Origin of the sequence: Acinetobacter sp. CWB-B33 (assembly GCF_039655955.1) — a bacterium.
GTDB classification, from domain to species: domain Bacteria; phylum Pseudomonadota; class Gammaproteobacteria; order Pseudomonadales; family Moraxellaceae; genus Acinetobacter; species Acinetobacter bouvetii.
Window position 1 is genome coordinate 657,982 of record NZ_JAGFEU010000001.1, and the last position, 57,671, is coordinate 715,652.

Annotated in this window: 55 protein-coding genes and 1 pseudogene (2 of these 56 only partly in view); 43 read left to right on the plus strand and 13 right to left on the minus strand. The window is 44.8% G+C overall.

What is annotated here, in order from left to right:
- From JZ784_RS03085 to JZ784_RS03125, 9 genes are all read left to right on the plus strand, one after another.
- A protein-coding gene (locus JZ784_RS03085) for a type I secretion system permease/ATPase (protein WP_346313757.1) crosses the window boundary here: on the plus strand, positions 1-107 show its final stretch. 2,041 nt of this gene lie to the left of the window's left edge; 107 of the gene's 2,148 nt are visible here — the last part of the coding sequence; the start codon falls outside the window, past its left edge; it ends in the stop codon at positions 105-107.
- Positions 82-1,260 (plus strand): HlyD family type I secretion periplasmic adaptor subunit, encoded by a 1,179-nt coding sequence (locus JZ784_RS03090; RefSeq protein WP_346313758.1) that lies wholly within the window; start codon positions 82-84, stop codon positions 1,258-1,260. The genes JZ784_RS03085 and JZ784_RS03090 overlap by 26 nt, the downstream gene beginning before the upstream one ends.
- Positions 1,261-1,386: 126 nt before the next feature.
- Positions 1,387-1,872 (plus strand): VOC family protein, encoded by a 486-nt coding sequence (locus JZ784_RS03095; protein ID WP_346313759.1) that lies wholly within the window; start codon positions 1,387-1,389, stop codon positions 1,870-1,872.
- A gap of 24 nt (positions 1,873-1,896) precedes the next feature.
- A complete protein-coding gene (locus JZ784_RS03100) occupies positions 1,897-2,115 on the plus strand; it encodes a hypothetical protein (protein ID WP_346313760.1) in 219 nt (72 codons plus the stop codon).
- A 273-nt stretch (positions 2,116-2,388) separates the two neighbouring features.
- Entirely contained in the window at positions 2,389-3,078 is a 690-nt protein-coding gene (locus JZ784_RS03105) for a GntR family transcriptional regulator (RefSeq protein WP_346313761.1), read from the plus strand.
- Positions 3,079-3,354: 276 nt separating this feature from the next.
- The gene (locus tag JZ784_RS03110) at positions 3,355-4,512 is read left to right on the plus strand and encodes a phosphotransferase (protein WP_346313762.1); all 1,158 of its coding nucleotides are present in this window, start codon (positions 3,355-3,357) and stop codon (positions 4,510-4,512) included.
- 170 nt (positions 4,513-4,682) lie between these two features.
- Entirely contained in the window at positions 4,683-6,854 is a 2,172-nt protein-coding gene (locus JZ784_RS03115) for a TonB-dependent siderophore receptor (protein ID WP_346313763.1), read from the plus strand.
- Positions 6,855-6,867: 13 nt separating this feature from the next.
- A complete protein-coding gene (gene pnuC / locus JZ784_RS03120) occupies positions 6,868-7,446 on the plus strand; it encodes a nicotinamide riboside transporter PnuC (protein ID WP_346313764.1) in 579 nt (192 codons plus the stop codon).
- 90 nt (positions 7,447-7,536) lie between these two features.
- A complete protein-coding gene (locus tag JZ784_RS03125) occupies positions 7,537-8,274 on the plus strand; it encodes a 5'-nucleotidase, lipoprotein e(P4) family (RefSeq protein ID WP_346313765.1) in 738 nt (245 codons plus the stop codon).
- A gap of 69 nt (positions 8,275-8,343) precedes the next feature.
- On the opposite strand, the gene JZ784_RS03130 is transcribed toward JZ784_RS03125, so the two are convergent.
- Both JZ784_RS03130 and hpaA read right to left on the minus strand, forming a co-directional pair.
- Complete coding sequence (locus tag JZ784_RS03130) at positions 8,344-9,528, minus strand: multidrug effflux MFS transporter (protein ID WP_346313766.1); 1,185 nt, start codon at positions 9,526-9,528, stop codon at positions 8,344-8,346.
- Positions 9,528-10,424 carry a 4-hydroxyphenylacetate catabolism regulatory protein HpaA gene (gene hpaA / locus JZ784_RS03135; protein WP_346313767.1) on the minus strand — a complete coding sequence of 299 codons (897 nt, stop codon included), beginning with the start codon at positions 10,422-10,424 and terminating at the stop codon, positions 9,528-9,530. The genes JZ784_RS03130 and hpaA overlap by 1 nt, the downstream gene beginning before the upstream one ends.
- A gap of 150 nt (positions 10,425-10,574) precedes the next feature.
- Here hpaA and JZ784_RS03140 point away from each other — a divergent pair, with 150 nt between their 5' ends.
- The 11 genes and pseudogenes from JZ784_RS03140 (at position 10,575) to JZ784_RS03190 (ending at position 20,561) form a co-directional block, all read left to right on the plus strand.
- On the plus strand, positions 10,575-11,234 hold the full coding sequence (locus JZ784_RS03140) for a fumarylacetoacetate hydrolase family protein (protein WP_346313768.1): 660 nt from the start codon (positions 10,575-10,577) through the stop codon (positions 11,232-11,234).
- Positions 11,235-11,237: 3 nt separating this feature from the next.
- On the plus strand, positions 11,238-11,999 hold the full coding sequence (locus JZ784_RS03145) for a fumarylacetoacetate hydrolase family protein (RefSeq protein ID WP_346313769.1): 762 nt from the start codon (positions 11,238-11,240) through the stop codon (positions 11,997-11,999).
- Between the two features lie 18 nt (positions 12,000-12,017).
- Positions 12,018-13,478: a 5-carboxymethyl-2-hydroxymuconate semialdehyde dehydrogenase gene (hpaE, locus tag JZ784_RS03150; protein WP_346313770.1), complete on the plus strand. Its 1,461-nt coding sequence runs from the start codon at positions 12,018-12,020 to the stop codon at positions 13,476-13,478.
- A 53-nt stretch (positions 13,479-13,531) separates the two neighbouring features.
- Positions 13,532-14,380, plus strand: coding sequence for a 3,4-dihydroxyphenylacetate 2,3-dioxygenase (hpaD, locus tag JZ784_RS03155; protein ID WP_346313771.1), 849 nt, complete (start codon positions 13,532-13,534; stop codon positions 14,378-14,380).
- 15 nt (positions 14,381-14,395) lie between these two features.
- The gene (locus JZ784_RS03160; RefSeq protein ID WP_346313772.1) at positions 14,396-14,785 is read left to right on the plus strand and encodes a 5-carboxymethyl-2-hydroxymuconate Delta-isomerase; all 390 of its coding nucleotides are present in this window, start codon (positions 14,396-14,398) and stop codon (positions 14,783-14,785) included.
- Between the two features lie 14 nt (positions 14,786-14,799).
- Positions 14,800-15,603, plus strand: a complete 804-nt coding sequence (gene hpaH / locus JZ784_RS03165) for a 2-oxo-hept-4-ene-1,7-dioate hydratase (protein WP_346313773.1) — start codon at positions 14,800-14,802, stop codon at positions 15,601-15,603.
- Positions 15,604-15,615: 12 nt separating this feature from the next.
- Positions 15,616-16,419, plus strand: coding sequence for a 4-hydroxy-2-oxoheptanedioate aldolase (gene hpaI, locus JZ784_RS03170; RefSeq protein ID WP_346313774.1), 804 nt, complete (start codon positions 15,616-15,618; stop codon positions 16,417-16,419).
- A gap of 11 nt (positions 16,420-16,430) precedes the next feature.
- Positions 16,431-17,879, plus strand: coding sequence for an NAD-dependent succinate-semialdehyde dehydrogenase (locus JZ784_RS03175; RefSeq protein ID WP_346313775.1), 1,449 nt, complete (start codon positions 16,431-16,433; stop codon positions 17,877-17,879).
- 163 nt (positions 17,880-18,042) lie between these two features.
- Positions 18,043-18,642, plus strand: a pseudogene (locus tag JZ784_RS03180) (EthD domain-containing protein); the annotation flags it as partial.
- Positions 18,643-18,849: 207 nt separating this feature from the next.
- Positions 18,850-19,026 (plus strand): hypothetical protein, encoded by a 177-nt coding sequence (locus JZ784_RS03185; RefSeq protein ID WP_346313776.1) that lies wholly within the window; start codon positions 18,850-18,852, stop codon positions 19,024-19,026.
- A 140-nt stretch (positions 19,027-19,166) separates the two neighbouring features.
- Positions 19,167-20,561: an MFS transporter gene (locus tag JZ784_RS03190; protein ID WP_346313777.1), complete on the plus strand. Its 1,395-nt coding sequence runs from the start codon at positions 19,167-19,169 to the stop codon at positions 20,559-20,561.
- Positions 20,562-20,648: 87 nt separating this feature from the next.
- On the opposite strand, the gene JZ784_RS03195 is transcribed toward JZ784_RS03190, so the two are convergent.
- Complete coding sequence (locus JZ784_RS03195; RefSeq protein WP_346313778.1) at positions 20,649-21,839, minus strand: MFS transporter; 1,191 nt, start codon at positions 21,837-21,839, stop codon at positions 20,649-20,651.
- Positions 21,840-21,929: 90 nt separating this feature from the next.
- Here JZ784_RS03195 and JZ784_RS03200 point away from each other — a divergent pair, with 90 nt between their 5' ends.
- The 10 genes from JZ784_RS03200 to hpaR all read left to right on the plus strand — a co-directional run bounded on the left by JZ784_RS03200 (position 21,930) and on the right by hpaR (position 33,264).
- Positions 21,930-22,553, plus strand: coding sequence for a TetR/AcrR family transcriptional regulator (locus JZ784_RS03200; protein WP_346313779.1), 624 nt, complete (start codon positions 21,930-21,932; stop codon positions 22,551-22,553).
- Between the two features lie 298 nt (positions 22,554-22,851).
- Positions 22,852-24,129: a p-hydroxyphenylacetate 3-hydroxylase oxygenase component gene (locus JZ784_RS03205; protein WP_346313780.1), complete on the plus strand. Its 1,278-nt coding sequence runs from the start codon at positions 22,852-22,854 to the stop codon at positions 24,127-24,129.
- A gap of 16 nt (positions 24,130-24,145) precedes the next feature.
- Positions 24,146-25,087 carry a p-hydroxyphenylacetate 3-hydroxylase reductase component gene (locus JZ784_RS03210; RefSeq protein WP_346313781.1) on the plus strand — a complete coding sequence of 314 codons (942 nt, stop codon included), beginning with the start codon at positions 24,146-24,148 and terminating at the stop codon, positions 25,085-25,087.
- Positions 25,088-25,238: 151 nt separating this feature from the next.
- Positions 25,239-26,981, plus strand: coding sequence for an FAD-dependent oxidoreductase (locus tag JZ784_RS03215; protein WP_346313782.1), 1,743 nt, complete (start codon positions 25,239-25,241; stop codon positions 26,979-26,981).
- A 364-nt stretch (positions 26,982-27,345) separates the two neighbouring features.
- Positions 27,346-28,098, plus strand: a complete 753-nt coding sequence (locus tag JZ784_RS03220; RefSeq protein ID WP_005010795.1) for a glucose 1-dehydrogenase — start codon at positions 27,346-27,348, stop codon at positions 28,096-28,098.
- Positions 28,099-28,173: 75 nt separating this feature from the next.
- Entirely contained in the window at positions 28,174-28,932 is a 759-nt protein-coding gene (locus JZ784_RS03225; protein ID WP_346313783.1) for an IclR family transcriptional regulator C-terminal domain-containing protein, read from the plus strand.
- Positions 28,925-29,695, plus strand: coding sequence for a helix-turn-helix domain-containing protein (locus JZ784_RS03230; RefSeq protein ID WP_346313784.1), 771 nt, complete (start codon positions 28,925-28,927; stop codon positions 29,693-29,695). Before JZ784_RS03225 ends, JZ784_RS03230 begins: the two co-directional genes overlap by 8 nt.
- A gap of 366 nt (positions 29,696-30,061) precedes the next feature.
- Positions 30,062-31,408 (plus strand): MFS transporter, encoded by a 1,347-nt coding sequence (locus JZ784_RS03235; RefSeq protein WP_346313785.1) that lies wholly within the window; start codon positions 30,062-30,064, stop codon positions 31,406-31,408.
- Positions 31,409-31,441: 33 nt separating this feature from the next.
- Positions 31,442-32,782, plus strand: a complete 1,341-nt coding sequence (locus tag JZ784_RS03240) for an OprD family outer membrane porin (protein ID WP_346313786.1) — start codon at positions 31,442-31,444, stop codon at positions 32,780-32,782.
- A gap of 56 nt (positions 32,783-32,838) precedes the next feature.
- A complete protein-coding gene (hpaR, locus tag JZ784_RS03245; protein WP_346313787.1) occupies positions 32,839-33,264 on the plus strand; it encodes a homoprotocatechuate degradation operon regulator HpaR in 426 nt (141 codons plus the stop codon).
- Between the two features lie 27 nt (positions 33,265-33,291).
- On the opposite strand, the gene JZ784_RS03250 is transcribed toward hpaR, so the two are convergent.
- Positions 33,292-34,494 (minus strand): MFS transporter, encoded by a 1,203-nt coding sequence (locus JZ784_RS03250; RefSeq protein WP_346313788.1) that lies wholly within the window; start codon positions 34,492-34,494, stop codon positions 33,292-33,294.
- A gap of 268 nt (positions 34,495-34,762) precedes the next feature.
- Positions 34,763-35,047: a hypothetical protein gene (locus JZ784_RS03255; protein WP_346313789.1), complete on the minus strand. Its 285-nt coding sequence runs from the start codon at positions 35,045-35,047 to the stop codon at positions 34,763-34,765.
- Positions 35,048-35,604: 557 nt separating this feature from the next.
- Here JZ784_RS03255 and JZ784_RS03260 point away from each other — a divergent pair.
- Positions 35,605-35,832 (plus strand): hypothetical protein, encoded by a 228-nt coding sequence (locus JZ784_RS03260; RefSeq protein ID WP_346313790.1) that lies wholly within the window; start codon positions 35,605-35,607, stop codon positions 35,830-35,832.
- A 74-nt stretch (positions 35,833-35,906) separates the two neighbouring features.
- Here JZ784_RS03260 and bioB read toward each other — a convergent pair whose 3' ends face one another.
- Both bioB and queG read right to left on the minus strand, forming a co-directional pair.
- Positions 35,907-36,896, minus strand: a complete 990-nt coding sequence (gene bioB / locus JZ784_RS03265; protein ID WP_346313791.1) for a biotin synthase BioB — start codon at positions 36,894-36,896, stop codon at positions 35,907-35,909.
- 293 nt (positions 36,897-37,189) lie between these two features.
- The gene (gene queG / locus JZ784_RS03270) at positions 37,190-38,278 is read right to left on the minus strand and encodes a tRNA epoxyqueuosine(34) reductase QueG (RefSeq protein ID WP_346313792.1); all 1,089 of its coding nucleotides are present in this window, start codon (positions 38,276-38,278) and stop codon (positions 37,190-37,192) included.
- 22 nt (positions 38,279-38,300) lie between these two features.
- Between queG and JZ784_RS03275 the strand changes: the two genes are divergently transcribed.
- From JZ784_RS03275 to JZ784_RS03285, 3 genes are all read left to right on the plus strand, one after another.
- The gene (locus tag JZ784_RS03275; protein ID WP_346313793.1) at positions 38,301-39,758 is read left to right on the plus strand and encodes an NAD(P)H-hydrate dehydratase; all 1,458 of its coding nucleotides are present in this window, start codon (positions 38,301-38,303) and stop codon (positions 39,756-39,758) included.
- A 23-nt stretch (positions 39,759-39,781) separates the two neighbouring features.
- Positions 39,782-40,060, plus strand: a complete 279-nt coding sequence (locus JZ784_RS03280) for an acylphosphatase (RefSeq protein WP_346313794.1) — start codon at positions 39,782-39,784, stop codon at positions 40,058-40,060.
- Between the two features lie 235 nt (positions 40,061-40,295).
- Positions 40,296-41,006, plus strand: coding sequence for a hypothetical protein (locus JZ784_RS03285; protein WP_346313795.1), 711 nt, complete (start codon positions 40,296-40,298; stop codon positions 41,004-41,006).
- Positions 41,007-41,097: 91 nt separating this feature from the next.
- Here the strand turns inward: JZ784_RS03285 and ruvC are convergent, their stop codons facing one another.
- Positions 41,098-41,643: a crossover junction endodeoxyribonuclease RuvC gene (gene ruvC / locus JZ784_RS03290; protein ID WP_005010753.1), complete on the minus strand. Its 546-nt coding sequence runs from the start codon at positions 41,641-41,643 to the stop codon at positions 41,098-41,100.
- Positions 41,644-41,765: 122 nt separating this feature from the next.
- On the opposite strand from ruvC, the gene JZ784_RS03295 reads away from it, so the two are divergent.
- Entirely contained in the window at positions 41,766-42,341 is a 576-nt protein-coding gene (locus JZ784_RS03295) for an FxsA family protein (protein WP_346313796.1), read from the plus strand.
- A gap of 141 nt (positions 42,342-42,482) precedes the next feature.
- A complete protein-coding gene (locus JZ784_RS03300; RefSeq protein WP_346313797.1) occupies positions 42,483-43,121 on the plus strand; it encodes a LysE family transporter in 639 nt (212 codons plus the stop codon).
- On the opposite strand, the gene JZ784_RS03305 is transcribed toward JZ784_RS03300, so the two are convergent.
- The 3 genes from JZ784_RS03305 to ahpF all read right to left on the minus strand — a co-directional run bounded on the left by JZ784_RS03305 (position 43,112) and on the right by ahpF (position 45,820).
- Positions 43,112-43,306: a hypothetical protein gene (locus JZ784_RS03305; protein ID WP_346313798.1), complete on the minus strand. Its 195-nt coding sequence runs from the start codon at positions 43,304-43,306 to the stop codon at positions 43,112-43,114. The genes JZ784_RS03300 and JZ784_RS03305 overlap by 10 nt on opposite strands.
- A gap of 200 nt (positions 43,307-43,506) precedes the next feature.
- On the minus strand, positions 43,507-43,755 hold the full coding sequence (locus tag JZ784_RS03310; protein ID WP_005010743.1) for a hypothetical protein: 249 nt from the start codon (positions 43,753-43,755) through the stop codon (positions 43,507-43,509).
- Positions 43,756-44,254: 499 nt separating this feature from the next.
- Complete coding sequence (gene ahpF / locus JZ784_RS03315) at positions 44,255-45,820, minus strand: alkyl hydroperoxide reductase subunit F (RefSeq protein ID WP_346313799.1); 1,566 nt, start codon at positions 45,818-45,820, stop codon at positions 44,255-44,257.
- A gap of 222 nt (positions 45,821-46,042) precedes the next feature.
- Here ahpF and JZ784_RS03320 point away from each other — a divergent pair, with 222 nt between their 5' ends.
- Positions 46,043-46,258 (plus strand): DUF1653 domain-containing protein, encoded by a 216-nt coding sequence (locus JZ784_RS03320; RefSeq protein WP_346313800.1) that lies wholly within the window; start codon positions 46,043-46,045, stop codon positions 46,256-46,258.
- A gap of 49 nt (positions 46,259-46,307) precedes the next feature.
- Positions 46,308-46,898: a class I SAM-dependent methyltransferase gene (locus JZ784_RS03325; protein WP_346313801.1), complete on the plus strand. Its 591-nt coding sequence runs from the start codon at positions 46,308-46,310 to the stop codon at positions 46,896-46,898.
- Between the two features lie 106 nt (positions 46,899-47,004).
- Here the strand turns inward: JZ784_RS03325 and JZ784_RS03330 are convergent, their stop codons facing one another.
- Positions 47,005-47,211 (minus strand): hypothetical protein, encoded by a 207-nt coding sequence (locus JZ784_RS03330; protein ID WP_005010728.1) that lies wholly within the window; start codon positions 47,209-47,211, stop codon positions 47,005-47,007.
- A gap of 497 nt (positions 47,212-47,708) precedes the next feature.
- On the opposite strand from JZ784_RS03330, the gene JZ784_RS03335 reads away from it, so the two are divergent.
- The gene (locus JZ784_RS03335) at positions 47,709-48,755 is read left to right on the plus strand and encodes a linear amide C-N hydrolase (protein ID WP_346313802.1); all 1,047 of its coding nucleotides are present in this window, start codon (positions 47,709-47,711) and stop codon (positions 48,753-48,755) included.
- A gap of 106 nt (positions 48,756-48,861) precedes the next feature.
- Here the strand turns inward: JZ784_RS03335 and ahpC are convergent, their stop codons facing one another.
- Positions 48,862-49,425 carry an alkyl hydroperoxide reductase subunit C gene (ahpC, locus tag JZ784_RS03340; protein WP_005010724.1) on the minus strand — a complete coding sequence of 188 codons (564 nt, stop codon included), beginning with the start codon at positions 49,423-49,425 and terminating at the stop codon, positions 48,862-48,864.
- A 411-nt stretch (positions 49,426-49,836) separates the two neighbouring features.
- Between ahpC and hrpA the strand changes: the two genes are divergently transcribed.
- The 4 genes from hrpA to JZ784_RS03360 all read left to right on the plus strand — a co-directional run.
- A complete protein-coding gene (gene hrpA / locus JZ784_RS03345; protein WP_346313803.1) occupies positions 49,837-53,757 on the plus strand; it encodes an ATP-dependent RNA helicase HrpA in 3,921 nt (1,306 codons plus the stop codon).
- A 30-nt stretch (positions 53,758-53,787) separates the two neighbouring features.
- Entirely contained in the window at positions 53,788-54,903 is a 1,116-nt protein-coding gene (locus tag JZ784_RS03350; protein WP_005010721.1) for a beta-ketoacyl-ACP synthase III, read from the plus strand.
- Positions 54,904-54,914: 11 nt separating this feature from the next.
- A complete protein-coding gene (locus JZ784_RS03355) occupies positions 54,915-55,679 on the plus strand; it encodes a lysophospholipid acyltransferase family protein (protein WP_346313804.1) in 765 nt (254 codons plus the stop codon).
- A gap of 178 nt (positions 55,680-55,857) precedes the next feature.
- Positions 55,858-57,671: the 5' portion of a hypothetical protein gene (locus JZ784_RS03360; RefSeq protein ID WP_346313805.1), read on the plus strand. Its footprint extends 202 nt past the window's final position; 1,814 of the gene's 2,016 nt are visible here — the first part of the coding sequence; it begins with the start codon at positions 55,858-55,860; the stop codon falls past the right edge of the window.

The window sequence follows — 57,671 nt, forward strand, 5'->3', positions numbered from 1 at the left end:
TGGTCCACGAGGGCAGAATTGTGATGGATGGGCCAAAAGAACAAGTATTAAAACAGTCTACATTGAATCAGGGGCAGAAGAATGAGTCAGCACGGCAAGCCGGGTAAATTAAGGGAAACAGAGCCAAGTCTGCCCAAACCAAGCCTATTCATTTGGATCATCTGCCTTGGGCTGCTGGCTTTGCTGATATGGGCATGGTTGTTTAAGCTGGAAGAAGTATCCAATGGCACGGGCAAGGTGATTCCATCTTCCAAGGAGCAAGTGATTCAATCGCTGGAAGGCGGGATCTTGACGAAATTAAATGTGCATGAAGGGCAAATTGTCGAACAGGGGCAAGTGCTGGCTCAGCTCGATCCAACGCGTTTTGCATCGAATGTCGGCGAGTCCGCTTCATTGCTGCTGTCTTCTCAAGCAACTGCTGCGCGGCTGCGCGCAGAAGTGAATGGCGCATCATTGAAATTTCCTGCGGAAGTGCTGAAAGACCCAGCTTTGGTGAAAGAAGAAACTGCGCTGTATCACTCGCGCCGCGCCAATTTAGAGGAATCTTTGGCGGGGCTGAAGCAAGCGCTGGTTTTAGTTGATCAGGAATTGAGAATGACTGAACCCTTGGTCGCCAAGGGTGCAGCCAGTGAAGTCGAAGTGCTGCGCCTAAAGCGTCAAGCCAATGAACTGCGCAATCAGATGAATGATGCGCAAAACCAATATCTTGTAAAAGCGCGTGAAGAATTGGCAAAAGCCAATACCGATATTGAAACGCAATCACAGGTAGTGAAAGGCAAGTCAGATTCACTGAGCCGTACAGTCTTTAAATCACCGGTGCGGGGCATTATTAAAGAAATTGATGTCATGACTATTGGCGGCGTCATTGCGCAAAACGGCAAGCTGATGACCATTGTGCCTTTAGATGAACAGCTGCTGGTCGAAGCACGAATTTCGCCGCGTGATATTGCTTTTATTCATCCGGAGCAGGAAGCGCTGGTGAAGATTACAGCATATGATTACTCCATTTATGGCGGACTCAAAGGCAAAGTTACGGTGATTTCGCCGGATACGCTGCGTGATGAAGTAAAGCAGGATCAATTTTATTACCGTGTTTATATCCGCACTGATGCCGATAAATTGCAGAATAAAGACGGCCAGCAGTTTGCAATTACCCCCGGCATGGTGGCAACAGTAGATATTAAAACCGGTGAAAAAACTGTGCTGGATTATTTAATTAAACCATTCAATAAGGCGCAGGAAGCCTTAAGAGAAAGGTAGTCCATTATTAATTCAGTCAGATAGCCCCGTTGTAAAATCAAATTGTAAAAGATCTTTAGGCAGATATGCGTACCGCGTTAAAGTCATGCAAAATAGTCTGAATCTAATCTTGTTAGGAGATGTGAAATGACAAAAATAGCAAAGAACACAATCTGCCTTTGGTTCGATGACAATGCAGAGGAGGCTGCCAGATTTTATGCAGAGACCTTTCCCGATTCTTTTGTCAGTGCGGTTCACCGCGCGCCAGGAGGTTATCCTTCAGGAAAAGAAGGGGATGTACTGACCGTTGAATTTACTGTGCTTGGGGTGGCATGCCTTGGACTCAATGGAGGCCCAGCATTCAAGCATAACGAAGCCTTCTCATTTCAAGTTGCCACCGAAGATCAAAATGAAACAGACCGTTACTGGAATGCAATTGTCGGCCATGGCGGTCAGGAAAGTGACTGCGGCTGGTGCAAGGATAAGTGGGGCATTTCATGGCAAATTACGCCGATTGCTTTAACAAAGGCATTTACAAGTCCAGACCGCGCAGCTGCCAAACGGGCGTTTGACGCGATGATGACCATGAAGAAAATTGATGTCGCGGCAATTGAGGCGGCATTTCGAGGCTGAATACAGTCTCAAAACATGGTTAATATGAAGTCAAGCTGGAACATCAAGGCGCGTATTGCTCAACTGGAATCTGAAGCAGAAAAAAACAGCAGCTGTTTCGGTGGTTTAATCACAAAGGATGAACCTGAAAAAATGCCCTTTAACTTCTCCTTGATGGGTATTTTTTCAGGCAGTTTATTTATTGATTATTTGATTTTTCCTATAGTTTTGTTTGGATATGGAGCTCATTGCAGCAATGACTGATTATTCGCGAAAGATAGGGGAAACGGAGCATCAAGCCAGTTTATCGGTCAGCCTATAATGGCCTATCAATAGATCGGCCAATCCGCTGGATAAAGAATGCGATGGTTAAAGTTGATTTTTATTCTTAATAAATCAAATGGCATATCCTATAATTCTTAATCTAGAATTGAGTTGAGCTGCCGATGCTGTCATTGCGGATATCCAAGGCTGTAAGCAAGAGGCTTTCTGAGCCGAATATCTAGGCAAAATGCACTGTTATAGAGGACTGAATAAATGAAATATATGGAAATCAGAGATTTGATTGGGCAGGAGCTAAAAAATTATGCTCCCAATCAGCTGATTCCATCAGAGCGCTATCTGGCGCTGAAATACAATTGCTCCCGGGAAACAGTACGTAAAGCCTATGAGCAGCTGCGGGCAGAAGATAAAATATACAAAGTGCAAAATGTCGGCTGGTTTGCCAGCAATAAAAAAATTCAGTATTACCCGGCATCTATTGAAAACTTTAACCGTTATCTAAAATCACAGGGTTTTAGCGCCAAAACTGAACTGATTTCAGCACAGCGGGTTGATGTTTTTGCAGGCTCAGATTTATTTGATGCAGCCATCGGCGCACAGGGCTTTTATGAAATTATCCGCTTGCGTTACGCAGACAATGTGCCCGTCCTATTGGAATATAATTATTTGCCTGTTGCGTTATTTCCAGACTTCATCAATTACGAAATTATTCCATCTGTCGAGGAGGTGGTTAAAAATCAGTTTAATGTTAAATACAGCAGCAGCCGTTTAAAGATTAAAAATACCGCTGCTGAAGAATTTGATGGAAAACAGCTGGGCATTCCATCCAGCCAAACCGCAATCCGGATCGAGCGGATTTCGAAGTCAGATGATCAGGTGATTGAGTTTGATATTGAAATCTGGCCTGAAGATAAAATAGAAATGATTTTAGAAGTTAATGCTTAAGGTATTGTACTAATAAAAGTATTTTTAAATTAGAAATAAATGAATTATCGAATAAATAGTTTAAAAAAATAATTTAATCAGTAAATAATATTGGTATGTACCACTTATATCTACTAAATTTCGCACTGTTTAAAATGGTTGCGGAGTGATGTATGGCGCATCTTTGCGGTTGCAATAAAAAGAAGCAAGATTTTTTATGCTTTGCGCTTCGCAGCGAGTGCTTTTTTTTATTGCCTATTTGGAGCGTCCAGAGTCAGAAGACTCAGGGGTATTCTCATGGCTGAGTCTTCCGCAAACCTAGGCCATGGCATGGGGGAAAGTCCAGAAGCCAAAGACTGGCAGGACATTTCAGCAGATGATTTGCGCCTGCTGCAGCAGGTCTATCCGCAATTGCAGGGCAAGTTCACGGTGCTGTGGCGCAGTCCGCGGCCATTTTCATCTGCTGTATTGATTCAAACAGAACACAGCATCTATTTTATTAAGCGCAGTCACCGCTCATTCCGCAGCGCATCAGATTTGCAGCAAGAACACCAGCTGATTCAGCATTTGGCGGCTCAAGGCATTTCTGTTCCTGTACTGCTCTGCTCAAAAGATGGGGCGACGGCGGCAGAGCTGGGGGATTGGAGCTGTGAGGTGCATGAAAAGGCGCAAGGCTTTGACCTCTATGCAGATCACTTGTCTTGGAAGCCTTTTTTCTCTGCATCGCATGCAGCTAAAGCGGGAGAGATGCTGGCAAAGCTGCATCAGGCCGTTCAAAACTATCCAGTACGGCATGGCCGCAGCGCAAAATATTTGATTTCAAATCAAGACATATTAGAAAGTCACGATATTGAAGCAGCCATACAGCAGCGCATTAAAAGCAGTTCAGCGCTTAGCGCATATTTTGCAGATAAAGATCTGGATGCTGCTTGGCTGGATCAGCTGAAAGCGGTACACGGAAACATAAAAAATGCCATGCAGCAGGCATCAAAAATATGGACGCATAATGACCTGCATGCCTCAAATTTGCTGTGGACAGAAAGCGGTGACCAAGCCGAAATCAGCACGGTGATTGACTTTGGCTTAGCTGATTATAACTCCGCTGTTTATGATTTAGCGGTCACGATTGAGCGCAATTTTATTGACTGGCTGGCGCTAGAGCAGACTGCTGACCTTCATATTGATACTGCAGGGCTGAGTGCTTTTATTCGGGCTTATTTGGCAAATGCGGCTCCTTTAAAGGAACTCGAAATTTTGCCTGAGCTGATCAAAATTGTGCATACCGATTTTGCACTGTCAGAGCTGGAATATTTTGCCGGCATCACCCGTAATTTCAAGCATGCAGATGCCGCTTACTATGGCTGGCTACGGGCGCATACCGCTTGGTTTTTTCAGCCGCAAGGGCAGGAATTCTGCCAGCTGCTGGCAAAGCTGATTCAGCAGGCCAAAGCATGATTGATGATTTCATGCCCAATCAGATCAGCACAGCTTGCAAGAAATCTTTCAGCAGGCTGTCTTGTACTGCACTTCATTTATTTAAATTTATTCATTTCATCGCAGGAGCATTGGTGTATTCGCAAGATACAGAATGCACCGCGTTTTAGGGAAAGGCGGAAAAGTTAAGCATGAATCTTCAATTTAAGCAGAATCCATTGGTTATGGCGGTGAAAGCGGCTGTGTTGTCACAGTTCTGTATTGCGCCGGCAGTATTTGCAGAAGATGCGGTCAAGACATTGGAGACCATTGTGGTCGCAGCGCCGCAAGAGGCTTCGGTTAATAAAAAAACTGTGACATTGGAAGGCTTTGGCACCCAAGAGTTAAAAAAAGTGCCAGCATCCATTACTGTGCTTAATGCAGATCTGATTGAAGATCAGCATGCCCGCATTCTTGCCGATGTTGTGAAAAATGACGCCTCTGTTGGCGACAGCTATGCGCCGATCGGCTATTACTCCAATTTTGTATCGCGCGGCTTTGCGCTGGATTTAGGTTCCAGCTACTTACTGAATGGCAACGTGGTGCGCGGTGAGCAAAATCTGTCTTTAGAAAATAAAGAACGGGTAGAAATTTTAAAAGGCATTTCTGCGATTCAAAGCGGCATGTCTACGCCAGGCGGCGTAGTGAATTATGTGTCTAAGCGCCCAGCGGATGTGAAGTTGGTCAGTTTTAATGCAGATGAATATGGGCAGTTTTCTGTTGCAGCAGACTTGGGCGGTTTTGCAGGCAATGAACAGCAGTTCGGTTACCGCGTGAATTTGGTCGGCGAGCAGATCAACAGCTATGTCGATCATGTGGGCGGCAAGCGCTATATGGGTTCTGCGGCGCTGGACTGGAATATCACAGACAAGTCCGCATTGCAGTTTGATTTTGAATCGCAGCGCCAGCAGCAGCGTTCAGTGCCTGGTTATCAGCTTTTAGATGGCAAAGTGCCGCAAAATGTGCAAGCAGACCGCTTATTGGCATACCAGAGCTGGGGCAAGCCAGTTACGATGGACAGCATCAACAGCAGCTTAAAATACAGCTATGCCTTGAATGATCTCTGGACAGCAAATCTGGTGGGCGCTTACAGCCGGGTAAAAATTGATGATTACTCTACATTTGCATGGGGCTGTTACAGCAGTGTCTGTCAGTATAGCGGCCTAGGCAATGGTTTTGATGCCAATGGCAATTATGATATTTATGACTATCAAAACCCAGATGATACCTATGTGACACGCCAGCTGAAAGCGCAGCTGCAAGGGCAATGGTCCTTAGCCAATACCTTGCATCATTTAAATTTTGAACTGGCGCAAACGGATAAATCACGCAAGCGCTCTGACCGTGTCAATGAATATATTGGCTATGGCAATATTTATGAAGATACGGTTGATCTTAATCCAACCTCAGAACAGGTGGGTGCGCGTACTAAGGCGCTGGACAGTTCTCAGCTTGCGCTAACAGTTTCTGACCGTATTGAATTGGGCTCACAATGGTCAGCGTTATTAGGCGCTAAATGGATAGATTTAGATGAGCAGGCGTATAGCCGAAAAGGCGTACAAACCCGCGATACCAATTTAGATAAATTTTTACCGCAATTGGCGATCAGTTACAGCCCAACAGCTGATGCAACACTGTATGCCTCTTATGCTAAAGGACTGTCGGATGGCCGATCAGCCGCATGGTATGCAGAAAATGGCGATGATATTTTGGCGCCTATTCAGTCTGAACAGTATGAGTTGGGTTATAAACAGCAAATCAATCAGTTTTTGTTAACCGCGGCGCTGTTTGATCTGCGTCAGGACAATCAATATACAGCGCTGAACCCAGCAGATAATAAGTACTATTTTATTCAAGAAGGCGAACAGCATAGCCGCGGTGTAGAATTTGGCGTGTCGGGCAATTTAAGCCCACGCTTAAGCATGAACAGCACAATGGCATTTACCCGCACCCGTTTGGAAGATGTATCCAATGCTGCTTACTCAGGCCATCAAATGCAAAATGCGCCGAAGTTCCGCGCTGCCAGCTTTATTGCTTATGATCTGCCGCAAGTTGAGGGGCTCAAACTGATGGCGGGCGGACGCTACAGCTCAAGCAAATTTGCCAACCGTGAAGCCACAGCAAAAGTCGGCGGTTACAGTGTTTTTGATGCAGGCGCTGCCTATGCCTTTAAATGGAATAAAGCTGATGCTGAACTGCGCTTAAATGTAGATAACCTGCTGAATAAAAAATACTGGCGTGATGTAGGTGAATCGGATGGCGACGGCTACATGTTCTTAGGCGCGCCGCGTACTGCCAATGTTGCCCTGAAATTAAATTTCTAAGCAGGTCTTGGCTATGTCGCATTTAGAAATCGCCGCCTTTATTTTGAATGTCTTGGGGGTCTGGCTGACCTCCAAGCAGTACCGCTTGTGCTGGCTCATCAATATTATTGCGGTGATTCTCTACATGATTTTGTTTTACCAAGTGCATTTATTTGCCGATGCCGCCCTGCAAGGGGTGTTTGTCATTATGCAAATCTATGGCTGGTACAGCTGGTCGAAAGCTTCTGCAGATCGGCCTTTGCTTGCTGGCTATATGCATAAGCCAATGATGGCGAAAAGCATCGCTGTTGGCGCTGCAGGCAGCTTGTTTTTAGGTCTGCTGTTTTCTGTCTATACCAAAGCGTCTTTGCCTTGGCTGGATTCAATGCTGGCATCATTCAGTCTAGTGGCCAGCTATTGGGCGGCCAGAAAATATATTGAAAGCTGGGCCATGTGGTGCATTTTAGATGCCATTTATGTGCTGATGTATTTGTATAAATCACTGAATCTGACTGCGTTCTTATATTTCCTTTTTATTCTGCTGGCATTGAATGGCTGGCGCATGTGGAAGCAGCAATGGAAAGCAGAGCAGCAAAATACAGTGACATTGTAATGACATCTTTAAAACGATTCAGTGATTGAATGAGATGCGGCCAGCCATTGTAAAAGCAATTTCGTGTGCTGCCAAAAAATGAGTTTAAATATGAACATGAAAAAAAACAGCCTGAATTCAGTGTTAGCGATGCTCGCTGTTTTAGGCGCTGCAAACCTTCAGGCAAAAGAATATCCGAATTGTGCAGCGGTACAGCAATACGGCATGAGCCTGAAATTTCAAAACCGTTCTGCAGAAGTACAGGCCTTGCAGCTGCAGGCTTTTAATGTAGCAACACATCGTTTAAAAGAAATTTTGCAGGAACATCCGAATGCTAAAAACTTGGCGATTGTGACCGATTTAGATGAAACTATTTTGGATAATACGGATGTGTTTGTGCAGGATTTAAAACGCTGTGAAGACTATACCAACTGGAAGTCCTGGGATGAGTGGGAAAAATCAGGGCAGCCGCAGATCATTGAAGGCAGCCTGGATTTTTTAAACTATGCCGACCAGCATGGGGTAAAAATTTTCTATGTCTCTGACCGCTCCGAAAAATTCAGAGCATCGACAATGCACGCCATGAAACAGCTGAATCTGCCGCAAGTGCACAGCCAGCAGATTTTGCTATATGGCACGTCTAAAGAGCAGCGCCGTCAAACGGTCAGTGCGGACTACGATGTTGTGATGCTGCTGGGTGATACGCTGCATGACTTTTCTGCTGCCTTCAGCAATCAGCAGTCACCTCAAGAGCGCGCAGAAGCCGTTAAAAGCAATAAAGAACAATTTGGTGACCGTTTTATTGTGCTGCCGAATGTTAGTTATGGCGCATGGTCTAAAACCCAGTAATATTGAAAGAATAAAAAAGAGCGGGTGACCGCTCTTTTTTATTTTGAGAGATTCTTTGAGATAAAATCATCAGCTTTCATGCATGCCTTTGGTCAGCAGCAGGCTGATTAAGCACAGGCTGGCGCTGATGCCAATCACCGCATTCATGGATGCAGCGCCATAGCTGGAAAATAATAGGCTGACCAAATAACTCATAATTGCGCCCATGCCAAACTGCATCGAGACAGAAAGCCCAGACGCTGTACCTGCCTGCTGCGGCAGAATTCTGAGTAAATTTGCCATCGAGTTTGCGCCGATAGATCCGGTTACACCGACAAAACACGCCAACCCGATGATCAGCCAAACAGGTGAGGTTAAATCTAAACTGCCAATGGCGGCTAAATACAGGCCGGAAATGCAGGATATGCAGGCCATAATCTTCAGCAGTTTTAGAGAAGAAATATATTTTAAAGCGCGGGTGTTGATGCTGGTAAAGACTAAAACTGAAAACAAATTAAAGGCAAACAGATAGCCATATTGGGTTGGGCTAAAGCCATAATGCTGAATAAAGACAAAAGATGAAGCGGTAATGTAGGCAAACATGCCGCCAAAAGAAAAACTGTTGCTGAGCATTAAACCCCAAGCATAGCGTTGGCTCAATACGGTTTTGTAGTTGCTGAGGATACCTGTGGGGACATGCGTGCTGGGCGGCGCATGAATGGCAATTTTGCTCCAAATCAGGCACAGCAGCGCATAGATGAATAAGAAGATAAATATGCTGTTCCAGCTGAAATGCTCCGCGATCATCGCGCCTAATACTGGGGCAGCCAGCGTTGCCATAATGGTGATGATATGCATCAGCGACAGAATTTTAGGAATTTCATCATTGCTGAATAAGTCGCGAACCAAGGCGCGGGAAAGCACGGAAGCGCTGGCGCCGCCAATCGCCTGCAGCAGGCGGTAGAATTGCAGATGTTCAATTTGGCTGGAAAACACACAGCCCAGAGTCGCTAAAATATAAATCACCATGCCAATCAGCAGCAGCTTTTTGCGTCCAAACCGGTCAGAGAGCGGCCCGTAGACCAGCATGCCGGCGCTGAAGCCGATTAAAAATAAAGTAATGGTTTTTTGTACTTCACTGACTGGTGTATTTAAATCCTGCGCGATTAAAGGCAGGCTGGGCAAATACATATCTATGGACAAAGGCCCAAAAGCCACCAAAGCGCTGAGTAAAACAATGATGGATTTAGGAACTGCATTCTCTATTTTAGACATTACATTCTTACCGTATTCATATGCGTACTGCGGTAGTCCGATGGACGGACGCCTGCATGACGGGTGAAAAAGCGGCTGAAATAAGCGGGGTCTTTAAAGCCAAGCTGGTAGCACACGGTGTTGATGGTTGAATCCGAAAAAATCAGCAAGCGTTTGGCTTCCTGCATTTGACGGTCAAATATCAGTTTTTTTGAAGAGATATCCGCTACGCGCCGGCAAATGTCATTTAAACGGGTTTCGGTCACATTCAGCGCTTGGGCATATTCTTGCAGCGGCCAATGTTCTAAAAAGTGATTTTCGATCAATTCATTAAATGAACGGAAAGTGGCTAAGTCGCCGCTGCAGCTGTTAATGCGCGGCGCCGTAACATCACCAAGGCGGATCATTTGAATAAAAATTAAGGTCACCAGATTTCTTAAAGACGTTTGCCGATGCGGCTTGTTGGACTGGAACTCTCGCTGCAAATCATCAAAGTAATGTTCCAGCTGCATCAGGTCTTCGGTATTTTTATTTTTTAAGCCGTCGAGTGAAATACACAGCGGCACAATGTTCTGTACTTTTAAATCGACTTGCAATAAAGGCCAGACCAAATTCTGCTGCACGGTCAGTACGTGGCCTTCACACATCGGATCGGTAATAAAAGAATGCGCAACGGATGGCGGAGTCAGAAAGCACACGGGCGCTTTGCAGACGTATTTCACATCATCTAAAAAGATGCGGATTGAGCCTTTAGTAAAAAAGTGAATTTGAAAAAAACCGTCATGGCGGTGCGCGGGCATGTTCACGCCAAAGAAATCTGCCAGTTTGCCTTGCGCATCATAATGAATTTCCGAATCCATATAGCGCTGGTCATAGACTTCGCCTAATTTGATGTTTGGAATCTGCATGGGATTCATACCTTCTAGTCCATGAAAAGTATAATTTTTTAACTTTACCTGCAAAAAGTGCTTGAAAAAAGTTAATATGTTAATTATAAAGTTAATATATTAACTAATTTGCAAAATGTCTAGTCAATAATTGACCAGATTATAGATAGAGAGTCTCAAATGAGTGAGTTAAATAAGATCAGCATGGATGGAAATATTTTTGGTATCGCATTGAATTACAAATGCTTATACGAAAAATTTCAAGCTCAGTTTAATGAAAAGCCATATGTGAATGAGCCAAAGAAGCCAGTTTTGTTTATTAAAACACCAAATACCCGCAATGCATCTGGAAATATTGTCATTAAGAAAAAAGGCGAGATTTTGCAAGCAGGCCCTGCGCTTGGCATCGTGATCGGCAAAAGTACCAGCCGCGTTTCGGAAAATGATGCTTTATCGCATGTGGCGGGTTTTGTTGCAGTGAATGAATTGAGCTTACCAGAAGATAGTTACTATCGTCCTGCGATTAGGGCGAAATGCCAAGACGGTTTTTGTGTATTGGGTACGCCAGTCGCAAAAGATGCTGTGACGGATTTAAATAACTTGACGCTGCGTGTCTATGTCAATGGTGAGTTAAAGCAAGAAGGCACAACGGCAAATTGGATTCGCACGCCTGCGCAAATTATTGCAGAAATTTCAGAATACATGCCTTTAAATGAAGGCGACATCATCCTGACAGGGACGCCATTTGGCCGAGTGGATTTAAATGCAGGCGATGAAGTCCGTGTTGAACTTGATCAGCTGGGCTCAGTGACAAATACAATTCAGGAAGAAGGAAACTAATTAATGAAAACTGCACGCATCCGCCACAATGGTGAAATTTTCAATGTTGAAGTGAATGATCAGCTTCAGGTGACGCTTCCGAATGGCCAAGTACTCAATGAGCAAGATGTAGAATGGCTGCCGCCAGCGCAGGGCACCATGTTTGCTTTGGGCTTGAACTATGCAGACCACGCGCGCGAGCTGGCATTTGAACCGCCAAAAGAACCGTTGATTTTTATTAAAGCGCCAAATACATATACAGGCCATAACGAAAATACTTGGCGTCCCGACAATGTTGAATACATGCATTATGAGTGTGAGCTTGTAGCAGTAATTGGCAAAACGGCGAAAAATGTAAAACGTGAAGATGCTCTGGATTATCTAGCGGGTTACACACTATGTAACGACTACGCAATCCGTGACTTCTTAGAAAACTACTACCGTCCGAATTTACGTGTGAAAAACCGTCATTCTACGACACCAGTTGGCCCTTACATTATTGATAAATCATTGGTGCCTGCACCAAACAACCTTGTACTTAAAACTTGGGTCAATGGTGAGCTTCGTCAAGAAGGTACGACTTCAGACATGATTTTTGATGTGCCGTTCTTAATTGAATACATCTCTTCATTTATGACTTTACAGCTGGGCGACATGATTGCAACAGGTACACCAGAAGGCTTATCTGACGTTGTGCCAGGTGATGAAGTGATTGTGGAAATTGAAGGCGTAGGCAAATTACGGAACTTCATCATCTCAGAATCAGAATTTTTTAAAACAGCATAAAGTTGAAGGATTAACAGCATGATTAAACATTGGATTGACGGCAAAGAAGTCGAAAGCAAAGAAACATTTACAAACTACAACCCTGCAACCAACCAAGCGATTGGTGAAGTAGCAAGCGGCGGTCAGGAAGAAATTGATTTAGCCGTTGCTGTAGCGAAACGCGCAGCGCCGGGCTGGGCAAAAACACCTGCAAAAGAACGTGCGCGTTTAATGCGTAATTTGGGTGACTTAATTGACCAAAACGTAGCGAAAATTGCTGAACTGGAAACTTTAGATACAGGTTTGCCGATTCACCAAACCAAAAATGTTCTGATTCCACGCGCTTCGCATAACTTTAACTTCTTTGCAGAAGTCTGCACGCGAATGAACGGTCATACCTATCCAGTTGATGACCAAATGCTGAACTATACACTGCACCAGCCTGTAGGTGTATGTGGTTTGGTTTCTCCTTGGAACGTACCGTTCATGACGGCAACGTGGAAAACTGCACCATGTTTGGCGCTGGGTAACACGGCTGTACTTAAAATGTCTGAGCTTTCACCGCTTACAGCGAATGAACTTGGCCGTTTAGCGCTGGAAGCGGGTATTCCTGAAGGTGTATTTAACGTGGTTCAAGGTTATGGCGCAAATGCAGGCGATGCACTTGTAAAACACCCTGATGTACGCGCAATTTCATTCACAGGCGGTACAGCAACTGGCCGTAAAATCATGGCTGGCGCTGGTCTGAAAAAGTACTCTATGGAACTTGGCGGTAAGTCTCCAGTCGTGATTTTTGAAGATGCTGACCTTGACCGTGCGTTGGATGCTGCATTATTCACAATCTTCTCTTTAAATGGCGAACGTTGTACTGCAGGCAGCCGTATCTTCATTCAAGAGTCTGTGTATGATGAGTTCGTAAAAGAATTTGCGCGCCGTGCGAAAAACATCTTGGTTGGCGATCCGCAAGATCCGAAAACGCAAGTTGGCTCAATGATCACTAAAGCGCATTACGACAAAGTTACTGGCTATATCAAAATTGGTATCGAAGAAGGCGCGAACTTAGTTGCAGGCGGTTTAGAGCGTCCAGCGGGTTTAGCAGATCATTTGAAAAATGGCCACTTCGTTCAGCCAACAGTATTCGCTGATGTTGATAACCGTATGCGTATTGCCCAAGAAGAAATCTTTGGCCCAGTAGTATGTTTGATCAAGTTCAAAGATGAAGCTGAAGCGCTTCGTTTGGCAAATGACACTGAATATGGTCTAGCATCTTACATCTGGACGCAGGACATTGGTAAGGCGCACCGTCTTGCTGCTGGCATTGAAGCAGGCATGGTGTTCATTAACAGCCAAAACGTACGTGACTTACGTCAGCCATTTGGCGGCATTAAAGGTTCTGGTACAGGCCGTGAAGGCGGTGAGTACAGCTTAGAAGTGTTCACTGAGCTGAAAAACGTATGTATCTCAATGGGTTCACACCATATTCCAAAGTGGGGCGTGTAAACGCTCCCTTCGGGAAATGAATAAAGAATTTTAAAATTTCAGGAAGAAAGAATATGGGTAAGCTCGCTTTAGCCGCAAAAATTACGCATGTGCCATCGATGTATTTGTCTGAACTGCCGGGCCCGCAAAATGGCTGCCGTCAGGCTGCAATTGATGGTCATATTGAAATTGGCCGCCGCTGCCGTGAATTGGGCGTAGATACCATTGTAGTTTTTGACAGCCATTGGCTAGTCAACAGCGCATTTCATATTAACTGCGGCGCACATTTTGAAGGTGTGTATACCAGTAATGAACTGCCGCACTTCATCAAAAATATGGAATTCGATTACGACGGCAACCCAGAATTCGGTCAATTGATGCAAGAAGAAATTGCAAAAACCGGTATTCGTGTTCAAGCGCATAACATCGAAAGCTTACATCTTGAATATGGCACATTGGTTCCAATGCGTTATATGAACCAAGACAAAAAATTTAAAGTGGTTTCTGTATCTGCGTTCCTAACATCGCATGATTTGCAGGACAGCCGTAAATTTGGTGAAGGCTTATTAAACGCAATTGAAAAATACGACGGTACGATTGCTGTGTTTGCCAGCGGTTCATTGTCACATCGCTTTATTTGGGATCGTGAAGCGCATCGCGGTATGGATTCTTATACCCGTGAGTGGGACCGTCAAGTCGATAAGCACGTGGTTGGCATGTGGGAACGTGCTGAGTGGAAAGAATTTACAGACATGCTGCCTGAATATGCAGAGTACTGCTATGGCGAAGGCGGTATGCACGACACTGCAATGCTATTGGGCCTATTGGGCTGGGATAGCTACAGTAAGCCTGTTGAAATTGTAACGCCAGCTTTTCCAAGCTCTGGCACAGGCCAAATCAACGCGATTTTCCCTGTGGAATAATTAGGAGCTCAGATCATGCCTCATTTCATTGCTGAATATAGCGCGAACATTCAAGAAGACATCGACTTTCAAGATTTCTTTACGAAGGTCAATACCTTCTTGGGTTCAACAGGTGTATTTCCTTTAGGCGGTATCCGCAGCCGCGCAATCCGCATGGATGATTATGTAATTGCAGATGCTAAGCACGATTACGCCTTTATTCATATGACCTTAAAAGTTGGGGCGGGGCGTGATCTGGAAACGCGGCAGCGTGTTGCAGAAGAGCTATTTGCACTCATCGATGCACATTTTAAGCCGCTAAAAGACAAGCGCCTGCTGGCGATCTCTTTTGAAATGACAGAACTTGATCCGGTATTGAACTACAAATCTAACAATATCCATCAATTCTTAAATGCACAGAAATAAAAGGATTTATACACATGCTAGATCAAGAAAAAATTAAAGCGCTTGCGCTCGAGTTAGACCAAGGCGAGAAAACCCGTACCCAAATGCGTCAGTTTTCTTTGCAATATCCAGAAATTACGATTGAAGATGCCTATGCCATTCAAAAAGCATGGGTAGCACATAAAATTGCTGAAGGCCGTAAGCTGATTGGTCATAAAATTGGCCTGACTTCACGTGCAATGCAAGTATCGTCGAACATTACAGAGCCAGATTATGGCGCATTGCTGGATGATATGGTTTTTGAAGAAGGTTCAGATATTCCATTTGAGCGTTTCATTGTGCCGCGTGTAGAAGTTGAACTTGCGTTTATTTTAGGCAAAGACCTAACAGGGCCAAACTGCACAATTTTCGATGTACTCGATGCGACGGATTATGTTATCCCAGCCATTGAAATTATCGACGCACGGTTACATAACACAGACCCTGAAACGGGCATTACACGTAAAGTATTTGACACCATTTCTGATAATGCTGCCAATGCAGGTATCGTTTTAGGTGGCCGTCCTATCAAGCCGCATGAGTTGGACTTGCGCCGTATCTCTGCAATTTTGTACCGCAATGGTGTGATTGAGGAATCGGGTGTTTCAGCAGCTGTGCTGAATAATCCAGTGAAAGGCGTGGCTTGGTTAGCCAATAAACTGCACCCGCATGGCGTGACTTTAAAAGCAGGCCAAGTGATTTTGGGCGGATCTTTCACGCGTCCAGTGGCGGCACGTTCTGGTGATACTTTCCATGTTGATTATGATCAGCTGGGTTCAATCGCGTTCCGTTTTGTTTAAGGAGAAAGGGCAATGTTAGATACAACTAACTACTTTAAGCAAAAACTGAAAACCCAGCAGCAGATTGGCATGTGGCTGGGCATGGCGGATGGCTATGCAGCGGAAATTGCAGCCAATGCCAATTTTGACTGGCTGCTGATTGACGGTGAGCACGCGCCAAACGATTTGCGCACAATTTTGCATCAATTGCAGTCAATCGCGGCTTATAAAAGCCAAGCAGTTGTCCGTCCTGTCACGGGTGATGTAGGATTGATTAAGCAGCTGCTGGATATTGGTGCGCAAACGTTGCTGATTCCAATGGTGGAGTCAGCTGAGCAGGCTGAGTTAATGGTCAGTGCGACCCGTTATCCGCCAGAAGGCATTCGCGGTGTAGGTTCTGCTTTGGCGCGCGCTTCACGCTGGAACAATTTAACAACCTATTTGAACGATGCCGATGAGCAAATTTGTGTCATTGTGCAGATCGAGTCGAAAAAAGGCTTGGAAAATCTAGACGCAATTTTACAAGTAGATGGTGTCGATGGCGTATTTATCGGTCCTGCAGATTTGTCAGCAGCGCTAGGCCACCGCGGCAATCCAGGTCATCCGGACGTGCAGGAAATTATTATTTCCAGCATTAATAAAATCCGTGCCGCAGGTAAAGCCGCGGGCATTTTATCTGCCGATGAAAAACTGGCAAAACACTACTTATCTATGGGCACTGAATTTGTTGCAGTGGGCGTAGACACCAGCTTGTTGATGAAGTCCATGAATCAGCTGCTGGCAAAATTTAAAGAAGGCGCGGCGCCTGTAGAAAATGCAGCACCGAGCGTCTATTAAGGAGAATATAGATGCAGCTTAAAAATACTGAACTGCTTAAACAACACGTTTACATCAATGGTGCATGGGTTGATGCAGCAGATGGCAAAAGTTTCGCTGTGACGAACCCTGCAACGGGTGACGAAATCGCCCGTGTTCCAAGTGCAACTGCAGCACAAGTTGAAGAAGCGGTTGAAGCTGCTGAAACAGCATTGGCAACATGGAAACTCACCACGGCCAAAGAACGTTCTACATTATTGCGTAAATGGTTCAACCTGATTGTCGAAAATCAAGAAGATCTAGCCGTCATTTTAAGTACAGAGCAAGGTAAGCCGATCACCGAAAGCCGCGGTGAAATTCTGTATGGCGCAAGCTTTATTGAATGGTTTGCCGAAGAAGCAAAACGCACCTATGGCGATGTGATTCCGCATGACAAGCAAGGCCGACGTTTGGTGGTGATTAAACAGCCTGTGGGCGTTGTGGCTGCCATTACACCGTGGAATTTCCCCAACGCCATGATTACCCGTAAGGTGGGTCCAGCATTGGCAGCCGGCTGTACGGTTATTATTAAACCGGCGTCTGAAACACCTTTATCGGCTTTGGCATTGGCGGCTTTGGCAGAACAAGCAGGCATTCCTAAAGGTGTGGTCAATGTCGTGACAGGCGGTTCTCGTGAAATTGGCGGCGTATTAACCACGCATCCGACGGTGAAGAAAGTCTCTTTCACTGGTTCTACGGGTGTAGGCAAACTGCTCATGGAACAGTGCTCAAGCACTATGAAGAAAGTCAGCATGGAATTGGGTGGCAACGCGCCATTTATCGTATTTGAAGATGCTGACTTAGACAAAGCGGTGCAGGGCGCGATTACCTCTAAATTCCGCAACAGCGGTCAAACCTGTGTATGCACCAACCGTGTATTGGTGCATGAAAGCATTCATGACGCCTTCCTTGAAAAGCTGGTTGCAGAAGTGAACAAGCTGAAAGTTGCGCCCGCATTTGAATTAGGTGCAGAGCAAGGCCCGCTGATTAATGAAAAATCGGTAGATAAAATTGAAGAGCATATTGCAGATGCTGTAGGCAAAGGCGCGACCATTGTAGCGGGCGGCAAGCGTCATGCCTTGGGGCATACCTTCTTTGAACCAACCGTATTGTCAGGTGTAACTCAAGACATGCTGGTGGCTAAAGATGAAACCTTTGCGCCGCTTGCACCAGTCTTTAAGTTCAGTACAGACGCAGAGGCGATTCAGATGGCCAATGACACAGAATTTGGTTTGGCATCATACATCTATACCGAAAGCCTGAGCCGTGCTTGGAAAGTGGGTGAAGCGCTGGAATACGGCATGGTCGGCATTAATGAAGGCTTGATTTCAACAGAAGTCGCGCCATTTGGCGGGATTAAAGAATCTGGTTCTGGCCGTGAAGGTTCGAAATACGGTATTGAAGACTATATGGAAATTAAATACATGTGCATGGGCATCTAAGCCGAAGCAACATCAATATTTATGTTCAAAAAAATAAGGATCTTCGGGTCCTTATTTTTTGCCAAATTTTCGATTTTTTTTAGTTATTTTTTTCATCAATGCGCTTTAAGGATAGAACTGCATGATTAAACGCATGGGCCTATTTTAGCGCCGCGAAGATCTAACGCAAACGCAATTCAGCGCGTATTGGGGCAAAAAGTACAGTCCATTGGTGATGTGGATGCCGAAGTTTCTGCATTATACGCAAAATCACCGTCTGGATTTACTGCCGAATTTTAGCGCCAGCCACCCTGCGTTTGAATTGGACGGCATTGCCGAAATGTACTGGCACAATGAACCGGATATGCGAGAAGATTTCAATCGCCAGCATTCTATTGCGTTATTGCGGCAGGACGAATGCGAGTTTATGTCGCATATTTCTGTCTGCATTGTGGAGGAAACACCGTTGCAAGGGCAGAGGTCTGCCGTCAAACTTATGTTTTGCTTAAGCAGCGCAGCGGCGGACATTACAGAGCAGTCCTTAAAGCAAGCCTTGCCGAATTTATGCGGTGTTCAGCGCAGTGATGTCACACAAATGATCAACCGCCCGCAGCTGCCGGCCTTGCCGCATGTGCCGCAGCAGTTTTTCAGCATTTGGTTTGAGCAATATGCATGTGTATTGGCAGATTTCCAAGCAGATCGCTGGCAGCAGTTTTATCAGACGCATTTTCAACAGATACAGCGGGTTGCGCTGATGCTGGTGCATCCGTTGAAAGTGCGCTAATTTACTATAAGTTTCACTTGATATATGTGTTATTTTAAATACAAAATTATCCTTTAATCTATCAGCAACTTGATGATTTAAAATGAGATAAATACAGATCATGGAAAGTGCAATTTAAACTGAATTTAGTACCTTTATTGCGCATCGAAGATCATTTAAAAAATAGACATGGATAAGATTATCCAAGGAAAAAGCAGGGATTTGATTATGGAAAATCGCATTACAGATTTTGATGCAGCGCAAACGGTCCGCATGCATGAAGCGTTAACTCCAGAGCTGCTGCGGCACTATTATCCTGAGGCGCCATTTCCAGCTATTCATCCGCTGGCCAGCCTATATGCAGCGGTTAAACGCTGGGTCAGCTCACAGCTTAAAATGCGCTAGGCAGCTGTTTCTTTTAAAGGAAAGCGATTTCCTTATCCCGCATAGAATCCGAATTAAAACAGTGATGAGCCGGCAGATTCATTTTTGCTGGATGGATTTTCTCATCCTGATCTTTATCAGCCTTTCGAGAGGGACATCTCATGTCTACAGCACATGCTGTTCAAGATAGCGGCAAAATGTCTGCGAATGACCGTAAAGTTGCCTTTGCAACAATTATTGGTACGACCATTGAATGGTATGACTTTTTTATTTATGCGGCGGCCGCAGGCCTCGTATTTACTCAATTATTTTTTGCGCCAGCAGGCCATACGCTGGGCACACTGCTGGCTTTTGCCACGGTTGGATTGAGCTTTTTGTTCCGGCCGCTGGGTGCATTTTTGGCGGGACATTTTGGCGATAAAATCGGCCGCCGCGCAATTTTGGTGGTCACGCTTATCTGCATGGGATTGTCTACAGCGCTGATTGGCTTATTGCCAACCTATGACAGCATTGGATTGTGGGCACCCATCTTGCTTTTGCTGCTGCGGATTATTCAAGGTCTGTCTGCAGGCGGTGAATGGGGCGGTGCCGTATTAATGGCGGTTGAGCATGCGCCAGTACATAAGCGCGGACGTTTTGGCTCATTCCCGCAAATAGGTGTTCCATTGGGCCTGCTTTTAGCATCAGGCATGTTTGCATTGATGAGCGGCGTGATTGCTCCTGGTGATGCCTTTTTAGAATGGGGCTGGCGAGTACCCTTCCTGTTCAGCATTGTGCTGCTGTTTGTGGGGCATTGGATGCGCAAGGCAGTTGAAGAAAGTCCAGTTTTTGAAGAAATTAAAGAGCGCGGCTCAGCGTCTAAAACCCCAGTTATGGATTTATTCAAAAACCACTTTTGGCTGGTGATTACAGCAGCGCTGGTGTTTGCTGGCAATAGCGCGATTGGCTATATGACTACAGGCGGCTTTATTCAAAACTATACGACCAATCCAGATGGGCCTTTGACATTGCCAAGAACGCCAATTTTAATCAGCGTCACGGTTTCCGCTGCAGTATGGCTGCTGTTTACATGGATTTCAGGTGGTTTATCGGACAAAATTGGCCGCCGAAACACTTATATTATTGGTTTTATTGTGCAGCTGTTCGGTGTGCTGGCGCTATTTCCTTTAGTCAATATAGGCACTATTTGGTCGGTTTCTTTTGGGCTGTGCTTTTTGTCTATTGGTATTGGTATGACTTATGGCGCTCAGGCTGCGTTTTATTCAGAATTGTTTCCTGCATCCATCCGCTTTTCTGGAGTATCGATATCTTATGCCATCGGCGCGATTTTAGGCGGCGCATTTTCTCCGCTCATTGCATCTTGGCTGATCAGCATGACTGGCAGTACGGCCGCTGTTGCCTTTTATTTAGCCGCAATGACCTTGATTGGATTAGGAGCTACCCTAATTTTGCGCGACCGTTCCGGTATTCCTTTGGGGCCTGAATATGAAGATTTACAAAACGAATCGGCATTCAGCATAGGCAAAAACAAGAGCGCACATGTTTATAGCAAGTAAATCGGCATTATTCCAATGTGATATGCACATATAAAAAAGCTGGGCCAGTCCCAGCTTTTTTATACCTCAGTCTATGAAGGTGAATGATTAAGCGTTTTGGGTCTTGCGCTGCTGAATCGGCTGCAGATGAGTCAGCACCCAAATGACAGCAAAGATGATCAGCAGTGAAAATACCGCCAGCGAAACCATAATGCCGAAATGGTCAATCAGCATGCTGGACAGCAGCACTGGCCAAATTGTGCCTTGGTAGCCCAATAGCAGAAAGGTCGAGAATATCGCCGGTTTTTCTTTTTGAGAAATTAATCCAACCAAATAGTAGGATGGGCTTAAAGACAGGCCATGGCCAATGCCGACTGATAAGATGCTGCTGATCAGCCAAAAATTCAGATGCGTATACTGCGCCATCATTAAGGAAATGCAGCCGAATGCTGTTAATACCAAGCCAATCATCATACTGGTAGATTCTTTCAAGCCTTTGAACATGAATTGGGTCAAAGTGGAAATGAATAGAATGATGGATATTGAAATACCGGTTAAAGTCGCAGATTGCGGCAGAGGAAGTTCTTTCATAAATGTGCCTGCAAGCGCAGCATAGAGGCTAAACATGCCAAAACAGCAGATTGCCGTCATTGCGCAGGGAAAGAAAATTTTTTGATGCAGCGGCATGGCTGGAATATTCCAAATCGATGCCTGACTTTCAGCTGCAGGCGGCTGGTGGCGGTATTTTATGAGCGGGCAGGTGCAAAGTACTGCGATGGAGGCGGCGGCAATAATCCAATAGGGGGTGCTAAGCGGAGAATGGGTATGGTCTGCGAGCAGTCCGCCAATGAGTGGGCCGAGGCCAAAGCCAAAGACAGTCAGCATGGAGGCGATTTTTCCAGCATTTTCTTTGTGTTTAAAAGGATATTTTTGTGCTAGGCCAATAATGGTGGCTGTAGACAGCAGGCCAGATGAAATGCCAATGAGAAAACGGGCAGCGCATAAATGCACAATGCTGTCCGCTAAAGCTGAATACGCCAATGCAGCGATGCTGAGGGCAAGGCCAGCCATCACGGTTTTTTTATAGCCGTATTTTGCGCTGAGGCTGTTTAAAAATAATAAGCTGAAGACGACACCAAACATATAGGCAATAAAGGCATAGCCAATTTCTGTGGTGCTGATATGCCATGTTTCTGCATAAATTGAATACAGCGGGCTGGCAAGCGCCGTGCTTAAAGCTCCCAAACAAAGGCATAAACACAGTATGATGTATTCCAAATATGTGGCGGAAGGCTGCATGAGAGATATTTTAAAATGACCAGTGGGTCGATTTTATTTAAAAATGACTTTTAGGTCAATTTTATTTTTTGCTTCAGGATGATTTAAGGCATGAAAAAACGCAGCCCTTCAGTAGAAAAAACCGCTGAAACCCGCAAAAGAATTACGCTTGCCGCCTTAAATGAATTTAATCAATTGGGGTATGCCAACAGTAAAATTGCCTCAATTGCGGTTTCTGCAGGTGTGGGTAAAGGCACGATTTATTCATATTTTGAAACCAAAGAAAAATTGTTTGAAGGGGTGATTGATTATCTGATTGAAGATACTTATCACCCGATCCAAAGCAATGAGCTGACAGATAATGTCAGTGTTGCTGCGTTTATTTTGCAGCAAATGCTGCCTGCGATTGACAATATTGAATCTGCAGGGCGCGCCAATATTGCCCGTTTGGTTTTGAGCGAAGGTAAAAATTTTGAACATATCCGTGAACTTTACGAACAGAAAATTTATCAGCCGGGTCAAGTCGAACTGCAAAAATTAATTCAGATCGCCATTGACCGTAAAGAGCTGCCGCCAGACAGCCAGCCGGAAATTTTAACCGTGCTGATTCTAGCGCCCATTTGGATGGGGATTGTGCATAACGGCATATTGTCACCGCATCAGGCGCAGAATATTCGTATGCTGTTTGAAATCAATATCCGCAATATTTTCTGCAGCGCATCCACGCCGTGCTGATTGATGTATAGCTTATATCGCCCCATTAAACCGGTATAAAGCCTATACCGGACCAAAAAGCCTCTGAATATTCGGAGGCTTTTTTGCTGCTGCGGCTAAAGTATGAAATTACCCTATTGGAAAATAGTTATTATATATGTAATTTGAAAAGTGCCAATTAAAGTCGGGAAAATACATTAAAGTTTGCTGAACATTCTTGAATAATAAGGTCAGCCCAGCAGTATTTCCTGCTATGTAAGGAATTGAAGCGCTCAGTGTCCTCATTGATGAAGACATAAAGTAAAAAGGAAAGTTTGATATGGAAAATACCATCGATTTTAATGCAAATGATGTTTCAACGGGTCAGGATGAATTAGATTCAGGGCAATTCAGAATGTCTTATGTGGAAGCGAAAACATCAAATTCAGCAGCGCCAGAGCGCAGCATGCTGGAGAAAATTAAAGAAATTTTGCCGAAAATTGCAGCCAATGCAGAACATGCAGAACAGCTGCGCAAAGTGCCGGATGAAAATATTACGCTGTTGAAAGAAATTGGTTTTCACCGCGCATTTCAGCCAAAGGCCTACGGCGGTTTGGAAATGAGCCTGCCTGATTTCGCCAACTGTATCGTGACTTTGGCAGGAGCGTGTGCCGGCACCGCTTGGGCTTTCAGCCTGCTGTGCACGCACAGCCATCAAATTGCGCTATTCCCTAAACAGCTACAAGACGAAATCTGGCTGAACAATCCAGATGCGACAGCCAGCAGTTCCATTGCGCCCTTTGGTAAAGTGGAAGAAGTGGAAGGCGGCATTAAATTAACCGGCGATTATGGCTGGAGCAGCGGTTGTGACCATGCCGAATATGCCATTGTCGGCTTTAACCGTTTTGATGCTGAAGGCAAAAAAATCTATTCATTTGGCGTGATTCCGCGTAAAGACTATGTCATTCATGACAACTGGTTTGCCGGCGCCATTAAGAGCAGCGGTTCAAAACAATTGCAAATTCGGGACTTATTTATTCCTGAATATCAAATCCAAAAAGCCAAAGACATGATGGAAGGAAAATCAGCAGGCTTCGGTTTATATCCTGACAGTAAGATTTTCTATTCGCCATACCGTCCATACTTTGCCAGCGGTTTCTCTGCAGTCAGTTTGGGCGTAGCAGAACGCATGCTGGAAGCATTCAAGGAAAAGCAAAAAACACGGATACGCGCATATACAGGCGCTAACTTAGGCGCATCTACACCAGCATTGATGCGTTTAGCGGAATCGACACATCAAGTGGCGGCAGCCCGCGCGTTTTTAGAAAAAACATGGGAAGACCACTGCATTCATGGTGCAAATAAAGTTTATCCATCTCAGGAAACATTGGCATTTTGGCGCACTAACCAAGCTTATGCAGTCAAAATGTGTATTGAAGCCGTCGACCGCTTATTTGCAGCAGCAGGCGCAACCAGCTGGCTGGATGGTCAGGAAATGCAGCGTTTATTCCGGGATTCACATATGACAGGCGCACACGCGTATACGGACTATGATGTTTGCGCGCAAATTTTAGGACGTGAATTAATGGGTCTTGAACCCGATCCAACCATGGTATAAGGCAAGGAGAGCCACAATGAATTCGATGAATATTCAGCCGGAAATCGGTTTTGACTCAAAAGCTTTCCGCCGTGCATTAGGCAATTTTGCGACAGGCGTAACCATTATGACCGCGCAAAATAGCAAAGGCGAAAAAGTCGGAGTGACCGCCAACAGCTTTAACTCGGTATCTTTAGATCCGCCACTGATTTTGTGGAGCATCGACAAGCGTTCTTCAAGCTATGCGGTATTTGAAGAAGCCACGCATTTTGCAGTCAATATTTTGGCGGCGGATCAAATTGAATTATCCAATAAATTTGCCCGTTCTAAAGATGACAAATATGCCAATGTGGATTTTGAATTAGGCGCGGGCAATGCACCGCTTTTAAAAGAATGCTCGGCAGTATTTGAGTGCGAGCGCTTTAATATTATTGAAGGCGGCGACCACTGGATTATTTTAGGCCGTGTGGTGAACTTTCAAGACAATGGCCGTTCGCCGCTGCTGTACCATCAAGGCGCATATTCATCTGTTTTGCCGCATCCCAGCTTAAATGCAAAAGCGGCAACCCCAGCAGAGATTTTTCCCGGGCGCTTATATGACAATATGTACTACTTGCTGACGCAGGCCGTGCGCGCCTATACCAATGATTATCAGCCGAAACAGCTGGCTTCAGGCTTCCGTACCAGTGAGGCGCGTATGCTGCTGGTGCTGGAAAGTAAAACAGCAACGTCTAAAGAGTGCTTGCAGCGTGAAGTTGCTATGCCGGCGCGTGAAATTGAACAAGCAGCAGAAATTTTGGTGCGCAAGGGTTTAATGGTAGACACTGGTCATTCTTATGAGTTGACAGAACAAGGCGTGCACAGTGCGCAAATGCTGTATCAGATTGCAGAAAGTCATCAGCAGGATGTGTTTGGCGCTTATTCAGACGAAGATAAAGTGTTGTTTAAGAACATGCTGAAAGATTTAATCGGCATTTAAAAATTGATTTTAGCTAAAAACTGCTGCGGCAGTTTTTTTATACAAATTAAACAAAAGTAAAACACTTGCCAATAGGGTAATTTGTAATTAATATCTTAATTATATGGCAAGCAATGCTTTAAAGGATCAAGCAGCGTTCTCGGGAGTGAACATGGAAAAGAATTTTGATTTTGATGTCGTGGTGGTCGGTTCTGGCGCATCAGGCATGGCAACTGCAATTACAGCAAAACTATTGGGTTTAAATGTCGCAGTCATTGAAAAGTCTAAAAAATATGGCGGTACAACGGCGCGCTCGGGCGGCTGGCTATGGGTGCCGTGCACACAGCTGGGTAAAAACTATGGTCATGAGGATTCTCCAGAAGCGGTCAAAGCATATTTAAAGCATGAAGGCGGCGCTGCTTATAACGAAGCCCGGGTTGATTCATTTGTTCATCACTGTTTTGATGCTGTAGATTTTTTTACCAAGAAAACCGCTGTACAGTTTGATATGCCTTTAACTTTTCCTGATTATCATGCAGAAGCGCCGGGCGCGATGCAGGGCGGACGTTCTATGGTGACACGCCCGTTTGATGCGCGTGAGCTAGGTGAGCGTTTGGCTTTGCTGGAACCGCCTTTGCCTGAACTGACGGTATTTGGCATGATGATTGGTTCAGGTGCAGACTTGCGCCACTTTATGAAAGCCACGCGTTCTTTAGAGTCGGCTATTTATACCATCAAGCGCTTTTCAACGCACTTTGCCGAATGCATGAAGTATGGCCGCGGCATGCTGCTGACCAATGGCAATGCATTGGCAGGACGTTTAGCGAAAACAGCATTAGATTTAAATATTCCAGTATTGGTAGATACCGCGGCTAAAGAACTGATCTTGGAAAACGGTAAAATTGCAGGGCTTATTGCCCAGTCCGGCGATCAGAAGATTAGGCTGAATGCCTCTAAGGCTGTAGTTTTAGCCGCAGGCGGGTTTCCGCACAATGTTGAATTGCGAAAACGCCTGTATGGACATACGCCGACAGGTTTAGAACATTGGTCGCCCACTACGGAAACCAATACAGGCGACAGTATTGCCATGACAGAGAAATTAAATGTAGCAGTAGATATTGATTTGCCAAATGCTGCTGCTTGGGCGCCTGTATCTTTAGTAAAACGCAAAGATGGCACAACAGGCGTCATGCCGCATTTTATTGACCGCGCTAAGCCGGGGGTGATTGCTGTGAATAAGCTGGGCAAGCGTTTTGTTAATGAAGCCAATTCTTATCATGATTTTGTTCAAGGGATGATGAATGGCGCAAACATTGATGGTCAAATTACTTCCTGGCTGATCTGCGACCGTAAAACCCTGCGCATGTATGGATTGGGTTCTGTGCCGCCGCAGCCGCTGCCCATCGGCAAGCATTTGCAATCAGGCTATTTGAAGAAAGGCAATACGGTTGTTGAACTGGCAAAAAACTGCGGTATAGACGTTAAAGGCCTTGAAGAGACAATTAAGACATTCAATCCATTGGCCAAAATCGGTCAAGACCCGGATTTTGGCAAAGGCTCAAAAGCCTATAACCGCTATCAAGGCGATCCGCTGCACATGCCAAACCCATGCTTAAAACCCATTGAGCAGGGCCCATTTTATGCGGTGCAGCTGCATCCAGGCGATATTGGCACTTATGCAGGCTTGCCTGTTGACCGCCACAGCCGTGTGCTGGATCAATCCGGAAAAGCAGTTGAGGGCTTATATTCTGTAGGCAATGACGCGACCAGCATCATGGGCGGAAATTATCCAGGTGCAGGGATTACGCTTGGGCCAGCGCTGGTTTTTGGCTATCAAACAGGCCTCTTTATTGCCACAGGAAAAGACAATAATCCTGCAGCAGCGCCAGCGGCCAGACGTACAGCGGAAGTCTAAACGGGCAGAGGCGCTGTATGCAAATGATGATTCAGCTGAAAGCCCTCCCTGAGCATGCTTAATAATGAAGGCATGAGAGCCTGATTCATGCAGGCACTTTGCAGAAAGTGTCTGCAAATTTAGGCTTTGCTGGATATCCAGCAGCATATTGACCGCCTAATGGATCATCAAATTGGGCAGTCAGATCTGCATGTCCAAAATTTGAAGAGTATTCCAAGCCGCGATCTTGGCAGTGAATAAGGGCGGAATGATATTTCATATAGTATTGGTTTTTTATTCAAAATAGCGCTGCGCTTTTGGGTAAAGGGCATATTTAAAAAATCAAAGCGGGTAATGACGCTTAAAAAGTACAAGGATGGCTGTAATGTTTAATTTAACGCAAAAGAAAATTGTGGTGACTGGCGCGGCGCAAGGCAATGGTGAAGCCATTGCTAAAAGCCTAGCAGCGCTGGGTGCAACGGTGATTGTAGCCGATATGAATTTTGAAAAACTGCAAAATGTAAAAAATGACATTGAGGCAGCAGGCGGACGCGCCTACGCCTTTGCCTTAAATGTGGCGGAGCAGCAGTGCTGTCAAAACTTTGCCAAAGAAGTGCATGACACTATTGGAGATATTGATGTGCTGATCAATAATGCAGGCATTTTACGCCGCAGTAATTTTGAATCTGCAAGCGCAGTGAAGGACTTGGACGACACCATCAATGTGAATGTTAAAGGCAGCTATTACCTAATCAATGCTTTATTGGAGTCGCTGAAAAAGACCCAAGGCAATATTGTCAATGTGGCGTCTATTCAGTCTTTTGTGGCTGCAACGGGTGCGACGGCTTATGCTATTTCTAAAGGCGCAGTGGCGCAAATGACCCGTACACTGGCAGCAGAATTGGCAAAATACAATATTCGTGTCAATGCGATTGCCCCTGGTGTGATTGAAACGCCAATGACTGAGGCAACGCGGGCTAATCCGGCCGCTTTGGAAGGCTATTTAAGACATGTGCCGATGAACCGCATGGGCCAGCCCGCAGAATTGGCCGGGCCGGCGGCATTTCTATGCTCCGATGCCGCCAGCTATGTCACAGGCTGCATTTTACCCGTAGACGGCGGCTATTTGACTGTGTAAAAGGCTATTTATTTTCCGGCTTGATCTGTTTAGTATGGGCTTAATTTTTAAGTGATATTGGATAGAGGAGCAGGGATGGCTGGCCAGCAAAGAGGGATTCAGACAGTTGATCTATCAGGTGAAATATTGCACCTGATATGCGGCTCGCCAAAATCACTTTCCTTAAGCGAAATTGCTGAAGCGCTGGGACTGGCTCCGGGCTCGGCCTATAAATACCTGATCAGCCTGCAGCGGACGGGTTTATTAAAGCGCAATGAAAGTACGCTGGAATTTGAAGCAGGCGCACTCAGCCTGCGTTTAGGCATTGCTAAAATCAATCACAATGAGGTCGTGGCGCAGTCACGGCAGCTGCTGACGCAAATTGCCGAAAAGCATGAAGTGAATGTGTTTACTTCACTGTGGTCAGATTTAAACGGCCCTACGGTTGTGTTCTATAAAGAATTTGCCGGGTTTTTCAATCTAGGCTTTCGCTTGGGCAATAAAATGGCGCTGAGCACCGCAACGGGCAGGCTCTTCGCCGCCTATAAATCTGTACAGGCGGAAGAAAATCTGTCCCTGCAGAAAGCTTTCCAGCAGGAGCATGAGCAATTCCTGAACGCTGATTTTCAGCGCGGCTTAGCCGATATCCGCGCCTTGGGCTATTCTGCTTTAATTGATACGCCGACACCCGGTATCAGCAGCTATGCAGTTCCCGTCTTTAATGCAGCGGGGCAAATTAGTTTTGCCATTACGGCTTTTGCCAAAACACAGCATTTGAGTCCGGAAAAAATTCAGCAGATTTTGGCCGAGCTAAAAGCCGCAGCGCGTGATTTGCAGGAGAACAGCCATGCATGATTTAAATGAAAATGCAGGCATTCAAAGTATTGATTACACTGCGCACGTGCTGGAGCTTTTTTGTAAAGATCAAGCCCGTTTAAGCCTGAAAGAGATTGCGCAGCAGCTGGGTGAAAGCCCTGCAAAAATTTTCCGTTATCTGGTCAGCCTGACACGGATTGGCCTGCTGCACAAAACAGAAAATAATGAATATGAAGTCGGTGCTTTGGCGCTGAATTTATCTTTCCGCGCGCTGAATGCTTTAGACCCTGTAGAAGAGGCATGCAAAACGGCAAAAGCCATCAATTATGAAACAGGCTATGGCACTGCAGTCAGCATTTGGGGCTCACTGGGGCCAACAGTCATTAAAACTTTTGATCCTTCACGCAGTGTATATTCGCAAATCCGTGTCGGTTCGGTGATGACTTTAGTGAACAGCTCCATTGGCAATACCTTTGCCAAGTACATTCCCGAACATGTGCTGAAACAGTCTTTAGAGCTGGACAGCATGCGAAGTTCTGGGCAGAAGCTCAGTCAAAAAGACAAGCAGGATTTTATGCAGCGCATGAAGGAACAGCGTTCGGAACAGCTGACCGTCATGATTGACCGTCCAAGCCGCGGCTTAAGCTCCATCAGTATTCCTGTATTTAGTATTTCTGAGGAAGTGCAGTTTGTCATTACCATTTTTCACATCAGTGATCTTTTGCTGGAACAGCAAGATCAGGTGCAAGCGTACCTCTCCGCTAAAATTTTAGAATTGTCTAAAAGCATCGGCGCAAATTAGCGGGATATTCCTCTTGCTGGTCTGACGCTTAAACGGGCAGCTGCCGTATGGCAGTCCCGATTTTCTTATGATTGCGCACTAAGATTTCCTTCTCTGGAGGGGTTGGACTGTGCACTCCGCTATTTTATTTTATCTATAAGCTTCGGCAATTCGAGTGCTGGAGCGGCGGTGCTGTGCCTGCAAAATTGATCAAATTTATGTGCGATGCTTCTATTTTTTTATTTATAAAATTCATAAGAAAATTTTATTGTTCTGGATATTGATTAATATTAGTTAATATATTAATTTTTTACTCATTAGCAAATGACTTGCTAATTGGACAATATTTTTTGTTTTAGCTGAGAAGCTAAAGATGAGGGGTTTGGTATGGATAACCAACTAACGTCAAACATTGCACTTTCCAATGCGAGTGATTTAGAAAAGCAGCAGCTGCTGACTAAACTGTTTTGGAAAATTTTACCGATACTGTTTATTGCCTATTTCTTTTCGTTTTTAGACCGTGTGAATATTGGCTATGCGAAATTGCAAATGCAGGAAGCCATCGGTTTTACAGATTCACAATATGCGATGGCCGCAGGCATTTTCTTTATCGGTTATGCCTTTTTTGAAATCCCAAGCAACATTCTGATGGGTAAAATTGGCGCGCGTAAGACCTTGGCGCGCATTATGATTTTATGGGGCTTGGCTTCTGCTGCGACCATGTTTGTCAGCACTGCATCACAGCTGTATTTCCTGCGCTTGCTGCTGGGCATCTTTGAAGCAGGTTTTTTTCCCGGTGTCATTTTATATCTCAGCTTCTGGTTCCCAAGCTATATGCGCGGCCGTGTAACATCTATTTTGATTTTAGCGACTTTGGCGGCGCCCATTATTGGCGGCCCGATTTCAGGCTTAATCATGACGCACATGAATGGTGTGCATGGCCTAGGCGGCTGGCAGTGGATGTTTGCACTTGAAGCTATGCCCATTATTTTGATTGGTTTCCTGTGCTTAGTGTATTTAACAGATAAACCGCAATCTTCAAAGTGGCTGGATAGCTCTGAACGCGCGCTGCATAAGCAGATTATGCAGGAAGATAAAAAGGATGTACCCGAAGAATCATCGGGCCATACGGGTACTGCCGTGCTGAGCTGCCTCAAAGATGTCCGGGTGTATTTGCTGGCGTCACTGGCTTTTGCCGCCTATTGCGGATCTTACGGCTTCAATTTCTGGCTTCCGACCATGATCAAAGAAATGGGCGTGACCGATATTGCGCAGATTTCTTTTTATGCTGTGATTCCATTTTCATTGGCTGCCGTGGGCATGATCACTGTTGGACGCAGTTCAGACAAACGCCGTGAACGCCGCTGGCACTATGCCATCAGCATGCTTTTTGGCGCCGCTATGATGGCATTGGCTGCCTTCTGGGAAGGCGGTTTGGTCACACGCTTAATAATTTTAGGTCTGGCCGGGTTTGGATTCAGCGGCGGCGTAGTCGTAGCGTGGTCTTTGCCAGCGGCTTATCTGAAAGACAAGACCGCGCCAGCGGGTATTGCGATGGTCAGTACATTGGCAACCATGAGCGGATTATTTGCCCCATGGCTGATTGGCATTATGCGTGAAAGCACAGGAACGAATGCTGCAGCCCTGCTCAGTATTGCGGGTGTCATGGTGGCAGCTGCTTTAATTATGATCTTCCTGATTCCAGCCAAAGCCGTATTTGTCAGCGACAAATAAAGCCTCGCAACATTTTAAATTAAGGACAATTGAATGAACACGCCAGTGAAACTCTCACTGGTGATAGGGATGCTCATGCCTTTATCACCAGAAATTTTTGCCAATAACATTTTTAAAGACGGCAAATTTGATTTGATGAACCGGAACTTCTATTTTTACCGGGATTTTAGAAATGGCGGCTCCAACCCATCAGGCGCAAATTCCCAGCTTCCAGTTTCCGAAAGAGAAGGCTACCGCAGTGAATGGGCGCACGGCATAATTGGTCAGTACAGCTCAGGATTTACCGATGGCGCAGTGCAGATTGGTTTTGATGCTTACGGCATGGTTGGCATTAAGCTGTACAGTGATGAATATAAAACAGGGACAAACTTAATTACCTTTGATCCTAAAACAGGTGAGGCTAGAGATGCCTATGGTGAAATAGGCGGCGCAGTCAAAGTCAAATATAAAGATACGGTGCTGACTTATGGCAATCAGTTTCCAAATGTGCCAGTCATTGCGACAAGCACAGTGCGCTTATTGCCAACGGTCAGTACAGGTTTAAGCCTGCAGGATAAAACGCTGGATCATCTGCTGATCAATGCAGGGTATTTTTACAGCATGAATCCATTGGATTCGACGCATGATCTGAGTTATTTCACCACAGATTATGCCGCCGGCATTAAAGCGGACAGCATCAGCTTTTTGGGCGGAACTTATAAACTGCCTGCCGGATCAGTGACAGTGTATGCTTCAGAACTGGAAGATGTGTGGAATCAGTATTTTTTAGGCGCAACATACCAAAAGGCGCTGAGCGATCCTGATCAAAAAATTAAAGCCGCATTTGCAGGCTACAGCAATAATGATACCGGAAAAAAAGCAGGCGGCGATATTGATGCGCACATTGCGTCGGCATTGGTGGGTTACCAATATCAGAATCATACGATTTCTGCCGGCTACCAGCAGGTTTTCGGCAATGAGCCATTTGACTGGGTTGGCTTTTCGACTATTGGCGGCAATTCATCCATTTTAAATGCAGCGCAATTTGCAACATTTTCTGAAGCCAAAGAAAAATCTTGGCAAATTAAGTATGAAGCGGATTTTACTCCATACGGATTGCCGGGCTTAAGCCTGATGGCGCGCTATCTCTATGGCTGGGATATTGACAATACCCGCAGCAATAACCCGTTTTATACCAAGCGCCATGTATATGATCAAAATATTGATACAACGCATTGGGAACGGGATATTCAGCTGGCGTATAAAGTGCCTGCAGGCTTTGCCAAAGGCATGGATATCAAGTTAAGGCAAGCGACGCACCGCGCTGTAGATGGTTACCGATATAATGATATTGATGAATTGCGGGTCATTATTGAATATCCATTATCATTTTAATTTTTCATAATGTTGGTAGAATAGTTAATATATTAATATTTATGCCATCGCCTTATATGAAAAATATTCGTCCATCATTGACGCTTGCTTTGCTGGAAGCACGTGAAGCATTAATGACTCATTTCCGTCCTGAATTGAATGAAATGGGTTTAACGGAACAGCAGTGGCGGATTATCCGGACATTGGCGCAATATCAGGAATTGGACAGCACGACACTGGCAGATAAAGCCTGCATTTTAAAGCCAAGCTTGACCGGCATTATTAACCGCATGCTGGAGACCGGCTTAATTGTGCGCCGCCGTTCGGAAACAGATCAGCGTTTTTCATTTATTTCTTTAAGTGAAGACGGCGAGAAGATTTTCAGTCAAATGCGCGGACGCATGGAAAGCCGCTATCAAAAAATTCAGGACCGCTTAGGCGAAGAAAAAATGAAGCAGCTCATGGAGCTGCTGAAAGAGGTTCAAAGCTTAAAGCAAGACTAGTTCAGACTGTAAAAGAAAAGCGCCTGATTAATGAGGCGCTTTTTTGATGCGGGGAAGAATCCTCAGCCAATTGAAAAGGGCATAGCTCAGCAAGATTAAAGCGAAAAGCAACATGACATTTTGCGGCGCAATCAGGCTGGCCAGCAAGCCTGCACATAAGCCGCCCAGCGCATCAAAACCAAAGCGGGTGGATGTATAAATGGATACTACACGGCCGCGCAAAGCTTCCGGCGCATCTTGCTGCAAAATAATGTTGGTGGAAATATTGGAGGTTGAAATGCCAAAGCCCAATAGGAACATGGCCAGTATTAAGGGCAGAAAACTGGCAGACAGCGCCAGCAGCATCAGGCCAACGCCGCAGAACAGGATATTCAGCAGAATTTTGTCATGCACATTTTGAAAGCTTTTTTGGCTTGCCAAGAGCATTGAGGAGAGCAGCGAACCGATGCCTGCTGCCCCCCACAGCATGCCTAAAGTCTTTTCATCGCCATGCAAAATGTCCTTGGCATATACCGGCAGCAGTGCGACATAGCTGGATGCAGTCATATTTAAAACAAAAACAGTCAGCATGAGATATTTGAAAATTTCATGATGGCGCACAAATTGAAAGCCTTCACTGAGGACATTTTTGATATTGCCTTTGGCGATTGAAGATTGAACCTGTTTCATGCATAAAACAGCAAGAGCCAGCATTAAGTAAGACAAGCCATTTAAATAAAAACATAATTCGGCGCCAATTGTGGCCAGCAAGAGTCCAGCAATAGGCGGGCCAACAAAACGGGAAGCATTGAAGACCATAGCATTCAATGCTAATGCATTGGGTAGCGCTGCTTTGTCGTCAATAATCATACTGAGCAAGGACTGGCGAAGCGGGGTATCAATAGCGCTCAGTATGCCTAGCAGTAAGGAAAGTCCAATCAGTATAGACGGAGTGAGCCAGTGAAAATGATAGGCAATACCCAATAAGATGGCTTGGGAGAACAGCAAAATTTGAATGAAGATCAAAGTTTTGCGTTTGTCGATTTTATCAATCCAAGCGCCTGCAAAAGGGCTGACAAACAACTGAGGAATGAGTGCGCAAAAGCCAATGATACCCAGCAGCGCGGTAGATTGAGTGATCTCATAGATAATCCATGCCAAACTGACTTGCTGAATCCATGTTCCTAAAGTGGAAAGCGCATGGCCAATAAAGTAATTGCGGAAATTTCTGTAATGCAGTGATTGAAACATGCGGCTTGTTTTCACAGCGGTTATTCAGTTGATTAATATGTTAACTATATTAGCAAACAATTTTGTCAAAAGCGGGATTCATTGCTGTTAAATATTCAGGTGCCTTTATTTTTTGAGAAAATAACACCGGTGATAAAGCTGGGCAATTGAGTGATCAACTCAAATGGACACCTTAATTAGCCATTTACATGTGAATTTAAAAAGGCGCTTTTTGATAACTGAAGAAATTGGGCAGGGTTCAGTAAAAAAGCCTCAGCATTGATCGGATTCAGACTGTTTTGATACTGGCCTGATTGAGCCAAAGCGCTGTATTCTTATGCACATTCCAAGAGGCCCAATGATCCGCATCAATGCGGATTACCAAGAGTGAATCTTTGGCATGCACATAGGTTAAGAGCTGATCCCGGATTTCTTCTGCATTTAAGTCAGATTGAATCAGCCACATTTTTTTCAGCGGACTGTTTGTTACACTGCCTAATTGCAGGATTTTTTTTTCAAGGCCTGTAATGTCGCGTTTGGTGCACTGTTCCAGGCTAATCAAGTAAATTGTCATGTCTTGCTCAATATGTGTATTCGGATTTTTATGTGAGACAGATAGTTGTTCAATATTTTTCATAAATTGTTGTTTTTGAAAAATGGTTTTCCAGCACATTGAGAAAAACATTCTGAGGTTATGATAAATTTTAGCGTTTAAGTTTTCAACAAATTTGTCAATAAAATATCATTTACATTTTAAAAATGTCGATATGTCTACATTAAAATTCGGCTTAATTCAGATGAAAGTTATTTGACTAAAAAGAAAAATATGTTAATAAATATGTATGAGATCCTTTAAGGGTATCATCGTATTTCAGGAAGAAATATTGAAGAAGCAATCTTAAAAATTAAACGGGAGTTTTAACAACATGCTTCAATTGTTTAGAAAATTTTTCTGCATGCATATTTATGAATATGAGCAAATGGAAGAAATTGGTGCACACAAGGAATGCCGAAAGTGCGGTGTGTCAAAATAGAAAAAAGTGAGCGAAAGCTCACTTTTTTATTTGAACTTTCCGCTTATATAGAAAGTGTTTAAACTATCAATATCTGACACAAATTTTAAATATTTATATGTCTAAAGATTTTTTGGCTGATACTTACATTGTCGATGATCAGCTTCAAGATACATTGGCCTGGCTTTGCTGCCATCAAGACTGTTTTGATTCATTTCACTATGATGCGCTGCAAAAGGAACTGCGCGTGATGCATGCCAATGGGCAAGATACCATTAGGAAAGGCGATTATCTAAATGCCAATTACGGCATTTTAATTACAGCGCATAATTTTGCAAAGCCCTAATATAGCGTCAGACTGCTAATGAGCAGACATAAATAAAGCCCCATTATTCAGGGCTTTATTTATCAATTCTCTAATTAGACTGCCATAGCATCTACAGAAAGTGATGCGGCATTCGGTTTGGCTTTCTCTGCAACTAAGCCAAGCTTGTCAAACAGCTGTTTATCTTTACCTGCGCCGGCATTTGGCGTAGTCAGCAGTTTTTCGCCGGAGAATAAAGAGTTGGCGCCTGCCATAAAGGCTAAGGCTTGATCTGAATCGGACAAGGATTCGCGTCCAGCAGAAAGGCGGATGTAGCTTTGAGGCATAATAATGCGCGCTACAGCAATGGTTCTGATCCACTCAGTGACATCCAGCTTTTCTACGTCAGCCAGCGGCGTGCCGTCAATGGGCACCAGCATATTAATCGGAACAGATTCCGGGTGAATCGGCAGTGTTGCTAATTCCTGCAATAGCCCAATGCGGTCATTGCGGTTTTCACCCAAGCCGACAATACCGCCGCTGCAGACTTTCATCCCCGCACCGCGGACATATTCGAGTGTATTCAAGCGGTCATCAAATGTGCGGGTGCTGATGATGTGTGAATAATATTCACGCGACGTGTCTAAGTTGTGGTTATAGTAATCTAGGCCTGCATCTTTTAAGCGTTCTGCCTGTGACTGGTTCAGCATGCCCAAAGTCATGCATGTTTCCAGGCCTAGCGCTTTGACTTCTCTGACCATTTCTAAAACATAAGGCATATCGCGCTCATGCGGGTTGCGCCACGCAGCGCCCATGCAAAAGCGTGAAGAGCCGGAAGCTATCGCTTCTTTAGCCTCTGAAATAACCTTATCCACAGCAATGCGTTTTTCTGCTTCTAAATTTGAATCGTAGCGCGCTGACTGTGAGCAGTACTTGCAGTCTTCCGGACATTTACCGGTTTTGATAGACAGCAATGTGCTGACCTGAATGGCATTAGCCGTGAAATGTTCACGGTGTACGCGCTGCGCTTCAAACACTAGATCTAAAAAAGGCTGCTCATATAAAGCCTGAATCTCTTCACGAGCCCAGTCATTACGTAAGTTCATGATTGCTGTCCATCATCATTGTTATCTTGTGCTGTTTATCATACAGAAAGCATGCCATTTCCAAAGGCAATATATGTCAACTTTGATAGTATCTATCGATTAAAGATGCATAAATATGGAAATATAAGATTGTATATTTGGCTGCAAAGTTAACTGTTTTTTCTGAAAAATCATTGCAAAGTTTTTTGTCTTAATTTTAACTTTGCAGACAACTGGCAAGTTCGGTTTTAAAATTCTGCAAACTTGACTTTAAACTGGATAAAGCAAGATGTCTGCAAGAACCGTAAAAACTATCAGGCTTTAGCCTGTTGTTCCGCAATGGCCCAATCAATATGGACTTGCACAATCTCATCATGCAGGACACGCTTTTGCCGCAATGCACACAAAATTTCATCTGAATAATCTGCATTGCCTAGGCCAATGGCAATGTTGCGCATAAAGCTTTGATAACCTGTTCTGCGGATTGGACTGCCTTCAGTGCAGGATAAGAAGGTTTCTTCATCCCATTGCCACAAGTCCAGTAAGTTCAAATGGTCTAAACCATGGCGCGGATTAAAATCTTCAATGGTTGTTTTTTTGGCAAAGCTGTTCCAAGGGCAAATGAGCTGGCAGTCATCACAGCCAAATACCCGGTTGCCAATGCCTCTGCGCAATTCTTCAGGAATGATGCCTTTGTATTCAATGGTCAAATAGGCAATGCATTTGCGGGCATCCAGCATGTACGGCTCTACAATGGCCTGTGTGGGGCAAATATCGATGCAGGCGGTGCAGGAACCGCAATGCTTGGTGGCAGGGCTGTCAAAAGGCAGATCTAAAGAGGTGAATAACTCACCGAGCACAAAAAATGAGCCCGATTTTTTATGAATGAGCAAGGTGTGTTTGCCTGTCCAGCCCATGCCTGCATTTTCAGCCAGAGATTTTTCAAACACAGGCGCAGAATCTGCAAACGGGCGCGCCTCAAAATCGCCCACTTTTTCACGAATGATGGAAGCTAATGTTTTCAGGCGTCCACGCATGACTTTATGATAATCACGGCCGCGCGCATAGCGGGCAATTATCGCGGCATTAGGCTGATGCGGCACATACCGGGGCTTAGGTGTTTCTACAAGGTAGTCCATGCGTACGCAAATGATGCTTTTTGTCCCGGGGATGAGCAACGTTGGGTCAGCGCGTTTTTCTAGGTTTTCTTCTAAGAATTTCATATCGCCATGATAGCCGCGTTTCAAATATTCCTTAAAACGCGGTAATTCTTCTTGAGCATCCGGTTTGGCAATGACACAATCAGAAAAACCCAAAGCTAAAGCTTGGGCTTTAATCCAAGTCTTGAGTGACTCGGAATCATCTTGATTAAGTTGAATTTTTGACTGAGCAGAAGTTGCCATAAACCATTTGGAAGGAAGAAGAATGCAGCCGCAAGTTTATCATAGCCAAAGTATTCAAGCATGGGAACAGCGCTGGTTTAGTCAGCAAAACAGTTCTTATGGCTTAATGAAGCAAGTTGCATGGACTATTGCGCAGCGGTTAATTCCAATGTTTCATGAGCAAGGCATTCAGCGCATAGCGGTTTGCTGCGGTCAGGGCAATAATGCTGGCGATGGCTATCTCACGGCAAAATACTTAACTCAAGCAGGCTTCAGTGTTGATATTTACGCGGCCGAATTGGGGGCGTCGAAGGATTTGCATCTGGCTTCAGCTGAAGCGCGGCAGGCCGGTTTAACCATGTATTCAGATTTTACATTTGTTTCTGAATATGATGCCTATATAGATGCTTTATTTGGCATTGGACTGAATCGGGAATTAAACACAGACTGGCAGAGCATCATTCAAAAGATTAATGGGCGGCAGGGTTTGAAGATTGCTGTTGATATTCCAAGCGGTTTGCAGGCCAATAGCGGCCAGCCTTTGCCTTGTGCAGTAAAGGCGGATTATACGTTTACCGCATTAGGCTTGAAAGCTGGCTTGTTCACGGGGCAGGGCAAAGAATTCTGCGGGAAAGTGCAGGTTATTGATGTCATTCCGGCGGATGAAAAATTGCAGCCGATTGCGCGGATTTCTCCAAATAAAATTTCATTGCCGCAGCGGCAGGCCTTTGGGCATAAGGGCAGCTATGGCCATGTTTTAATTGCTGGCGGCCATGCCACTATGGGGGGCGCAGTAATTATGGCGGCTGAAGCCGCATTTCACGCAGGCGCTGGCAAAGTGACCTGTGCATGCGATGCAAAACACCATACTGCAATTTTATCCCGTGCGCCAAATATTATGCTGCGCGATATTAATGCCTTGTCTGCCGCGGATATTCAGGCTTTGCTGGAGCAAGTAGACGCAGTCAGTTTCGGTATGGGCTTAGGCCGTGATGCTTGGGCAGAGCAGCAATTTAAAACATGGTTCCCATTGATTCAGCAGTCAGATGTGGAAGCGGTTTTAGACGCAGATGCTTTGTGGTTCCTTGCCGAATTTCCAGAAAAGTTGAAAGCGCACAGTTATGCCACACCGCACTCAGGGGAAGCTGCAAAGCTGTTAGGCATCTCAACGCAGGAAGTAGAAGCAGACCGTGTGCAGGCCATTCATTGGCTGCAGGAGAAATATGCAGGTCAATGGGTGTTGAAAGGTGCAGGCAGCCTGATTTTGGAAGATGAGCTGTGGATTTGCACTGCAGGCAATGCCGGCATGGGGACAGGCGGCATGGGCGATGTGCTGGCAGGCATGATCTCCAGTTTAAAAGCGCAATTTCATGACACGATCTATTTGCATGAAATTGTCACTTTGCATGCTCTGGCAGGTGATTATTTGGCGCAGCGGGGCATGCGTGGCCTGCAGGCGCAGGATATGGCGCAGGCGGTATATCACGCTGTTAATTTATAGCATTGATGCTAGGCAGGCCGTTTATGCAAGCTTTAAAACTGAGGATTCAGGGCAAAGTTCAAGGGGTGGGCTACCGCCGCTGGTTTGAACAGCAAGCCTTGGATTTGGGGCTGAAAGGCTATGTAAAGAATTTATCCAGCGGTGACGTTGAGGCGGTCATTCTTGGATCTGAACTGAACGTGAATCACATGCTTCAGCTGAGTCTGGCTGGGCCTGCACATGCCAATGTTGCTTCTATTGAGCAAACAGAATTAAAGCTGGATGATGCAGGTTTTGCTGACTTTAAAATGATTCGTGACTAAACGGCATGGCTTTATGCGGCTTATTGGCTATTTTGAAGAATTCTGATTAGACTTGCTGCAAAAAATAAAGATAGAAAATGATCAATAATATGACTAAAAAAATTATGCGGGATTTGCTGCGGTATTGTTTTGTGCCGCTCAAGCACCATTGGTGCATGCAGAAACAGATGCTGCGTTGCTCAATTTAGATTTTAAAACTGTGATGATGCGATTTTATTCGAAGCAAATCCGGCAGATGAATATTCCAGAGTTAGATAAAAATAAACAGCAATATACTGGCAGCCTGCCGGATAATCAGGGTAGACATCAGGTGCTGTTATTTGACGCTGCGCAGAAGTTCAAAAATTTAAAAGGTGAGGAGCGCTATATTGTAACAGTCACTCATACCGTGATTGATGAGGAGAGTAAAGAAATTGCATATTGCGGCGCCTGCTATCAGCTGACGGATGTTTTTTTATTTAAAAAATCATTAGATGGAAAATTTCAACTGATGACCCGTTCGCCAGAAAATCAGGGCTGGTATGCGCCAGCATATGAACGGCAAATGTATTACCCCGCTCAGATTGTTAAAAATATGCGCAAGCTGGGAACGGCACAGCAAGGCATACTTCAAGAAATGACAGAATCCAGTCATGGTGAGAGTCATAGCCAACTCTACGTGATGCTGATTACAGATGATCAGCTGCTGAAGCAATCAAATGCGCTGAATTTGGGCAATGATAATGAAGATTCTGGTGAGAATGAAACTTACCATAAGACGGCACAGTATAAGTTGCTAAACAGAGGATCAGACAAAAGCGAACATGACGGCTTATACGATATAGAAATTCAATACAGCGGGACAGAATTAAAAGAGCATGGTGGAAAGCAGAAAGCAGTGCCGGTTAATGCTATGCATCGCTATCAATACAATGCCAAGAAGCAGCAGTATCTGTTGAAGAAATGATGCGCGCTGATTTTACCCCATATCTTTGATAAGGCAGGCTCTAAAATCAGACGCTTAAATGAACATCAAGGCGGTTTCGGCTGAATTAAACCTAACGCCGTCTGCTGCTGTAACGGCTACGTCCGCGCGCCATACCGCCAAGGGCATTCAGTACCGCCATTTTACTCATGCTGCCAGAGGCATGCGCATGGCAGATGGCAGCGGCTAAGGCATCGGCGGCATCTTGCTGCGGTTTAATCTCTAAATTCAGCAGCTTCATGACCATCATCTGCACTTGTTCTTTATCGGCTGCGCCATAACCGACAACGGATTGCTTGATCTGACGTGCTGTATATTCTGCAACTTGTAAATCTAAATTAGTTAATGCTGCAATGGCTGCTCCGCGCGCTTGCCCTAATTTCAATGCAGAGTCAGGGTTTTGCGCCATAAAGACTTGCTCAACTGCGGCTTCAGTCGGTCCATGGAATTTTACAATACGGTCTACACCCGCAAAAATCCGCTTTAAGCGCTCCGGCATCTCAGCCGTTTCAGTGCGTATGGTGCCGGCATCTACAAAACGCAGCTTAGAACCTTCATGTTCAATAATGCCGTAGCCGGTCAGGCGGGAACCCGGGTCAATACCGATAATTAATGACATGCTGACCCTTTAAAAATTGAATAACGCCCATATTGTTACATAAGCGGATCAAAAAAGCTTGATACGGATTAAGCGCTTGATTGATGCACCTTATTTATTTAATAGAGATTTGATTAGTTTTCATGAAATTATTTCTAATTGTCCTTGCGGGCTTAATTCTTGAAGTGTTTGTATGGATCGGCGTGGGCGACCTCGTTGGCAGCATGTGGTATGTGTTCTTCTGGTTTGTTGCTGCTTTTTTCATCGGACTGAATATCGTGCGCAAGCATGCATCAGGCTTAATGCCTCAAATGCAGCAAATGCAAGCTGGTCAAATGAGTGCAGATCCAGCGCTTTCCGGTAATTTGCCTAAGATTATTGCCGGTTTTCTATTGATGGTTCCAGGTTTGATTTCTGATCTGCTGGCAGTCCTGATTCTAATTCCACCCGTGCAAAATGCATTAAAAGCCGCCATGATGAATGTGATGATGAAGCGTCAGCAAGCCATGATGGAAAAAATGATGGGCGGCATGATGGGAGATATGAATGGCATGGGCGGCGCTCAGGGCCAAAATCCATTTGCAGATATGATGCGCCAAATGCAGGACATGCAGAATCAGCAGGGCGGCAGCCGCGATTCAAGCGTGATTGATGGGGAGGCGCGTGAAGTGTCGCCAGAAGCGAAGAAAATTGAAATGAAAGATATTCATCCAAAATGATTTTTTTAAAGTGATGAAATTGAAATGATGAAAAGCCAGATCAAATGATTCGGCTTTTTTTATTCCCGAAATTCTATCTGCCTGCACATTTGATTTGAACAAACGATATAATGTGATTTTTATTATTTCTTTTCTGCCTTTATGTCACTTCTTTTGACCATTTGCCTGCTGCATTTTGTGGCGCAGCTTAGCCCAGGGCCAGATGTGCTGCTGATTGCAAAAAGCGCGGCTTCGAATACCCGGATCAATACATTAAAAATTATTGCCGGCATTTCTGCGGGAATTGTAGTTTGGGTAGTCCTCACTTTGATGGGCTTTACTGTATTGGTAGAGCAATTTCCATGGATTCAGCAAGTTTTGATGATGGTTGGCGGAGTGTTTTTGGCAAAAATGGGCTTGGGCATGCTGAACGGCGGTTTAAAATTGCTTAAGCAAGAAGTGGCTTTGGACAGCTCAGAGGAAATTGAAAAGCCTCAGAATTACTTTTTACAGGGCTTATTGACCAATTTATCCAATCCTAAAACACTGATTTATTTCAGCAGTGTGTTTTCTTTGGCTTTGAGTTCATCCGCAGGTTTGGATTTAAAAACTCAATTGGCCTTTATTATTCCGATACAGACGTTTCTGGTCTTTAGCCTGCTGATGATGGTTGTCTCAATGCCAAAAATTAAAGTGCTGTATCAGCGTGCAGGCAGTTATATCGATATTATCTCGGGCGGACTGTTTTTAGCCTTTGCGGTTTGGCTTTGGTATGACGCCATCAAAATGTTTTACGCTTGATTGGTGTCAGATGCTGCAGATTCAGATGGATCAAGGTGAGGAGAGGAAGCTGCGGGTTCCTCTTTTTTTTCATCAGTACGGTAACGGTTTGGTTTTAAAGTTGTTTCAGTATTTTCCGAACCTTTGTAGCTTCGGCTGCGGTTGGCGCGTTCACGCAAGCCGCCCTTTTTAATCAATTGAACCATATTTACACCCTGTGGCTTAGCGGGCTATTTTAAACGACTTTGAGTGCTTGAGTGCAGGTAAATCAAAAAGAATACTGGCAACATGAATTTTTTCGCCTTAAAGACGCTGTGTCGAGTCAGAGCAGCTGCAGCCATGCTATGAACCAAAGCCTGAAAAATAGTTTCAGGCTTTGGTCCTGAACCGCGAAATTAAATACCTGCTATTTATCGGCCGTTTTATTGTCTTGCTGCAGAACCTCAAACAGTGATTGCTGTACCGGTACTTCCTGATGATCTTGCAGGTACACATGGACTGTTTTAAATACGGCAGCTGCAATAAGGCAGGTCAAAATACAAAAAATCCAGAATCCGTATGGGCTTTTTATCGTGTGAGAGCCGCAATTGGCACATTCTTTGTCAGTAGAAGCAACAACTTTATTGCAGCAGGCACAGTGATACTGATAGTGCATTTTCTTCTCCTTGTTTTCCTGACAACGTCTATTTTTTTTATTTTCAGTCATCTTTTAATGACCGATTATTTATCATATTTGATGAACTGCAGATAGACAAGGCTTGAACGTCACCCTGATCAGTCACAGTGAATTTGGAATGGCCCTATTGTTTCTAAAATCATGTTTTTTCATATTAAAATGCAGACATGATTTAAAAAATTCTTACAAATATCGGCTGTGCTGAAATGATTTGCATTCATCTTTGGGAATCAAGTCAACCTGATTCAGGTGTCAGGAGAATGCCGTGCTGAAACAGGAGTTTAAAAGGAGCTGAAACAAGATCAAGGTTTATAAATTGTGCTGGATCATCATGTCTAAAACAAGGGGGCAGCGGACAGGTACTTTTTTCTGCCCCTGATTTGACATAAGCAGCGTGATTGAAAGAACTTTAAAATAAAATCGGCAGCATAAAAAAAGCCAGTCATAGAGACTGGCTTTTGCCGATATTGATTTAAAGCTATTGACCAGAACGGATGATGTAATCAAAAGCGGACAATGATGCTTTCGCGCCTTCACCCGTTGCAATGATGATTTGCTTGTACGGCACTGTGGTGCAGTCACCGGCTGCAAATACGCCTTTCACATTGGTTTCATTACGCTCGTTAATCACGATCTCGCCGCGGCTGGAAAGCTCGACACCCGTTCCTTTCAGGAAATCCGTATTCGGCAGCAAGCCGATTTGAACGAAGATCCCTGCCAGCTCGATGGTTTTGATTTCATCTGTTGCGCGGTCTTTGTATTTCAGCGCTGTCACTTGTGAACCGTCACCCACCACTTCAGTAGACAAAGCATTCAGAATCACCGTGGTGTTTGGCAGGCTGTTCAGCTTGTCCTGCAGCACTTGGTCTGCACGCAGCTTGGTATCAAATTCAACCAAAGTCACATGCTCTACAATGCCCGCAAGGTCAATTGCCGCTTCCACACCGGAGTTGCCGCCGCCTATCACCGCAACACGTTTGCCTTTGAACAGCGGGCCGTCACAGTGCGGGCAGTAAGCCACGCCGCGGGTTTTGTACTCTTTTTCGCCCGGAACATTCATCTCTCTCCAGCGCGCACCAGTTGAAAGAATTACAGTTTTAGATTCAAGCTTCGCGCCATTCTCTAAAGTGACTTCCACCAGGCCGTTTGCTGTTTGGTCTGCGCCTTTAATGTCCGATACGCGCTGCAGGTTCATGATGTCTACACCGTATTCACGCACATGCTCTTCCATCGCCGCTGCGAATTTAGGGCCTTGGGTTTTTTGAATAGAGGTGTAGTTTTCAATGTCCATGGTATCCATGACCTGACCGCCCATGCGCTCAGCCACAATCCCGGTTTTAATGCCTTTACGCGCCGCATAGATTGCAGAGGTGTTGCCTGCAGGGCCGCCGCCAATCACCAGCACATCAAACGCGCCTTTGGCATTCAGCTTCTCAGCATCTTTGGCTGCTGAGCCGCTGTCCAGTTTGGCAATGATTTCTTCCAAGGTCATGCGCCCTTGGCCGATATGCTCGCCGTTTTGGAAGACCATCGGCACCGCCATGATTTTGCGTTCTTCCACTTCGTCCTGGAAGAATGCGCCGTCGATCATGGTTGCAGTAGTGCCCGGGTTGTAAATCGCAATCAGGTTCAGCGCCTGAACCACGTCAGGGCAGTTATGGCAGCTTAAAGACACAAAGACATCAAAGTCTGCAGTCAAGTTCAGGCCCTTGATTTGCGCCAGCACCTCATCAGACACTTTCGGCGCATAGCCGGAAACTTGAAGCAAGGCCAGAATCAAAGAGGTGAACTCGTGGCCCATCGGCAAGCCAGCAAAGTTGACACGCGGCTGCTCGCCTTTTTTTGCAATGCCGAAGCTTGGCGCACGTGAATTTGCGCCGTCAAAGCGTGCAGTCACCAAATCAGACAGCGCGGCAATTTCAGTCACCAATTCTTTGATTTTGTCTGATTTGTCAGAAGCGTTTAAGGTGGCCACAATTTCGATTGGGCTTTCTAAACGTTCAAGCAGAGTTTTTAATTGAGCAGAAGTATTTTGATCCAACATTGCTAACGCCTCCAAAGGAGTCAATATTTATTTGATAAGTGAATAATAGGAGATTTTAATAAATAGATAAAACAGTTTGTTTTTATATTATTAATCGTTTTATTGAATGAATTTATTGTTTACCGCAAAGCCTGCTTTGAAAGTTAAAGGAATTTGTCTGTTCACTGGAATGCTCCGTGCTATGCTTTATGCGGAAATTCATCACCATCTCTGGGTAAGTTTATGCTTAAAAAAGGTATTTATCAGCATTACAAGGGGCAGCTGTATCAAGTGTTTAATGTGGCGACGCATAGTGAAACAGAAGAAAAGCTAGTGGTATATCAATGTTTATATGGTGATTATTCCTTGTGGGTGCGGCCTTTAACGATGTTTAGCGAGACGGTAGAGCATGAAGGCAAAACAGTTGAGCGTTTTAAGCTGATTCGGGAAGTGGAATAGTCATTGCTGTTCTACTGTTGCAAATGTATTCACTAAGGCAGGAGGGCTGATGAGCATTCCGGAAGAATTTTTAAAGCAAGTTAATGCGCTGTATCAGCAATTTCAAGCGCATGACGCACAGCAGTCAGACCGTTTAAACCGTTACCGCAATATAGAACCGGAGTCAGCGCATGTGCTGGCTGTGCTGATCCGTGCCCTGCAGGCGCAGAACATTTTGGAAATTGGCACATCGACCGGCTATTCGACATTGTGGCTGGCCAATGCTGCGCAAAGTACACAGGGCCATGTTACGACCATTGAAATTGATTCCGAGCGCACAAAGCAAGCCCAGTCATATGCAGAACAGCTTCAGCTGCGCAATCTGGTTGATTTTCAAGTTGCAGATGCTTTGTATTTTCTAAAGCAATGCACTGAAATATATGATTTTATTCTGCTGGATGCAGAGCGCGATGCCTATGTTGAGTATTGGCAGTATTTGCCGAATCTATTGAAAAAGAAAGGCGGATTGCTCGTGGTGGATAATGTGCTGTCGCATGCATCCGAAGTGGCGGAATTTATTGCTTTGGTTCAGGAGAGTAAGCAATTCATGTGTGTCACACTGCCTGCAGGCGCTGGATTGCTATTGGTCACAGCCAATTAAAATAATTCTGTATTATTCATGTAAAAGCCATCAATTTGAATGGTTGATGGCTTTTAGAATTTAACACAATTTCAAAGCATGTATTTTGATCAGCGAAAGACTTTAATTACTGGATGCTGACCCGGGTAAAGTGAAGATCATATTCTAAATATTTATGCACAAAGGCCATTTTGTCATTACATCGCATCATATTGTTATAAATAAATTCAGGCACAGGATGAAATAAATCACCTGTTCCATTGGTGTAAAAAATTTTTAGATAGCGTGAAGAAGCGCTGTATTTCCAAGTTTTTACAGCAAGCGGCGTTCCCATAAGCAACCCCCTTAAAATTATTATGTTTCAGCTGCTGAACTGCTGCAGGCTTCATTTGAACTTATGATAAATCTGGGTGGGGCGATGTAGCAGAATTGTAAAAATAAATCGAATATTTAAATGTTTTTCAGCTGTTAAAACCGCTTTTATGATTTGGCGCTGAAGTGCGGATGGCCCAATAAAACGGCAATAAATGAGCCGGTGTAAATGCCGTATATGTTAAGAAATCTAAAAGTTTAACAATTATTAATTTTGCAGAGGGCATGTTATAAAAATAAAGCCCAATCTGAATGGAAAAACAATCATTTTACGCTTGGGATAAGGGCTTAACTCGAACAGCCGTGCTTTTAGCTGGTTTTAGGCTGCCGCTGGATAGGAGGTTGAGTGAATTTTCGGACCGTTTGCGTCCGATAAGATAGCTGCGCAGTTTTACATATTTTACATCAATAGACTTTATAACAAATTTGTATTTTTTAGGTTTTAGAGAGGTTTCAGGTATGAAAAAGACGATTTGCTGCGTATTGGCGGCTTCTGGAATTATGCTGTCGTCGTTGGCTGAGGCATGTACGCGCGTGGTTTTTCATGGTGAAAATAATAATGTCATGACAGCCCGCTCTATGGATTGGAAATCTGATGTGGGGACTAATCTTTGGATTTTGCCCAGCGGTGTAAAGCGTACTGGACAGGCAGGGCCTCAATCTGCAAGCTGGACGGCGAAATACGGCAGTGTTGTTGCAACGGGCTATGATATTTCTACGACGGATGGTGTGAATGAAGCCGGCCTGAATGCGAATCTGCTGTGGCTGGTAGAATCTGAATATCCGCAAACTGGAAAATCAAAAAAACCGAAATTGAGCATTTCCTTATGGGCTCAATATGTTCTAGATAATTTTTCAACTGTGGATGAAGCCATAAAATTTCTGCAAAAAGAACCCTTTGATGTGATTACGGATCAAGTTCCCGGTGAAAAGCGCCTCGCTACACTGCATTTATCTATTTCGGATAAAAGCGGCGATAGTGCAATTGTTGAATATATTGGCGGCAAGCAGGTGATTCATCACAGCAAAGCTTATCAGGTCATGACCAACTCTCCGACCTTCGATCAGCAGCTGGCGTTAAATCAGTATTGGAAACAAATTGGCGGCACAACCTTCCTTCCGGGAACAAATCGTGCGGCTGACCGTTTTGCGCGCGCTTCTTTTTATATTCAAGCCATTCCAAATAACGCCGATTCCAACAGCAGTCTAGCCAGCGTATTCAGTGTAATCCGCAATGTTTCCGTTCCATTCGGCCTGAACACGGAAGAAGAGCCGAATATTTCATCTACCCGCTGGCGAACGGTGGTGGACCATAAGCGCAATCTTTATTTCTTCGAGTCTGCTGTTTCACCGAATGTGTTTTGGGTAGATTTAAACAAAATCAATTTTAAAGACGGCAAAACCAAAATGCTGAATTTAGGCAAAGACCAAAGCAATACTTATGCAGGGGATGCAACAGCATCTTTTGTCGAAACGAAGCCTTTTGTCTTTTTAGGCATTAGTTAATAAAGAGCGGAATCAGCCGACTTTACGGGCAGGTTCTCCACTTTAACGTGAAGCAAAAAAACCGCGCAATTTGCGCGGTTTTTTGATCAGTTCAATCTAATGCAGATTAGATTTTACCAACTAGGTCGATTGAAGGAGCAAGAGTTGCGTCGCCTTCTTTCCATTTAGCTGGGCAAACTTCGCCTGGGTGAGCATGAACATATTGCGCTGCTTTAACTTTGCGAAGAAGTTCTTGAGCGTCACGGCCGATACCGCCAGCATTGATTTCAACGATTTGAATTTTGCCTTCTGGATCGATAACGAAAGTACCGCGGTCAGCAAGACCAGCAGATTCAATTAATACGTCGAAGTTTTTAGCAAGCGTCCAGTTCGCATCACCCACCATTACATATTGGATTTTTTTGATTTCTTCTGAAGAATCATGCCAAGCTTTGTGAGTGAAGTGCGTGTCAGTAGAAACTGAGTAGATTTCAACGCCTAATTTTTGGAATTCAGCGTAGTTGTCTGCAAGGTCGCCAAGCTCAGTTGGGCAAACAAAAGTGAAGTCTGCTGGATAGAAGAATACAACTGACCATTTGCCTTTAAGATCGGCTTCGGTAACTTCGATGAATTTACCGTTTTGGAATGCTTGTGCTTTGAATGGTTTAACTTCAGTATTAATTAAGCTCATCATTGTCTCCATGATTGAGGTTTGTATTTAATTTCCAATAGAGTATAGGACTTCTTGTTATTGCTGAAATGGTATTTTTACATTAAATAGATCGGAAAAACCGAACTAAGCCAAAATGCCATCTCATCAAAATCATGATTTTAAACGTTTCAGCCATTTTTATGACGCTGTTCCAGCAAAGCTGTTTTAACATAGCCATATGATGCTGAAATGAAAAAACCAGTAAAAAAACATCTGTTCCTCAACTTCGCTTAGAACATGATGCCATTGCTGTTAAAATTCAAGGCTAAATTAAAAAAAAGTTAAAATTAAACAAAATTTATCTACTTGATCGGGGCTGAGATGTTCTTCCGCTTCATGTCATTACAGCGTAAAATAGCGCTTTGTTGTTTTTATTAGGAATCTTGTTCTGTGCAGAGTCGTTTAAATGTAGATCAGCTTGTGATGGCGCGTGACCTTCACCGTTTAAACCGACTGAAAAAGGGCAAAGATGCAGATCAAAAACAGCATCAGGAATTATTCGAAAAATCCAATGCCAAAGTCCGTGAGCGCATTCAGCGCATTCCAAACATCAAGCTCAATCAAGATTTGCCCGTTACTCAATATGCAGACAAGCTGATTGAAGCGATTCAAAAGCATCAAGTGATTATTGTGGCAGGTGAAACCGGTTCGGGTAAAACCACGCAGCTGCCGCAAATTGCCATGCTGGCAGGCCGCGGTTTAACCGGATTGATTGGCCATACGCAGCCGCGCCGTCTGGCTGCGCGCAGCGTGTCACAGCGTATTGCAGAAGAAGTGGGTGAAAAGCTTGGCGAATCCATTTCGTTTAAAGTCCGCTTTAATGAACAGGGTTCACAGGATTCAATACTCCGCTTAATGACGGATGGTATTTTATTGGCAGAGCTTTCAAATGATCGCTTTTTAACCAAATACGACACCATTATTATTGATGAGGCGCATGAACGTTCGCTGAATATCGATTTCATTATGGGTTATTTGAAGCAGCTCTTGCCGCGCCGCAAAGATTTAAAAGTCATCATCACGTCTGCAACACTCGATGTAAACCGTTTCAGCAATTACTTTCATGGCGCGCCGATTTTTGAAGTAGAAGGCCGCAGCTTTCCTGTAGAACTGCGTTACCGTCCGATTTCAGAACTGAATATCGGCGGCAGTGATGACGATGAGTTTGATGATTTTGAGGAAAATCTGCCGCGCGCTGTTGTACAGGCTGTCGAAGAATGCTTCCGGGATGCGCAGGAAAAAGGCCATCCTGAATATGCGGATACCCTCATTTTCGCCAGTACGGAACAGGAAATCCGTGAACTGCAAGAGACTTTAATTAAGCATGGCCCGCGCCATACTGAAGTCTTGCCGCTGTATGCGCGTTTAGCCCTTGCAGAGCAGCAAAAAATCTTTAATCCCGCCGGCGGCGGGCGGCGTATTATTATTGCGACCAACGTTGCGGAAACGGCTTTAACCGTACCCAATATCCGTTACGTGATTGACAGCGGTTTCGCCCGTATTTCCCGCTACAACTACCGTTCCCGGGTGCAGCGCCTGCCGATTGAAGCCATCTCGCAAGCGGCAGCCAATCAGCGTAAAGGGCGATGCGGCCGTATTGCCCCAGGTGTCTGTATCCGCCTGTATAGTGAAGACGATTTCCAAAGCCGCCCTGAATTTACCGAACCTGAAATTAAGCGGACCAACTTGGCTTCGGTTATTTTGCAAATGCAAAGTTTGGGTTTGGGAACTTTAGAAGACTTTGACTTTATTGAGCCGCCTGATCATCGCTTAGTCAATGATGGCCGTAAGCTTTTAATTGAACTGGGCGCTTTAAAAGAAAAATCAGCAAAAGCAGATCAAGCGAGTGCACAAAGTTCATCAAAAAATAGTCAGCGGCACTCCAATAATAATGATGGCGCTTTAACCAAAATCGGTCAGCAAATGGCGAAAATGCCGATTGACCCGCGTTTGGCGCGGATGATTTTAGGCGGCGCGCATTTTGGCGTGCTGAATGAAGTTTTGGTGATTGTCGCGGCTTTGGCGGTGCAAGACCCGCGTGAACGCCCTGCGGATAAGCAAATGCAGGCCGATCAAAAGCATGCTTTATTCCGCGAAGAAGATTCAGATTTTCTGTTCTATCTTAAGCTTTGGGAAGCACTGGTTGCCAACCGTGACATGAGTGAAAACAAACGCCGCACATTTGCACGCAATCACTTTTTAAGCTGGCTGCGATTGCGGGAATGGAAAAAAACCCATGAACAGCTGGTCGATTTGGCAAAAGGCTTAAAGCTTTCATTCAATGAAAAGAAAGCCAACTATGAAAATCTGCATCGCGCTTTGCTTACAGGCTTATTGTCTTTTATTGCCAATAAGACCGATGAACGCAATGTTTTTATGGCGGTGCGCCAGCAGAAGGCCCGGGTATTTCCGGCATCGGCGTTGCACAAGAGCAATACCCCCTGGGTGATGGCTTTTGAAATGGTTGAGACGTCTCAAGTGTATTTGCGGACTTTGGCTAAAATTGAACCTGAGTGGATTTTGCTTGCCGCGGGCGATTTGCTGAAGCATCACTATTTTGAACCGCATTGGTCGAAAAAAGCCGGGGTGGTGAATGCCTATGATCAAATCTCATTGTTTGGCTTAATTATTGAACCGAAACGTCAGATTAATTATGAAAAAGTCGATCAGCCTGCGGCACATGAAATTTTCCTTCGTGATGCGCTGACGACTGGGAATCTTGGAATTTCACCGCCATTCTTAAAACACAACCTGCTTAAGCTTGAAGAAGTTGAACGGGTTGAAGATAAGCTGCGCCGGCGTGACTTGGTGGTGGATGAAGAAACCATTTACCAATTCTACGCGTCTAAAGTGCCGGAAGAGGTGGCCAGCCGCCGTTCATTTGAGGATTGGCGCGCTACGGTTGAGTCTAAAGAGCCGCGCTATTTATTTGTCGATGATGATGCGCTGTGGCTGAATGACCGCCCAGCCACGCAGCAGTTTCCTGATTATTTGCGCAATGGCGAACTGCGTTTAGCCGCCAGTTACCGGTTTGATCCAAGCCATGATGAAGATGGCGCAACCGTGAAAATTCCAGTTCAGGCGCTGCCGCAGGTGGATGAAAATATCTGGTCGTGGGGCATTCCCGGCTGGCGGCAGGATTTAATTGAAGCCTTACTCAAAGCGCTGCCTAAAGATAAGCGGCGTCACTTGGTGCCTATCCCAGATACTGCACGGAAGCTGTCTGCGCGAATAGATGCGGTGCATCTGCAGCGGCATATTTTTAGTTTTTTAGCCTTCCAGCTGCGTGGCGAACAAATCACTGAAAAAGATTTCAGCTTTGAGCGGGTGGAACAATATTTATTGCCGCTGATTAAAGTAATCGATGAAAAGGGCCGTGTGATTGAACAAGGCCGTGATTTATCTGAGTTAAAAGCGCGCTGCCGCACAGAGACTCACAGTCCAGTCAAGCAATTGAAAGGGGAGTTCCAGACTTTCCCTGAAAATTTTGTTTTTGAAGCATCGCAAAAAGTCACGGGTGTGGTGGTGAAGCAGTATCAGGCGCTTGTACCTGTGAAAGATTTTGCTTCATTGGAGCAAAAAGATGAATCGGGCGTCGTGATTCAAACCTTTAATGATCAATTTGAAGCGGTGAAGCAGCACCGTGAAGGGGTTATCCGTTTAGTGCATTTGCAGCTGGGCGACCTCGTGCGCCAGCTGAAAAAACAGATTTCAAAACCGCTGGCATTGGCTTATTCCCCGCTGGGCGACCGGGCGAAATTAGAGCAGATGTTAGTTTATGCCACACTGCAGACGGCAATAAATGAGCTTCCTGTCAATATTAATGAATACCAAAACTTGGTTTTAAATGTAAAAAAATCTTTCTTAACGCATGGGCAAAACGCCTTGGCAATGCTCAGCGATATCTTCATTCAATGGCAGGATATACGGCGCAAATTGCTGGTTTTAGACGATTCTGTGTTTGGAAAAAATATTGATGATGTCGAAGATCAGCTTGACTTAATGAGCCTTTCTGATTTTGTCTATGTCAAATCTTCCGATATTTGGCAAGAATTTCCGCGTTATTTAAAAGCCTTGGTCTTGCGTTTGGAGCGCTTACCAAATAACCTTCAAAGGGACAATTCTGCCATTGATCAAGTAGATCCGTGGATGGAAAAATTATTTAAGTTTAAAAATGACACTCGCCTTAAAGAATTGTATTTCATGGTCGAGGAGTTGCGTATCTCTTTATTCTCCCAGCCGATGAAAACCAAGATGCCGATTTCTCCTTCCCGCTTGCAGAAAGCATGGGAAAAACTTGGAATCAATTAAAATACAGGTAATTTGAAACAGGAGTTTTACATGGGCATCCGCATTACAGGTACTGGCTTATATCATCCAGAAGATGTTATTACCAACGAAGAGTTAGTTGAAGGTTTAAATGCCTATGTGGAACAGTACAACTCAGAGAATGCTGAAAAAATCGCCTCAGGTGAATTAGAAGCGCGCCGTGGATCTAGCGCAGAGTTCATTGAAAAAGCGTCTGGCGTAAAGCGGCGCTACGTGGCAGAAAAGACCGGTATTTTAGATCCAAAACGCCTGCGTCCGCTGTTGCATGTACGTTCAAATGACGAGTTATCTATTCAAGCTGAATGGGGCGTTGCCGCAGCGAAGCAAGCGATGGAAAATGCAGGCGTCACTGCGGCTGATATTGATGTCGTGATTCTGTCTTGCTCAAATATTCAGCGCGCATATCCAGCCGTAGCCATTGAGATTCAAACAGCGCTTGGCATTGAAGGCTATGCTTACGATATGAATGTTGCATGCTCTGCAGCAACTTTCGGCATTAAGCAGGCGTATGACGCCATTAAAGCTGGCGCACGCCGCGTATTATTGGTAAATGTGGAAATTACTTCTGGCCATACAGACTTCCGTTCGCGAGACTGCCACTTCATCTTCGGCGATGTTGCTACAGCTTCGATTATTGAAGACACAGAAACTAAGACGGGTTTTGAGGTGCTGGATTTCAGCCTGTTTACGCAGTTTTCTAACAATATCCGCAACAACTTCGGTTACTTGAATCTGAGCGAAGTGGATGCGGATATTGACAACAACCGCTTCCGTCAAGACGGGCGCAAAGTGTTCAAAGAAGTCTGCCCGCTGGTTGCCAAAATGATTACCAAGCAGCTTGAGAAAAACGAAATTGCGCCGCAAAGTGTGAAACGTTTCTGGCTGCATCAAGCCAATGCCAGCATGAATGAACTCATTTTAAAACTGGTGGTGGGTAAAGAAAATGCGCAGCCGGATCTTGTGCCGATTATTTTAGATGAATTTGCCAATACTTCTTCAGCAGGTGTCATCATTGCATTGCACCGTACCGCAGACCAAGTGGATGACGGTGAATTTGGCGTATTGTGTTCATTTGGCGCGGGCTATTCTGTGGGTTCAATCCTCGTGCAAAAACACGTTGCAGCCTAAGGAAAACAGCATTGCAGGTTGAGCATGATGCAAAATGGATAAAGCGCGCTAGTGCTTTATCCAAACTGTATTTCAGGCCAACATTTTTAGGCGCTGAGCATCTAGACGCGTCTAAGCCTGCAATGTATGTCGGCAATCATACGATTTACGGTGTGCTGGATGCGCCGATGATTATTGATTACTTGTTCAATGAACATAAAGTGGCTGTGGTGAGCTTGGCTGACCATAGCCATTTTTATTTGCCGGTTTGGCGCCGTATTGTTAAAAAGTTTGGCGCTGTGGATGGCGTGCGGGAGTATGCGCGAACTTTAATGGCACAGGGGTATTCCATCCTGGTTTTTCCGGGCGGGGGCCGTGAAGTGCTGAAACGTAAAGGCGAAGCCTATCAGCTGATATGGAAAGAGCGTTATGGCTTTTTAAAGCTCGCGCAAGAGTTTGGCTATGACATTGTGCCTTTTGCGGCCTTAGGCGGTGATGAAGTTTTTGATTTGGGTTTTGATGCTAACCATATTATTCAAAATAAATACTTTCAGAAATTGCTGAAAATTCCAAAGCTAGGCAAACTGCTGCGTCATGGCGATGTCATTCCGTCATTGCCGAGCCACTTTATTCCGAAGCGGATACCGTTTTATTTTCAGTTTATGCCGCGGCAAAGCCTCAAGCAGATTGAAAACATGGAACAGCTGAGCGCTTTCAGATTGCAAATCCAGCAAGCAATTTACTGTTCATTAGACGATTTAAAAGAATTAAGAAACGGCATGGCTGATAAGCTGTAAAAAATCAGCAAAGTCATTTTTCCTGGCTGTTCATCATGGGTAGCGCATAAAGACTTTTCTTGAAGGTGTGCGCTAGCGGCGGCGCTTGAGTCCAAAATTAGATAAAAAGTATAGAGGCATTGATTTAGTTTGATTATATTGGGTAAATTGAGAGTGCATTGAAGATGCAGGAGGCGTTATGCACAAGGAGCGGTCAGTTTCCAAATTGGCGAATGCTGCGCAGCAGCTTTTGCGCATTTCTCCTGAGCTGAGTTATTTGGTTCAAGATCAGCAGGATTTAGCGTCTCACATCACTGCGCATCAGCTGTTTAAAATCAATCAAGAACAGCGCAGAATTCACATTGCGTATCCATTTTTTGATATTCAGTTTTTCACGCCTCAACCCGCTGCAGAATATGCAGCTGACAGTTTGGTCCGCAGCAATTTTGATTATCGGCATCACAAGTCGGAACAGCTGGAAGATTTTTTGCTGCAAGATATTCATTTTCAGACCGGTGATTTAAAAGCGCAGCATCCGCTTTTTTTGCGCGGGAAAGCGCAGCAGTTAAGGGAGATCTTGGCTGATGATATTTTCAATCGGGTATTGGGGGAACAAAAGCTGGCCGCGGCGCTGCAGCGCATGAATCTGTCTCAAGCGCAGTTTGCCGATCAGCTGATGATGGATTTACAGTTTTATCATGTGCCGGCGGTTCAGAATTCTTTGGTTGATCAAACACCCATAGCCAAAAATATTTTGCAGTGTTTTCAACAGCTGTGCCGCCTAGATACGGTTTTGACGCATGATTTTCTGCCTTTGCAGCCATTAATGGAAAGTTTTGATGAGTTTTGCTTCAGCGCTGCGCAATTTTTAGATCCTGTAGTATATCGAATTGTATCGCTGTTCTATCGCGAGCAATTTAATCTGAATGAACTGATAGAGCTGGAAGATGATATCCGTTTGCTCTATCTGCGTGCCAAGGAACAGCCGCATCTTTTAGGTTTTGTGCGCTTGATGAATCGTGAAGTGTGGCACCGTTCAGACCTGCTGTCTAAGCAGTATTTCTTAACGGCAAACCACCGGATTTGGCAAAAAAAGGCAGCGCTGCTGCCGTTATTTGACTGCAAGCGCGCTGTAAATTGGCTGTTTAAGCAATCCGCTGAGGTTTTGGACTGGATCAGCCTAAATATTCAGCATAGCAACATCCGCACTGCGGTGACTGCGCTAAGCTTTGTGGACTGCAGTCAGATGCACCCGCAGATTATTCTCGCCGTCTTGCAATATTTTCAGCATGTGTGCGCACGCTTATTTATACAAAGCTGCCATGCCATCGCGATAGAGCAGAACTGGTTTGTACACCCGCAAAATCAAACGGTCGTGCTGCAGGGGACTAAGCAGGCCATGGATGATCACCGCGTGGCCATCCGCCCCTCTATTCTGTATTTAGATGAATGGATGGCTTTGGCCAGCAATATTGCCAAGCATGATGATTTAGCCTTGAAAAAAGTTTATCTGCGCTTGAGCCGTGTCATGCAGGCTTTCATGCTGCATTTGCAGAAAGTCACCCTGAATTTTCCAGAAGATCTGATGGCTTTTATTTTGCCCGAAACGCAGCGGGACAGAGACTTCTATACAGTATTGCAGCGCCATAAAATGCCGCAGGATGTATTCCGTCAGCAATTTTATGTGCAGAACAGCGGCACAATACGCAAAAGTATTTTCGACGCTTATGTGCGGGACTATTTAAGCGCGTATTTTGCAGAAACAAAAGCGGTGCCAAAAACTGTGACATGGACAGGGCTGTTTCAGCAATCAGCGGCTTGGCACGAAAATAATCAGAAAGAGGAAATACTGGCAAAATTAAAAAAAGAGTTTTCTTTAGCCGATTGGAAACCGTTTTGTGCAGCGGCTGATGTGTATTTTGAGCAGTGGCGCTTTCAGGAGCTGCAAAGTGTGGAACGCATTATCGAAGAGTCAAAAAAATTTCAGCACTGCCTTGCTGCCAGTTATGCGCA

Coding starts and splice junctions, on each gene's coding strand:
- JZ784_RS03205 (WP_346313780.1), top strand. CDS start 22,852: ATGGAAAATACCATCGATTTTAATGCAAATGATGTTTCAACGGGTCAG.
- JZ784_RS03310 (WP_005010743.1), bottom strand. CDS start 43,755: ATGCACTATCAGTATCACTGTGCCTGCTGCAATAAAGTTGTTGCTTCT.
- JZ784_RS03115 (WP_346313763.1), top strand. CDS start 4,683: ATGAATCTTCAATTTAAGCAGAATCCATTGGTTATGGCGGTGAAAGCG.
- JZ784_RS03100 (WP_346313760.1), top strand. CDS start 1,897: ATGAAGTCAAGCTGGAACATCAAGGCGCGTATTGCTCAACTGGAATCT.
- JZ784_RS03160 (WP_346313772.1), top strand. CDS start 14,396: ATGCCTCATTTCATTGCTGAATATAGCGCGAACATTCAAGAAGACATC.
- JZ784_RS03320 (WP_346313800.1), top strand. CDS start 46,043: ATGCTTAAAAAAGGTATTTATCAGCATTACAAGGGGCAGCTGTATCAA.
- hpaD (WP_346313771.1), top strand. CDS start 13,532: ATGGGTAAGCTCGCTTTAGCCGCAAAAATTACGCATGTGCCATCGATG.
- JZ784_RS03185 (WP_346313776.1), top strand. CDS start 18,850: ATGGAAAATCGCATTACAGATTTTGATGCAGCGCAAACGGTCCGCATG.
- JZ784_RS03215 (WP_346313782.1), top strand. CDS start 25,239: ATGGAAAAGAATTTTGATTTTGATGTCGTGGTGGTCGGTTCTGGCGCA.
- JZ784_RS03220 (WP_005010795.1), top strand. CDS start 27,346: ATGTTTAATTTAACGCAAAAGAAAATTGTGGTGACTGGCGCGGCGCAA.
- JZ784_RS03110 (WP_346313762.1), top strand. CDS start 3,355: ATGGCTGAGTCTTCCGCAAACCTAGGCCATGGCATGGGGGAAAGTCCA.
- JZ784_RS03130 (WP_346313766.1), bottom strand. CDS start 9,528: ATGTCTAAAATAGAGAATGCAGTTCCTAAATCCATCATTGTTTTACTC.
- JZ784_RS03190 (WP_346313777.1), top strand. CDS start 19,167: ATGTCTACAGCACATGCTGTTCAAGATAGCGGCAAAATGTCTGCGAAT.
- JZ784_RS03235 (WP_346313785.1), top strand. CDS start 30,062: ATGGATAACCAACTAACGTCAAACATTGCACTTTCCAATGCGAGTGAT.
- JZ784_RS03330 (WP_005010728.1), bottom strand. CDS start 47,211: ATGGGAACGCCGCTTGCTGTAAAAACTTGGAAATACAGCGCTTCTTCA.
- JZ784_RS03145 (WP_346313769.1), top strand. CDS start 11,238: ATGAAAACTGCACGCATCCGCCACAATGGTGAAATTTTCAATGTTGAA.
- JZ784_RS03260 (WP_346313790.1), top strand. CDS start 35,605: ATGTCTAAAGATTTTTTGGCTGATACTTACATTGTCGATGATCAGCTT.
- JZ784_RS03090 (WP_346313758.1), top strand. CDS start 82: ATGAGTCAGCACGGCAAGCCGGGTAAATTAAGGGAAACAGAGCCAAGT.
- JZ784_RS03305 (WP_346313798.1), bottom strand. CDS start 43,306: ATGGTTCAATTGATTAAAAAGGGCGGCTTGCGTGAACGCGCCAACCGC.
- JZ784_RS03140 (WP_346313768.1), top strand. CDS start 10,575: ATGAGTGAGTTAAATAAGATCAGCATGGATGGAAATATTTTTGGTATC.
- hpaR (WP_346313787.1), top strand. CDS start 32,839: ATGAAAAATATTCGTCCATCATTGACGCTTGCTTTGCTGGAAGCACGT.
- JZ784_RS03105 (WP_346313761.1), top strand. CDS start 2,389: ATGAAATATATGGAAATCAGAGATTTGATTGGGCAGGAGCTAAAAAAT.
- JZ784_RS03095 (WP_346313759.1), top strand. CDS start 1,387: ATGACAAAAATAGCAAAGAACACAATCTGCCTTTGGTTCGATGACAAT.
- JZ784_RS03210 (WP_346313781.1), top strand. CDS start 24,146: ATGAATTCGATGAATATTCAGCCGGAAATCGGTTTTGACTCAAAAGCT.
- JZ784_RS03250 (WP_346313788.1), bottom strand. CDS start 34,494: ATGTTTCAATCACTGCATTACAGAAATTTCCGCAATTACTTTATTGGC.
- JZ784_RS03175 (WP_346313775.1), top strand. CDS start 16,431: ATGCAGCTTAAAAATACTGAACTGCTTAAACAACACGTTTACATCAAT.
- JZ784_RS03125 (WP_346313765.1), top strand. CDS start 7,537: ATGAACATGAAAAAAAACAGCCTGAATTCAGTGTTAGCGATGCTCGCT.
- JZ784_RS03350 (WP_005010721.1), top strand. CDS start 53,788: ATGGGCATCCGCATTACAGGTACTGGCTTATATCATCCAGAAGATGTT.
- JZ784_RS03280 (WP_346313794.1), top strand. CDS start 39,782: ATGCAAGCTTTAAAACTGAGGATTCAGGGCAAAGTTCAAGGGGTGGGC.
- queG (WP_346313792.1), bottom strand. CDS start 38,278: ATGGCAACTTCTGCTCAGTCAAAAATTCAACTTAATCAAGATGATTCC.
- JZ784_RS03300 (WP_346313797.1), top strand. CDS start 42,483: ATGTCACTTCTTTTGACCATTTGCCTGCTGCATTTTGTGGCGCAGCTT.
- JZ784_RS03200 (WP_346313779.1), top strand. CDS start 21,930: ATGAAAAAACGCAGCCCTTCAGTAGAAAAAACCGCTGAAACCCGCAAA.
- JZ784_RS03225 (WP_346313783.1), top strand. CDS start 28,174: ATGGCTGGCCAGCAAAGAGGGATTCAGACAGTTGATCTATCAGGTGAA.
- JZ784_RS03230 (WP_346313784.1), top strand. CDS start 28,925: ATGCATGATTTAAATGAAAATGCAGGCATTCAAAGTATTGATTACACT.
- JZ784_RS03255 (WP_346313789.1), bottom strand. CDS start 35,047: ATGACAATTTACTTGATTAGCCTGGAACAGTGCACCAAACGCGACATT.
- hpaE (WP_346313770.1), top strand. CDS start 12,018: ATGATTAAACATTGGATTGACGGCAAAGAAGTCGAAAGCAAAGAAACA.
- JZ784_RS03295 (WP_346313796.1), top strand. CDS start 41,766: ATGAAATTATTTCTAATTGTCCTTGCGGGCTTAATTCTTGAAGTGTTT.
- hpaH (WP_346313773.1), top strand. CDS start 14,800: ATGCTAGATCAAGAAAAAATTAAAGCGCTTGCGCTCGAGTTAGACCAA.
- JZ784_RS03335 (WP_346313802.1), top strand. CDS start 47,709: ATGAAAAAGACGATTTGCTGCGTATTGGCGGCTTCTGGAATTATGCTG.
- pnuC (WP_346313764.1), top strand. CDS start 6,868: ATGTCGCATTTAGAAATCGCCGCCTTTATTTTGAATGTCTTGGGGGTC.
- JZ784_RS03240 (WP_346313786.1), top strand. CDS start 31,442: ATGAACACGCCAGTGAAACTCTCACTGGTGATAGGGATGCTCATGCCT.
- JZ784_RS03195 (WP_346313778.1), bottom strand. CDS start 21,839: ATGCAGCCTTCCGCCACATATTTGGAATACATCATACTGTGTTTATGC.
- hpaA (WP_346313767.1), bottom strand. CDS start 10,424: ATGAATCCCATGCAGATTCCAAACATCAAATTAGGCGAAGTCTATGAC.
- JZ784_RS03275 (WP_346313793.1), top strand. CDS start 38,301: ATGCAGCCGCAAGTTTATCATAGCCAAAGTATTCAAGCATGGGAACAG.
- ahpC (WP_005010724.1), bottom strand. CDS start 49,425: ATGAGCTTAATTAATACTGAAGTTAAACCATTCAAAGCACAAGCATTC.
- ahpF (WP_346313799.1), bottom strand. CDS start 45,820: ATGTTGGATCAAAATACTTCTGCTCAATTAAAAACTCTGCTTGAACGT.
- bioB (WP_346313791.1), bottom strand. CDS start 36,896: ATGAACTTACGTAATGACTGGGCTCGTGAAGAGATTCAGGCTTTATAT.
- JZ784_RS03285 (WP_346313795.1), top strand. CDS start 40,296: ATGAATATTCCAGAGTTAGATAAAAATAAACAGCAATATACTGGCAGC.
- JZ784_RS03325 (WP_346313801.1), top strand. CDS start 46,308: ATGAGCATTCCGGAAGAATTTTTAAAGCAAGTTAATGCGCTGTATCAG.
- ruvC (WP_005010753.1), bottom strand. CDS start 41,643: ATGTCATTAATTATCGGTATTGACCCGGGTTCCCGCCTGACCGGCTAC.
- hpaI (WP_346313774.1), top strand. CDS start 15,616: ATGTTAGATACAACTAACTACTTTAAGCAAAAACTGAAAACCCAGCAG.